At 59.1% G+C, this 45500-nt stretch carries 43 protein-coding genes; 9 read left to right on the top strand and 34 right to left on the bottom strand.

Annotation, left to right across the window (positions count from 1 at the left end; translation table 11 throughout):
• Positions 1–239: 239 nt before the first annotated feature.
• The 6 genes from G5253_RS17070 to G5253_RS17045 are packed head-to-tail and all read right to left on the bottom strand — an operon-like array spanning position 240 to position 5067.
• On the bottom strand, positions 240–1418 hold the full coding sequence (locus G5253_RS17070; RefSeq protein WP_266135128.1) for a hypothetical protein: 1179 nt from the start codon (positions 1416–1418) through the stop codon (positions 240–242).
• 2 nt (positions 1419–1420) lie between these two features.
• Positions 1421–2083 carry an energy transducer TonB gene (locus tag G5253_RS17065; RefSeq protein ID WP_005339371.1) on the bottom strand — a complete coding sequence of 221 codons (663 nt, stop codon included), beginning with the start codon at positions 2081–2083 and terminating at the stop codon, positions 1421–1423.
• Entirely contained in the window at positions 2080–2481 is a 402-nt protein-coding gene (locus tag G5253_RS17060) for an ExbD/TolR family protein (protein ID WP_005339369.1), read from the bottom strand. Before G5253_RS17060 ends, G5253_RS17065 begins: the two co-directional genes overlap by 4 nt.
• Positions 2478–3008 (bottom strand): MotA/TolQ/ExbB proton channel family protein, encoded by a 531-nt coding sequence (locus G5253_RS17055; protein WP_005339367.1) that lies wholly within the window; start codon positions 3006–3008, stop codon positions 2478–2480. The genes G5253_RS17060 and G5253_RS17055 overlap by 4 nt, the downstream gene beginning before the upstream one ends.
• Positions 3005–4309, bottom strand: a complete 1305-nt coding sequence (locus G5253_RS17050) for a MotA/TolQ/ExbB proton channel family protein (protein ID WP_376899330.1) — start codon at positions 4307–4309, stop codon at positions 3005–3007. The genes G5253_RS17055 and G5253_RS17050 overlap by 4 nt, the downstream gene beginning before the upstream one ends.
• Positions 4306–5067 (bottom strand): DUF3450 domain-containing protein, encoded by a 762-nt coding sequence (locus tag G5253_RS17045; protein ID WP_266135130.1) that lies wholly within the window; start codon positions 5065–5067, stop codon positions 4306–4308. The genes G5253_RS17050 and G5253_RS17045 overlap by 4 nt, the downstream gene beginning before the upstream one ends.
• Positions 5068–5277: 210 nt before the next feature.
• Here G5253_RS17045 and G5253_RS17040 point away from each other — a divergent pair, with 210 nt between their 5' ends.
• Complete coding sequence (locus G5253_RS17040; RefSeq protein WP_216952456.1) at positions 5278–6054, top strand: helix-turn-helix transcriptional regulator; 777 nt, start codon at positions 5278–5280, stop codon at positions 6052–6054.
• Positions 6055–6127: 73 nt separating this feature from the next.
• Here the strand turns inward: G5253_RS17040 and glmS are convergent, their stop codons facing one another.
• Both glmS and G5253_RS17030 read right to left on the bottom strand, forming a co-directional pair.
• Positions 6128–7960 carry a glutamine--fructose-6-phosphate transaminase (isomerizing) gene (gene glmS, locus G5253_RS17035; protein ID WP_216960043.1) on the bottom strand — a complete coding sequence of 611 codons (1833 nt, stop codon included), beginning with the start codon at positions 7958–7960 and terminating at the stop codon, positions 6128–6130.
• Positions 7961–8016: 56 nt separating this feature from the next.
• Positions 8017–8790, bottom strand: a complete 774-nt coding sequence (locus G5253_RS17030; protein WP_064335026.1) for a DeoR/GlpR family DNA-binding transcription regulator — start codon at positions 8788–8790, stop codon at positions 8017–8019.
• Between the two features lie 122 nt (positions 8791–8912).
• On the opposite strand from G5253_RS17030, the gene blrA reads away from it, so the two are divergent.
• From blrA to G5253_RS17000, 6 genes are all read left to right on the top strand, one after another.
• Complete coding sequence (gene blrA / locus G5253_RS17025; RefSeq protein ID WP_041210465.1) at positions 8913–9584, top strand: beta-lactam response regulator transcription factor BlrA; 672 nt, start codon at positions 8913–8915, stop codon at positions 9582–9584.
• The gene (blrB, locus tag G5253_RS17020; RefSeq protein WP_266135131.1) at positions 9581–11002 is read left to right on the top strand and encodes a beta-lactam sensor histidine kinase BlrB; all 1422 of its coding nucleotides are present in this window, start codon (positions 9581–9583) and stop codon (positions 11000–11002) included. Before blrA ends, blrB begins: the two co-directional genes overlap by 4 nt.
• A 78-nt stretch (positions 11003–11080) precedes the next feature.
• The gene (blaOXA, locus tag G5253_RS17015) at positions 11081–11875 is read left to right on the top strand and encodes an OXA-12 family class D beta-lactamase (protein ID WP_421203816.1); all 795 of its coding nucleotides are present in this window, start codon (positions 11081–11083) and stop codon (positions 11873–11875) included.
• Positions 11876–11986: 111 nt separating this feature from the next.
• Positions 11987–12346, top strand: a complete 360-nt coding sequence (locus G5253_RS17010) for a hypothetical protein (RefSeq protein WP_266135132.1) — start codon at positions 11987–11989, stop codon at positions 12344–12346.
• Between the two features lie 116 nt (positions 12347–12462).
• Positions 12463–13812: a cell envelope integrity protein CreD gene (creD, locus tag G5253_RS17005; protein WP_421203814.1), complete on the top strand. Its 1350-nt coding sequence runs from the start codon at positions 12463–12465 to the stop codon at positions 13810–13812.
• 134 nt (positions 13813–13946) lie between these two features.
• Complete coding sequence (locus G5253_RS17000) at positions 13947–15344, top strand: DUF4832 domain-containing protein (RefSeq protein WP_421203812.1); 1398 nt, start codon at positions 13947–13949, stop codon at positions 15342–15344.
• 32 nt (positions 15345–15376) lie between these two features.
• On the opposite strand, the gene G5253_RS16995 is transcribed toward G5253_RS17000, so the two are convergent.
• The 26 genes from G5253_RS16995 to mioC form a co-directional block, all read right to left on the bottom strand.
• Positions 15377–15784: a hypothetical protein gene (locus G5253_RS16995; RefSeq protein ID WP_033115229.1), complete on the bottom strand. Its 408-nt coding sequence runs from the start codon at positions 15782–15784 to the stop codon at positions 15377–15379.
• The gene (locus G5253_RS16990) at positions 15781–16908 is read right to left on the bottom strand and encodes a glycosyltransferase family 4 protein (protein ID WP_421203811.1); all 1128 of its coding nucleotides are present in this window, start codon (positions 16906–16908) and stop codon (positions 15781–15783) included. Before G5253_RS16990 ends, G5253_RS16995 begins: the two co-directional genes overlap by 4 nt.
• Complete coding sequence (locus G5253_RS16985; protein WP_421203809.1) at positions 16895–17386, bottom strand: serine acetyltransferase; 492 nt, start codon at positions 17384–17386, stop codon at positions 16895–16897. Before G5253_RS16985 ends, G5253_RS16990 begins: the two co-directional genes overlap by 14 nt.
• Positions 17383–18597, bottom strand: coding sequence for a glycosyltransferase family 4 protein (locus G5253_RS16980; protein ID WP_421203808.1), 1215 nt, complete (start codon positions 18595–18597; stop codon positions 17383–17385). Before G5253_RS16980 ends, G5253_RS16985 begins: the two co-directional genes overlap by 4 nt.
• Positions 18594–19604 (bottom strand): glycosyltransferase family 2 protein, encoded by a 1011-nt coding sequence (locus tag G5253_RS16975; RefSeq protein WP_421203805.1) that lies wholly within the window; start codon positions 19602–19604, stop codon positions 18594–18596. The genes G5253_RS16980 and G5253_RS16975 overlap by 4 nt, the downstream gene beginning before the upstream one ends.
• Positions 19601–20980 carry a capsular biosynthesis protein gene (locus tag G5253_RS16970; protein ID WP_421203804.1) on the bottom strand — a complete coding sequence of 460 codons (1380 nt, stop codon included), beginning with the start codon at positions 20978–20980 and terminating at the stop codon, positions 19601–19603. Before G5253_RS16970 ends, G5253_RS16975 begins: the two co-directional genes overlap by 4 nt.
• Entirely contained in the window at positions 20977–22191 is a 1215-nt protein-coding gene (locus G5253_RS16965) for a lipopolysaccharide biosynthesis protein (RefSeq protein WP_266135140.1), read from the bottom strand. The genes G5253_RS16970 and G5253_RS16965 overlap by 4 nt, the downstream gene beginning before the upstream one ends.
• Entirely contained in the window at positions 22188–24329 is a 2142-nt protein-coding gene (locus G5253_RS16960; RefSeq protein ID WP_421203801.1) for a GumC family protein, read from the bottom strand. Before G5253_RS16960 ends, G5253_RS16965 begins: the two co-directional genes overlap by 4 nt.
• A gap of 15 nt (positions 24330–24344) precedes the next feature.
• Positions 24345–24884, bottom strand: coding sequence for a polysaccharide biosynthesis/export family protein (locus G5253_RS16955; RefSeq protein WP_266135142.1), 540 nt, complete (start codon positions 24882–24884; stop codon positions 24345–24347).
• A gap of 1 nt (position 24885) precedes the next feature.
• Entirely contained in the window at positions 24886–26241 is a 1356-nt protein-coding gene (locus tag G5253_RS16950) for an outer membrane beta-barrel protein (protein WP_266135143.1), read from the bottom strand.
• Entirely contained in the window at positions 26225–27628 is a 1404-nt protein-coding gene (locus G5253_RS16945) for an undecaprenyl-phosphate glucose phosphotransferase (protein WP_266135144.1), read from the bottom strand. Before G5253_RS16945 ends, G5253_RS16950 begins: the two co-directional genes overlap by 17 nt.
• Before the next feature lie 20 nt (positions 27629–27648).
• Positions 27649–29016 (bottom strand): bifunctional UDP-N-acetylglucosamine diphosphorylase/glucosamine-1-phosphate N-acetyltransferase GlmU, encoded by a 1368-nt coding sequence (gene glmU, locus G5253_RS16940; protein WP_266135145.1) that lies wholly within the window; start codon positions 29014–29016, stop codon positions 27649–27651.
• A gap of 93 nt (positions 29017–29109) precedes the next feature.
• Positions 29110–29538 carry a F0F1 ATP synthase subunit epsilon gene (locus tag G5253_RS16935; RefSeq protein WP_005339345.1) on the bottom strand — a complete coding sequence of 143 codons (429 nt, stop codon included), beginning with the start codon at positions 29536–29538 and terminating at the stop codon, positions 29110–29112.
• A gap of 18 nt (positions 29539–29556) precedes the next feature.
• Positions 29557–30945, bottom strand: a complete 1389-nt coding sequence (gene atpD, locus G5253_RS16930) for a F0F1 ATP synthase subunit beta (protein WP_026455856.1) — start codon at positions 30943–30945, stop codon at positions 29557–29559.
• Positions 30946–30978: 33 nt separating this feature from the next.
• Positions 30979–31845: a F0F1 ATP synthase subunit gamma gene (atpG, locus tag G5253_RS16925; protein WP_041210471.1), complete on the bottom strand. Its 867-nt coding sequence runs from the start codon at positions 31843–31845 to the stop codon at positions 30979–30981.
• 42 nt (positions 31846–31887) lie between these two features.
• Positions 31888–33429, bottom strand: coding sequence for a F0F1 ATP synthase subunit alpha (atpA, locus tag G5253_RS16920; protein WP_216952485.1), 1542 nt, complete (start codon positions 33427–33429; stop codon positions 31888–31890).
• A 15-nt stretch (positions 33430–33444) separates the two neighbouring features.
• Entirely contained in the window at positions 33445–33978 is a 534-nt protein-coding gene (gene atpH, locus G5253_RS16915) for a F0F1 ATP synthase subunit delta (protein ID WP_204480539.1), read from the bottom strand.
• A 13-nt stretch (positions 33979–33991) separates the two neighbouring features.
• On the bottom strand, positions 33992–34462 hold the full coding sequence (gene atpF, locus G5253_RS16910; RefSeq protein ID WP_204480536.1) for a F0F1 ATP synthase subunit B: 471 nt from the start codon (positions 34460–34462) through the stop codon (positions 33992–33994).
• 55 nt (positions 34463–34517) lie between these two features.
• The gene (gene atpE / locus G5253_RS16905) at positions 34518–34760 is read right to left on the bottom strand and encodes a F0F1 ATP synthase subunit C (protein ID WP_005307205.1); all 243 of its coding nucleotides are present in this window, start codon (positions 34758–34760) and stop codon (positions 34518–34520) included.
• Positions 34761–34818: 58 nt separating this feature from the next.
• Positions 34819–35601: a F0F1 ATP synthase subunit A gene (gene atpB / locus G5253_RS16900; protein ID WP_216952488.1), complete on the bottom strand. Its 783-nt coding sequence runs from the start codon at positions 35599–35601 to the stop codon at positions 34819–34821.
• An 8-nt stretch (positions 35602–35609) separates the two neighbouring features.
• A complete protein-coding gene (locus tag G5253_RS16895; protein ID WP_216952492.1) occupies positions 35610–36020 on the bottom strand; it encodes an ATP synthase subunit I in 411 nt (136 codons plus the stop codon).
• 190 nt (positions 36021–36210) lie between these two features.
• Positions 36211–37119: a ParB/RepB/Spo0J family partition protein gene (locus tag G5253_RS16890; RefSeq protein ID WP_005342343.1), complete on the bottom strand. Its 909-nt coding sequence runs from the start codon at positions 37117–37119 to the stop codon at positions 36211–36213.
• Positions 37116–37919 (bottom strand): ParA family protein, encoded by an 804-nt coding sequence (locus tag G5253_RS16885; protein ID WP_005357226.1) that lies wholly within the window; start codon positions 37917–37919, stop codon positions 37116–37118. The genes G5253_RS16890 and G5253_RS16885 overlap by 4 nt, the downstream gene beginning before the upstream one ends.
• 26 nt (positions 37920–37945) lie before the next feature.
• Positions 37946–38572: a 16S rRNA (guanine(527)-N(7))-methyltransferase RsmG gene (gene rsmG, locus G5253_RS16880; protein WP_041202839.1), complete on the bottom strand. Its 627-nt coding sequence runs from the start codon at positions 38570–38572 to the stop codon at positions 37946–37948.
• Between the two features lie 21 nt (positions 38573–38593).
• Positions 38594–40483 carry a tRNA uridine-5-carboxymethylaminomethyl(34) synthesis enzyme MnmG gene (gene mnmG / locus G5253_RS16875; RefSeq protein WP_421203797.1) on the bottom strand — a complete coding sequence of 630 codons (1890 nt, stop codon included), beginning with the start codon at positions 40481–40483 and terminating at the stop codon, positions 38594–38596.
• A gap of 508 nt (positions 40484–40991) precedes the next feature.
• Positions 40992–41441 (bottom strand): FMN-binding protein MioC, encoded by a 450-nt coding sequence (gene mioC, locus G5253_RS16870; protein ID WP_270905864.1) that lies wholly within the window; start codon positions 41439–41441, stop codon positions 40992–40994.
• Between the two features lie 396 nt (positions 41442–41837).
• Between mioC and G5253_RS16865 the strand changes: the two genes are divergently transcribed.
• Positions 41838–43934 carry a TonB-dependent siderophore receptor gene (locus G5253_RS16865; protein ID WP_421203795.1) on the top strand — a complete coding sequence of 699 codons (2097 nt, stop codon included), beginning with the start codon at positions 41838–41840 and terminating at the stop codon, positions 43932–43934.
• An 82-nt stretch (positions 43935–44016) separates the two neighbouring features.
• A partial coding sequence (locus tag G5253_RS16860; RefSeq protein WP_421203793.1) for a multidrug ABC transporter permease/ATP-binding protein occupies positions 44017–45500 on the top strand: 1484 nt, incomplete at its 3' end.

The following is a 45500-nucleotide window of genomic DNA, read 5'->3' as shown; positions in this document are numbered from 1 at the left end:
TTGTCGCGTTGAGGAGGCGCATATTACGCTTCTCACTTCGAAAGTCAAGCGATAGTTTTCGCTTTTCTTTCGGCGCCCACTTCGCTAAGAAGCTGGCTCATCAGTTCGGCGTGTTCCGCCGTGCTGGTAGGGGCGCATTATAGGGAGCCGCGCCGGGATGACAAGGGCTTTTTGCAAAAATGCGCTCGTTTGCTGAAAAAGCGAACTGAACGCCCCAAAACAGCCCATTGGCACCTCTTTTACGCCGCTTTTTTACTCAACTCTTCGTTTTGTGCCCGGATATAGTTGACCCAGCTGGTTGCCTTCTGTTGCCAGTTATTTTGTTGCTGCAGCTCACGGGCCAGTTCCAGCGCCTGGGCATACTGCTCCTTATTAAGGTGTGCCTGCACCAGCAACGCTTTGGCGCGATTGCCTTGCTCGCCCTTCACAGACTTGATGGCGGCAAGTTGGGTCATAGCAGCATCAGTCTTGCCCTGTTGCAGCAGCAGTTCGGCGGCGCGCATGGCGGCTTTGGGCTGACCGTGCAGGTTGGCCAACTGTTGCCAGCTATCGACCGCTTGTGACCACTCCCGGGCACCTTCCCATAATTGGGCAAGCAGTTGACGATTTTCAGCACTTTGCTTCATCTGTCCCTTGGCCATGGCCGCTTCCAGCAGACGAGCACCACGATAAGGCAACCCTTGCCAGGCATAGAGGCGGATCAGCTGATTGCGGGCAGATGCATCATCCATCAGTTTTCTGTCGATGGCAGTTTGCAGCAATGCCAACGCCTGATCGCCACGTTTGGCGGAGAGGTTGAGCGATACCGCCTGTTGCCACCATTTGCTCTCTTTGGGTTCGTGGCTGATCAACTCGGCCGCCTGATCGGCAGCCACGCCATAACGTTGCTGAGCGGTGAGGGCGGAGAGGCGAATGATGGCGGCCTGCTTCTGCCAACCCTTCTTCAACAACTGTTCGCTCTGGCTGGCAGCGTCACCGTACTGTTTGTTGTGGTAATAGAGGCCGGCCAGACGCAGGCGCAGCCCATCGTCTTGCTTCAGTGCCAGCGCCGCCTTGTAGCTGGCGATGGCACCAGACCAGTTGGATTGCTGGGCCTGAATATCGCCGCGCAGTCGCAGCAGCTGGAGCTGTTGTTGCTCGGGCCACTCTTTATAGGCAAGGGCCTGTTCGACATAACGGCTCGCCTGGGCGGTCTGTTGCAGATTGGCCGCCAGCGAGGCTTGCAACTGCGCCAGCCAGGCACGCTCGGCATCGCTATTTGGCTTGAGGCCGGATGCCTTACTCTGGGCTTGTTGCCACTGACCGGACTGATAGAGCTTCATAACGGGTTCAAGCTGACGGGAGAAGTGGGGGCTGACCTCCATCGCCAGACAGGCTTGGCCGACCAGGGCCAGCAGACAGATCCAGATCCGCAACATAGCTATGACTCCAGTTTGAATTTGAGCGTGATGACTTGCACCAGCTTGTCGGTGGCGCCCGGTCTCGGCTGATAGCGCCACTTGTTGATCGCCTGAATGGCCGCCCGCTCGAACTGACGCTTGGGTTTGGCCTCGACCACTTCCACATCCTGCACGCCACCTTCGGCATTCACGCTAAAGCGCAGGGTGACGAAACCTTCGATCCCTGACTGCTGGGCACGATAGGGGTAGACCGGCTCGATCCGTTGCAGCGGCATCAGCATGTCACCGGCGCCGATACCTGCCCCCTGCTGCTGGCCGTGGTAGTTGCCACTCAATACCGGTGCGGTACTGGTCGCCACACCGGGGGCATAGACCTGCACCGCACTGAGGCTGGAAACCAGATCCAGACTCGGCTCAACGGCCGCCAAGGGGGCCGCGGCAGGCATCGGCAGCGGTGTCGAGGCCAATGCCGCGGGAGGCTCTGGCAGAGGTTCAGGCTCCTGCGGTACCGGACGCTCGCGCACTTGCACCTCGGTCACCTCGTTCTGCATATTGATGACGATGGGCTTCTGTTCGCTCGCCACCTTCTCGCCCCGGGGCGGTTCAACCAGCGTGGCCATAAACAGCAGGATGCCCAGACTGAGGGCGATCCCCAGCCCCAGGCTCATCAGCTTGTATTTCATTTCGGCGCCACCGCCACGGCGATATTGGCGATGCCTGCCGCCTTGGCCTCATCCATCACCCGCACCACCTTGCCATGGGGCACTCGCTCGTCGGCCTGGATCACCAGGCTGGCATCAGGTTGCTCCGCCAGCAGACGGGCGATGGTGGCCTGTACCCGCTCCACATCGATCTGCTTGCGGTCGAGGAAGATCTGACCCTGAGCCCCGATCGCCAGCATGATGCTGGAAGATTTCTGCGCCTTGGCCTGACTGGCCTGAGGTCTGTGTACCTCGAGCCCGGCTTCGCGCACGAAGGAGGTGGTGACAATAAAGAAGATCAGCATGATGAACACGATATCCAGCATGGGGGTCATGTCGATCTGCACTTCGTCACGCTGGCGTTTGGATTGCCGTCTCATTGCATTACCTTCTCTTCTCGCAGGCCGTCCCGGGTCTTGGCCAGCGCACGCTTGGCCTGACTCTCGAGCCGACTGAGTAACAACACGCCGGAGAGCGCCACCACCATGCCCGCCATGGTGGGGATGGTGGCGCGGGAGATCCCGCCTGCCATGCTCTCCGGGTTAAAGCGGTTGGCCGCAGCCAACGCATCGAATACGCCGATCATGCCGGTCACTGTGCCCAGCAACCCCAGCATGGGGCAGAGCACCACCAGGGTGCGGATGAAGATCAGATGACGGTTCAGTTCCAGCTCCGCCTGCGCCAGCCAGCGGCTGCGGATTGCCCGGGCGTGCCAACTGTGGCGCTCGCTGCGGGCCTGCCAGCGGCCGAGCAGCTGTTGCTGCAAGGGGCCAAAACCCAGATTGAGGTAGAGCAGCCGCTCGATCATCAAAATCCACATCAGCACCAGCAGGGCCAGAATGACCCAGAGCACAGGGCCGCCACGGCCCATGAAACTCTGCAGCTGTTGCCAGATGTCGAGCATCATGCTGCTCGCTCCATCCCGCCGTTATTGCTCTCGGCGCGCTCGGCCAGAATGCCGGCTACCTGCTGCTCCAGCACATTGGAAAGCTCGGTGAAGCGCGATTGCAGCAGGCTGTGGGCCAGGATCAGCGGAATGGCCGCAACCAGACCCTGTACCGTGGTAACCAGCGCCATGGAGATGCCGCCCGCCATGATCTTGGGATCGCCGGTGCCAAACTGGGTGATGGCCTGGAAGGTGCCGATCATCCCGGTCACGGTACCGAGCAGACCCAGCATGGGGGCGATGGCCGCGATTACCTTGACCATGCCGATGCCGCGCTCCATGCGAGGAGTCTCCTGCAGGATCGCCTCATCAAGACGCAGCTCGAGGGTCTCCATGCTCAGCTCGGAGTGTTTGTCTGCCACCGTCAGCACTCGGCCGAGGGCGTTGTCGGCGTGATACTCGCCGCTCTTGAGCTGGCGGCGCACCCGACCCAGTTCGCGGGAGAGGCTCCACAGCCGTACCGCAGCGATACCCAAACCGATGGCGGCCAACAGCACGATAATGGCGCCGACCTGACCACCTTGTTGTACCTGCTGCCAGAAGGTGGGCGCCTGTGCCAGCATCGCCAGCAGAGTGCCATGCGAAGGATCCAGCGGCAGCGCTTCCCCTTCCTGACCCTGATAAGCCGCAACGGCAGAGAGCACGCTGCCGGGCAGACCCAGTACCGGGCTCAAGCCTTCGGCGGTCGGTTGCAGGAAGCCGTCACTCCCCAGCAGGGCAAAACTGCCAACCCGGGTCAGCGACTGCTCGCTGGCAGCCCCCTGGGCATCGAGCACCTTGCCGTTGAACTGGGCAATCCGGCCAGATTCGCGGATCTCCTGCAGCAGCGTGGCGGGTAGCAGGGCGAGGGCGGCGCGATCCGGCACCTGTTTATCCTGTGCCATTGCTTTCAGCGGGGCGAGACGTTCCGGGTACTGGCCCTCGACGGCGGATTCGCTCAGCAGCTTGACCGCATCGCTGGCGCCCTGACGGGTGACAGCGAAGATCTCGTTCATGTCGCCGGAGGCTTGCTCCCACTGGGCGTTGAGCTCGACCAGCTGCTTCTCGTTGCTGGCGAACTTGCCAGCCAGCTCCTTGCTCAGGCGCTGGGCCTCGGCCAGTCTGGTGCGGGCAGTGCCGAGCTCCTTGGCAACGGTCGCCAGATCTTGCTGAGCCTGCTGTTCACGAGCCTGTTCCTGCTGCTGCCACTCATCGGCGACAGCGGTGTTGGTACCGCAGGAGAGGGCAATAAGGAGGGGGAACCACTTCATGGTGACTCTCATGATTGGGCCTCCTGACTACGGCTGACAGAGAGGGGGACATTGAGCAACTGGGGAACTTTCTTGTCGGCGGCCACATCCATCGCCTCGGCGATGGGGGAGAGCCACTGGCTGTCGAGGGCTTGCCACTGCTTAGCCTCGGCAGACCAGCGCCATGCCTGACTACGATCGGCCGTCATCGCCAGCAGGGAGACCCGACCCAACGCCAGCACATCGACCCGACGCGGAGCACCATCCAGCTCCAGCTCGGCGGAATAGCTGTCCATCCGGCTGCCGTACTCGGCTTCAATCTGATAGGCCTGCAGCAGCTGACGGAATTTCTCTGCCTCGCTAACGTCTGCGCGGGCCAGGGTCGCTTTCAACTGTTCAACCCGCGCCAGCCGATCTTCCTTGCGCAGCGGGATGTCGTTTTGCACCAGCTGTTCCAGATCTGCCTGCATCTGCAGCATCAGCGGGATCAAGCCCTGACGGGTCTCTTGCACCGCTTCCAGCTGCTGACTCAATTTACCCAGCTCATTTTGCTGATCGGCCACCAGAGATTGCATGTAGCGGTTGTAGGCTTCGAGGTCGCGCAGTTGAAGCTGGGCATTTTGCAGCTCCAGTCGTGCGGCAACGGCGGCATCGGCGGCTTTTTCCACCCGCTGCTGGGAGGCTTTCCCGGCAGCTATGCTGTTCTTGAGGGCGGTAGCAACCAGCTCATCCCCGATGGCAGCAAAGTGGACTGACAGTGGCAGCAGGGCCACACCCCATAATTTGTTCATTGAAATACATCTTACTAATGATAACTATTATCATTATCTCAAATGTGGGGCGGACTGGCAACGAGAGGATTTTCTTGGCCTTTATGCACAAAAACAGGATAATTTTTAGACACGCACGGAATAAGTGGCGCCAATAGCCACCGCACAAATATAAATAACGAGAAAAAATCTTTTCGATCAGTGTGATAGAGATCGAAAAAGGAGAAAGTCATGCTCAACGATGCGATCTGGGAACATATCGACAAGTTCACCAAGGCAACAAAAACCAGCGATATCCAGCAACAACTGGAACGCTTCAGTCATCAAATGGGCTTTGATTACTTCCGGCTGTTGATTATTTTCCCCATCAGCATGCAGAAATCCCACGTGGCACTATTCAACAACTGTCCGACCAGCTGGTTTGACGCCTACAGCGAAAACCAGTATCTGACCCAGGATCCGGTGGTCTATCTGGGGCTGAAACAGACCCAGCCTATCTTCTGGAACAAACTCGACTGCGACTCGCCCTGGCTGCCCAGCGCCAGCCGCGATGTGATGAATCTGGCTGCCGATTTCGGGGTGCGCAACGGCGTATCCTTCCCGCTCCACACCCCGCAGGGGGAGCACGGTATCCTCTCATTCATCACCAAGGAGAAGTCCAACTCTGATCTGATGTTTGAAAACGTTCCCTTGCTGTCATTCTGCGCCAGCTACATCTTCAACTCCGCGCTGCAACTGATCAAAAGCCGGCCTGACCTGATGAAGTACCTGACCGAACTGTCGGATCGGGAGAAGGAGTGCCTGTTCTGGGCCAGCGAGGGCAAGACCTCCTGGGAGATCGCCACTATCCTCGGCATCAGCGAGCGGACGGTCAACTTTCACCTGACCCAGGTGACCAACAAGACCGACTCGAAGAACCGCAGCCAGGCCATCGCCAAGGGGATCACCAGCGGCATCATAGTGCCCTCCCTCGATGAGGTCACCATCACCAACCTGCGGCTGTCGTAACCCCTCAGCCGAAACAAAAAGAGCCGCAATAGCGGCTCTTTTTCATTTCAGAAAGTGACTGATCAAAAGTGACTTACTCAACAGTCACCGATTTTGCCAGGTTGCGCGGCTGGTCGACGTCAGTGCCCTTGATCAGGGCGACGTGGTAGGAGAGCAGCTGCAGCGGCACGGTATAGACGATAGGGGCGATCACCTCTTCCACATGGTTGAGGTTCATGACCCGCATGGTCTCGTCGCTCTTGAAGCCGGTGTCGGCATCGGCGAACACGTAGAGGATACCGCCACGGGCACGCACCTCTTCCACGTTGGACTTGAGCTTCTCCAACAGATCGTTGTTCGGCGCCACCACTATGATGGGCATCTCGGCATCGATCAGCGCCAGCGGGCCATGCTTCAGCTCGCCAGCGGCGTAGGCTTCGGCGTGGATGTAGGAGATCTCTTTGAGCTTGAGCGCCCCTTCCATGGCGATGGGGTACTGGCTGCCACGACCGAGGAACAGGCTGTGCTGCTTGTCGGCAAACTCTTCGGCCAGGGTTTCGATATCCTTGGCCAGCGCCAGGCTCTCTTTAATACGCAGCGGCAAGGCTTGCAGCGCCTTGACCAGTTCGGCCTCGGCGGACGCGCTCAGGTGGCCACGGCAGTGACCGACCGAGGCCACCAGCATCAGCAGGCCAGCCAACTGGGTGGTGAACGCCTTGGTGGAGGCCACACCAATCTCTGCCCCCGCGCGGGTCATAAAGGCCAGATCCGATTCACGCACCAGCGAGGAGCCCGGCACGTTGCAGATAGCCAGCGAGCTCATGTAGCCGGATTCCTTGGCCAGACGCAGCGCCGCCAGGGTATCGGCGGTCTCGCCACTCTGGGAGAGGGTCACCAGCAGGCTGTTGGGACGCACTACCGATTTGCGATAGCGGAACTCGGAGGCAATCTCCACATCGCAGGAGACGCCGGCGATCTCTTCGAACCAGTAGCGAGCCACCATGCCGGAGTGATAGGAGGTGCCGCAGGCAACGATCTGCACGTGCTCGACCTTGTCAAAGATGGCGCGCGCGCCGTTGCCGAACGATTCGACCACCACGTGATCGCTGCCCAGACGCCCTTCCAGGGTGTTGGTGATCGCTTTGGGCTGCTCGTGGATCTCCTTGAGCATGTAGTGACGGTATTCGCCCTTGTCACCGGCATCGTGGGAGAGTTCGGACTCCTGCTCTTCGCGCACCACGGCGTTGCCGTTGGTATCGAAGATGTGCACGTCGCGGCGGGTCACTTCGGCCACATCACCCTCTTCCAGAAAGATGAAACGGCGGGTCACCGGCAGCAGCGCCATCTGGTCGGAGGCGATAAAGTTCTCGCCTATACCGCGGCCGATCACCAGCGGTGAACCGGAGCGGGCAACCACCACGCGGCTGTCGTCGCGGCTGTCCATCACCACGGTACCGTAGGCACCGCGCAGCTGCTTCACCGCAGTTTGCATGGCGGCCAGCAGGCTGCCGGCGCTCTTCAGCTCGTGATGGACCAGATGGGCAATCACTTCGGTATCGGTGTCGGAGCTGAACACATAGCCCAGCGCCTTCAACTCTTCCCGCAGCTCTTCGTGGTTCTCGATGATGCCGTTGTGCACCACCACGATATGCTCGGAGACGTGAGGGTGAGCGTTGCGTTCGGAGGGCTCGCCGTGAGTGGCCCAGCGGGTATGAGCGATGCCGGTACCGCCGTGGACGGACTGCTCGTCGAGCGCCTTGGCCAGCTCGGCCACCTTGCCCAGACGGCGAACCCGCTGCAACGGCTGGTTGGCGCTGAACACGGCCACACCGGCGGAGTCATAACCGCGGTACTCCAGACGGCGCAGGCCCTCTACCAGAATTTCAGCCACATCACGTTGGGCGACAGCCCCGACGATGCCACACATACACTTCTCCTTGAGATGCAAATCGTAAAGTCAGTTGGATGGTTCAGAGCTCGATGTCAGCAAGTGACCGGGGCGCAGATAAGCGTCACCCCCTGGGCTTGAATCTGTTCTCTGGCCTCGCTGGCCAGCCCCTCGTCGGTCACCAGGGTATGGATGCTCGACCAGGGAAGTTCGAGATTGGGGATCTTGCGGCCGATCTTTTCCGATTCGACCATCACAATGACCTCCCGCGACACCTCGGCCATGACCCGCGACAGGCCCACCAGCTCGTTGAAGGTGGTGGTGCCACGCTCCGGGTCGATGCCGTCGGCACCGATAAAGAGCTGGTCAAAGTCGTAGGAGCGCAACACCTGTTCCGCCACCTGCCCCTGGAAGGATTCGGAGTGAGGGTCCCAAGTGCCACCGGTCATTAACAGGGTAGGCTCATTTTCCAACTCGCGCAGGGCACCGGCCACATTGAGGGAGTTGGTCATCACGATGAGGCCGCGCTTGTTGCCCAGCATGGGGATCATGGCGCTGGTGGTGCTGCCGCTGTCGATGATGACGCGGTTGTGATCACGCAGCCGCTCGGCCGCCGCACGGGCAATGGCTAACTTTCGGTTCGAAACTTGTTCAGGGTTGACCTCGACCACCATCTCGTTCGGCAAGGGAACGGCACCACCATAACGGCGCAGCAGCAGACCGCCGGTCTCCAGTACGGCCAGATCTTTACGGATAGTCACTTCGGAGGTAGAAAAGTGTTTGGCGAGGGCGTCGACGCTCACTTCACCCTGCTCTTGTACCAGGGTCACTATGGTGTGACGGCGTTGTTGAGTATTACGTTTGGTCATTTTTAAGTTTCGATTCGAAAGAACATCGAAATGTTAGCCCCTTTTTTGGAAAAATAAAACAGCAAATAGGATCCGTTTTGCTTCAATGCCAGAATGAGGAGCCGATTTGCGACGAGGATGCCATGCAAAAGAGAGTTATCTGGCTGGTGGAAGATGAGGCCAGCATCGCCGATACCCTGATTTATGCCCTGCAGACCGATGGCTTCGAGGTGGAGTGGTTCACTCTGGGCCAACAGCTGCTGAGCCGGTTGGCCCAGAGCCGGCCCGACTTTCTGATCCTCGATGTGGGGCTGCCCGACATCAGCGGCTTCGAGCTCTGCAAGCAGGTCAGAACGCTGACCGACACTCCCCTGATGTTCCTCACTGCCCGCAGCGAGGAGATTGATCGGCTGATCGGGCTGGAGATTGGCGCCGACGACTATGTGGCCAAACCCTTCTCGCCACGGGAGGTGTGTGCCCGGGTGCGGGTCATCCTGCGCCGCAGCCAGCCCTCGGCCCAGCCAGCCCCGCTACTGGCACTGGATGAGGAACGAGCCCGTATTCACTTTCGCGGTCAACCGCTGGCCCTCACCCGTTACGAATATCTGCTGCTCAAGACCCTGATGCAGGCGCCTGGCCGGGTCTACTCCCGCCAGCAGCTGATGGATCTGGTATGGCAGGATGCCGAAGAGAGTCTGGATCGCACCGTCGATACCCACATCAAGACCATCCGCGCCAAGCTGCGCGAGCATGATCCCGAAGCCAACCTGATCCTCACCCATCGTGGACTGGGCTACAGCCTGGAGCTGGCATGAGACTCGGACTGCAACTGTTGTGCGGCCTGCTGCTGATCTTCGCGCTGGCCGCCTGGTTCGTGCTGGAGATCTTCGTCGAGGAGATCAAACCTGGGGTGCGCAGCGCCACCGAGGATACCCTGGTCGACATGACCCAGCTGCTGGCGCCGCTGGCGCTCGATGATCTGCAAGAGGGCAACATGATGAACGGGCGGCTGGCCAGCGCCTTCGCCCGCCTCAACCAGAATCCCATCAATGCGATGATCGACGGCCATCTCAAACAGCAGGCGGAGTACCGCATCTATGTGACGGATCGGCAGGGGATGGTGATTTACGACTCCGACGGCACAGATCTGGGCAAGGATTATTCCCGCTGGAACGATGTCTACCGCACCCTGCGCGGTCAGTATGGCGCCCGCAGCACCCGCACCGATCCCGACGATGCCGCCAGCTCGACCATGTATGTGGCGGCACCGCTGCGGGAGGGGACAGAGATCATCGGCTCTCTCACCGTCGCCAAACCCAATCGCACCCTGATGCCCGCCATCGAGCGGGGTGAACGGGAACTGCTGCAGGCCGCCGGCCAGATGCTGTTCATCTCGCTATTGATCGGCAGTCTGCTGGTTTGGTGGCTCAACCGCTCCATCGGCAAACTGGTGCACTATGCCGAATCGGTCAGCAAGGGGGAGGCGGCGCCACTACCGCAACTGCACACCGTCGAGCTGGATCGGCTCGGCCACGCCCTCGAAACCATGCGCCACCAGCTCGATGGCAAGAGCTATATCGAGGGCTATGTCCACAGCCTGACCCACGAGTTGAAGAGCCCGTTGGCCGCCATTCGCGGGGCAGGGGAGATCCTGGCCGAAACGCCGCCCCCCGAGGTGGCCAGGCGCTTTATCGGCAACATCAATCAGGAGAGTGCCCGCATGCAGCAGCTGATCGAACGGATGCTGCAACTGGCTCGGCTGGAGTCGGGTCAGGGGCTGGATCGGCAAGCGGTAGATCCAGCCGGGCTCGGCAAGCGGGCGCTCGATGCCCGCCAGATTATCGCCCAGCGCCGGCAGGTAGCGCTGATGGCCGAGCTGGCCAGCGCGCCGAAACAGAAGTGGGACCCGCTGCTGGTGGAGCAGGCCATCGGCAACCTGCTGGACAACGCCATCGACTTTTCACCGGCAGGCGCCAGCGTCACTCTCAGCGGCACTCTTCAGGAGGATGGCTACTGTTTTCGGGTCACCGATAGCGGCCCCGGCATTCCCGACTACGCCCTGCCACGGATCTTCGAGCGCTTCTACTCCCTGCCGCGCCCCGACAAGGGCAAGAGCAGTGGTCTCGGGCTCAGTTTCGCCCATGAGGTGGCCCACCAGCATGGCGGGCGTCTGACCCTCGCCAATCGGCCGGAAGGTGGCGCCATCGCCGAATTCTGGCTGCCGCTCATCTAGCAACGGCCACTTCACATTCACCACACAGAGTGGCGCTATCCTGCCGCTCTTTCACTTATCAACCCAAGGAATCGCCCCATGTCTCGCCTGCTTCTTTCCGGCCTGCTGGCTACCGGTCTGCTCTGCGCAGTGCCGGCCTCCGCCGCCAGCGGCTGTTTTCTCTATGCCGACGGCAACGGTCAGACCCTCTCCAGCGAAGGGGACTGCTCCAGCCAGCTGCCGCCCGCATCCACCTTCAAGATCCCGCTGGCACTGATGGGTTATGACAGTGGCTTTCTGGTGGATGAAGAGCATCCGGCGCTGCCCTACAAGCCGAGCTATGACGGCTGGCTGCCCGCCTGGCGCGAAACCACTACCCCGCGCCGTTGGGAAACCTACTCTGTAGTCTGGTTCTCCCAGCAGATCACCGAGTGGTTGGGGATGGAGCGCTTCCAGCAATACGTCGACCGCTTCGACTACGGCAACCGGGATCTCTCCGGCAATCCGGGCAAGCATGACGGCCTGACCCAGGCCTGGCTCAGCTCCAGCCTCGCCATCAGTCCGGAGGAGCAGGCTCGCTTCCTCGGCAAGATGGTGAGCGGCAAGCTGCCGGTCTCGGCGCAGACCCTGCAGTACACCGCCAATATCCTCAAGGTGAGCGAGATCGACGGCTGGCAGATCCACGGCAAGACCGGCATGGGCTACCCGAAGAAGCTGGATGGCAGCCTCAACCGCGATCAGCAGATCGGCTGGTTCGTCGGCTGGGCCAGCAAACCGGGCAAGCAGCTGATCTTCGTCCACACAGTAGTGCAGAAACCGGGCAAGCAATTCGCCTCGCTCAAAGCGAAAGAAGAGGTGCTGGCCGCCCTGTCCGCACAACTCAAGAAGCTCTGATCCCCACATAACCTGACGACAGGGCTGGAGGCCAAAGCTTCGCAGCCCGCTCCGATCATCAGGGTCAGCCCGCCGACACCGGGCTGACCGCCATCCGCACAAGAGACAAAAATGAAATTATTCCTGTGGCTGCTCTGGCTTCCGGCCAGCATGGCACTGGCCGCCTGCGACCTCTCCGATCGCCTGAGTCGGCAAGGGGGAGTCATCCATGATCGGCTCAACCAGCTCGAATGGCAGGCGTGCAGTCTGGGCAGCGAGTGGCAGGAGGGGAAAGGGTGCGTGGGCACACCGGCCCTGCTGACGCTGCTTGAAGCCAAGGATGAAGCGGCCCGCCTTGGCGAGGGGTGGCGACTCCCCACCATCGAGGAGATGCCGGAACTGGTCTACTACATCGACTTTATACACGGAGTGATCGATGGTCATACCGATCGCTTCGCGCAAGCCGCCCGGCTGGTGCGCTCCCGCCCCTGAACAATCCCACGGCGCCTGATGGCGCCGTTTTGCTCAGTTCACAGCCACTTCACACAAGCCCATCACCACTTCACGCCGGACTGACAGACTCGCTCCACAGAACAAGGAGACGTGTCATGGTCAAACAGATATTCACCCACAAGATCTTTCTGCTGCTGTTGCTCAGCCTGCTGCTGATGGTACCGGTGCAATCCATCATGGAGCTCAACCGGGAGCGGCAGATTTACCGCAATCAGGCGATCCAGAGCATCATGGCCAGCAGCAGTGGCCCGCAACGGCTGATGGGGCCGGTTATCGTGCAGCCCTATACCCGTTCGGTGACGGTCGAGCAGGATGGCAAGCGCTTCGTCCGTCAGGAGCAGACCTATCGCTACCTGCTGCCGGAACAGCTCGACGTGCAGGCCACCATGGAGGTGACCCCGCGCAAACTCGGCATCTATCAGGCGCAGGTCTATCAGACCCGGCTCTCCCTCTCCGGCCGTTTGCCGACAGCCGCTCAACTACAAGAGAGCGCGCCGCTCGCCGGGGATGACGAGCTGGTGGCAGGCAAACCCTACCTGAGTCTGGTGCTCTCCGATGCCCGCGGCATCAACAGCGTGCCCGAGTTGCAGCTCGGCAAGCAGCGCACCCCCTTTGCTCCGGGAGCCCGCCTCGGCAGCACCCTGGCCGGGATCCATGCTCCTCTCGACAGCCTGCCGCAGCAGGATGGCACCTTCCATCTGGAGCTCAATCTACAGGGGATGAACGCCCTCGACATAGTCCCGCTGGGCAAGGAGAGCACCCTGCAGCTGGCGGGCAACTGGCCCCACCCCAACTTTATCGGCGACTTCCTGCCGACCAGTCGCAGCCTCAATCAGGAGGGGTTCAGCGCCAGCTGGCAGACCAGCTGGTTCGCCACCGATATGGAGAGCCGCTTCAACCGGGCGATGAACGGCGGGGAGGACGTGTTGCCCACCTTCAGCGTCAGTCTGGTGCAACCGGTGGATCACTATCAGCTCAACGAGCGGGCGGCCAAATATGCCCTGCTCTTCATCGGCCTCACCTTTATCAGCTTCTTCATGTTCGAACTGCTCAAGGGGCTGCGGGTCCACCCGATCCAGTACGCGCTGGTGGGCATGGGGCTGGCCATCTTCTATCTGGTGCTACTGGCCCTGACCGAACACCTCGGCTTTGGCTGGGCCTATCTGGTGGCCGCGCTGGCCAGCGTGCTGCTCAACGGCTTCTACCTCAGTCATGTGCTGGGTGGCCCGAAGCAGGGGATCGGCTTTGCTGCGCTGCTCGGGCTGGTCTATGCCATCCTCTACAGCCTGCTGCAGGCCGAAGAGATAGCTCTGCTGCTCGGCGCCCTGCTGCTGTTCGCCACCCTGGCGCTGATCATGATGCTGACCCGCAAGCTCGACTGGTATCAGGTGATGGGGCAACAGAGTGTCGAGTCCCGCCCAGCCGGACATGACAATGACGACTGAGGGCACAACCTCCGTCAATCTCTGACCTAGACAACAAAGGCTTCAGTCGGTTCTTCTCGAAAAAAGCGGAACCGGCTGGGCCTTTGTCCGCCAATTTCCTAGCATGCAACCATGTTCCACAGGCGGACGATCACATGAAAATGCATCCGGGCAGGATCCTGCTCTATTCCGGCTTGCTATGGGCTCAGGGAGCTCTGGCCGGTACCCTCACCATTCATCCCGAACCGGTCGAAGACCTCTTGCACAATCCCGGCGTCGGTATCGAAGAGTTTCACAACAGCTGGGGTCATCCCCTCTCTCTGGCTGAACATCCGGTCAGCACGGTCGACTACTTCCGCTTCTACTGGAGCGAGCTGGAGCCACGGGAGGGCGAATACAACTTTGCCCTGATCGACAGGGCCATCGATCAGGCACAGCACGCCACCCCGAAACAGTCGATCGCCCTCAGGGTCATGACCCTTGATGAGCCCTTCTCTGGCAGCAAGATCCCGGAGTGGCTCATCAACAAGGGGATTCGGGGAGAGTGGGTGAACAACCACCAGACCTTTGTGCCCGACTACAGCGACCCGCAGTTCCTCGCCAGTGCCACCCGGCTGTTTCAGGCGCTGGGCGCCCATTACGATGGCAACCCGGCGCTGAGTCATGTCGACATCGGCATGATAGGTTCATGGGGAGAGTGGCACATGAGCAACTTCCCCGGTCCGACGCTGGAGCAGCGCTACAGCAGCGAGCAGCTCAAACCCTATGTTGACCTGCAGATGGCCGCTTTTCCGCGAACCCCCAAGCTGATGCTGATCAACAACCTGCCCATGTTCGAGTATGCCGTGGGCAAGGGAGCCGGCTGGCGGGCAGACTGCCTCGGCGACTGGCACCACTTCTCCCAAAACTGGAGCCACATGCGCAATGCCTACCCGGAACGACTGGCGAGCGCCCGCGCCGATGTGGCGAACTTCGATTCCAGCTGGCAGAGGGCTCCGGTCAGTTTCGAGGTGTGCGGCAAGCTGAGCGAGTGGCCAGGCCAGCAGCAGTACACCATGGAGGAGGTCAAGGCCACCTTTGACTGGGCGCTGGCCCAACACGCCTCCACCATCAATCTCAAGTCGGATCCGGTTCCACCCCAATATCGACCCATCGTCGACAATGCTCTGCGCAAGATGGGCTATCGCATCGTGCTGGACCAGCTGACCCTCAAGGGAACCATGAAGCCGGGGGCTACCCTTACCCTCAACGGCGACTGGCACAACGACGGGGTAGCGCCGGCCTATCGCAACTGGCCGCTCACCTACCGGCTGGTCAACGAGGAAGGCCTGGTCGGCGCCATGCTGGTGACCCGCAACGACATGACCCGCTGGATCCCGGGCAGCAAGGCTACCACTCGCGACAGCCTGACTCTACCGGGCCGGATGGCACGCGGTCACTACTATCTCGAGCTGGCCTTCATCGGTCAGGACAAGCAGCCCGCACTGCAGCTCGGTATTGCAGGCCTGGAAGAGAGTGGCTGGTATCGTCTGGCCGAGATCGACATCCAGTAACGCAAGAGGGCTCCCGCAGGAGCCCTCTTTCATCACATCAGCACGCTCTTTTTGAACAGATCCCACACCCCGAACGAGAAGTGCTTGAAGATGTCGATGCCAAGGGCCGACTTCACCAGATAGAGCAGCAGCACCATGCCGCAGATCCCCAGAAGCAACAGCAGGGTAGTCAGCAGCACCTTGAGGTGAAAGCGAAAGCCGCTTTCCCGCCCGCGATGACGGCGATCCCGTCCCATCAACACCACCAGATAGCAGCGCCAGCGACCGATGCCGAAGGCGCTGTTGACGTTGATGGCGTGTGACTTGCCATCACTCATCAGCCGCAGCGCCTGCTCGATACCGTCGCGCTGAGTTTCACTCAGGCTCTCGGCCACCTCGGGGGAGAGAGCACGGTAGAAGCGGTCGATCGCCCCCTGCGGTTTCTGCGGTAATTGGCTCATTGGTTTTCTCCTGCGGGTATGCCCAGAGCCTTGCGGTAGACCGCCATGGTCTGGCCAGCGATCCGCTGCCAGTCATACCGCTGCAGATAGTCGCTGTAATCGACCTTGCCGCGAGTCAACTGGGTGTTGAGTCGCTCAGCCAGCGCACTCACATCGCCGACCGGAAAATAACACTCCTGTTGCAGCGCCACCGCCAGATTGGCGGGAATGTCGCTCACCACCACCGGCAGGGAGAAGGAGAGCGCCTCCAGCAGGGCGATCGGCAGCCCCTCGTGATAAGAGGGCATGGCAAACAGGGCCGCCTGTGAAAAGACGCTGATCAGCGCCTCGCCATTGAGGAAACCGGTACGGATCACCCCTGGTGTTTCATCCGCTATCCGCTGCAAGTGCTCGCTGTAGGGGGTTGGGTGATCCGTATCCCCCACCAGTACCAGCGGCATCTCGGTATCGAGCTGGCGGTAGGCGGCGATGAGATCGTGCAGCCCCTTCTCTTCGACGAAGCGGCCCACCGCCACCAGATAGCTGCCAGCGGTCAGTCCGAAACGGGCCAGCGTCAGTTCCCTCTTGTCCACTGCAGGCAGCTCGACCCGTTTCACCCCGTTGTAGATGAGGTGGGCATCCTGGCGATCGTACTGTCGGCGGATGGCCTCGTTGATCACTTCGGAGATGACGATCACCTCACTGGCATAACGTACCGCCCAGCGCTCGCCAAGACGCAACACCCACTTGGCCAGCGCCCCCCACTTCTGGCGGTCATAGTCGGGACCGTGATGGGTAAAGACCACCCGCTTGCCAAGCAACCTCAGCAGCGGCACCACCAGCCCCGGGCCGATGGCATGGACATGCACCAGATCGCAGGCATGGCTGCGGCAGTAAAAAACCGCGAGCAGAGAGTGGAGGATTGCCTCCAGCGACTTCTTTTTGGGGGCGGGCAACGCCTCGAGAGCCACCCCTTCAAACTCGCCGCTTCGGTAATTCACATAGGGGGCACGAGCCAGCACGGTCGCCGCCACTTCGAACTGGCGGTGCAGCTCCGGGTAGAGGGACTGACAATGGGTTTCGACACCGCCCAGTACATGGGGGATCCCACGGGTACCGAGCACGGTCACACTAATCTGCTTCATGATCTTCTCGAATGATTCTGGCGGGATTGCCCGCAACAACGGCGCGAGCCGGGACGGAACGAGTAACGACGGCGCCGGCACCGACACAGACATGATCACCAATGGCGATGGCCCCGATAACGATGGCGCCGGTGCCGAACTCGACCCCGTCCCCCACGCTGGGCGAGAGAAGCTGGCCGCTTTGGCGATCAGGCTTGTTGCCCAGGGTGCAGTTGTGGCGCAGGATGCAGTCACGCCCCATCTGCACGCCGTCACCGATGACGATATTCTGCGGGTGATAGAGGCGCAGGCCCCAACCCAGCCGGGCTCTTGGCGAGATATCGAGGCCGCACAGCAGCTTGAATACCTTGAGCAGCAACAAGCAGGGCAGCCTCATAAAGCGGCCTCCCTGTGCCAGCCGGTAGCAGAGCAGGAACAGGCGCGCCGTCTTGCTCGGATTGAGCGCCAGTTCGGCTTTCAACTCGTGCCAGAAGCTCATCTCTGCTCCTCCAGCAACGACTGGTAGAGCGCCAGCAGGGCTTGTTGGTGGCTAGCGAGGGAGTAACTGTCGATCAGCCGCTGACGGGCCGAACGCCCCATGGCCGCCGTCTGCTCCGGCTCGGCCACCAGCCTATCCATGCAGCGGGCCAGCTCGTCGGCATTACCCGCCTCGAACAGCAAGCCATCGAAACCGTCGCGGATCTGCTCCGGAATCCCGCCAATTCGAGCCCCGATCACCGGTTTGCCATAGGCCATCGCCTCCAGTACCGACATGGAGCAGTTCTCGTACCACTCGGACGGCACCACCACTGCCTTGGCGTGACGCAGCAGATCGAGCAACGCTTCCCCCTGCTTGAACCCCAGCAGTTCGGCATTGGGATAATGCTGCCCGAGGTGCGCCTGCAGCGGGCCACCGCCCACAATTTTGAGACCCGCCGGCCGCGTCATGCGCTGATGGGCACGGGCAAGCGTCTCGACCCCTTTCTCGGCCATCAGGCGCCCGAGGAACAGAAAGTACCCACGATCCTCTCCACTTTCGCGGCTCGACTCGACATCGATACCATTGAGGATCACCTCGATGCGGGAAGCAGGCAGCCGGGTGCGAAGCATCCCGGCCATGAAGGCGCTCGGCGCAACCAATGCATCAACCTGCTCGTAGTTGCGACGCCACTGCTGCCAGGCCGCCTCGGCAGAGAGCAGCAGGCTCTTGCCCCACGACCCCTCCTGCCACTGATGGCGAAACAGCTTGAGCCAGGAACCCTCGATCCGGGTCAGATCGAACGGCTCGCCATCGACCAGCATGCTGTAATTGGGACAGGCCACCTTGTAGTCGTGGGCTGTCAGCACCGTCTTGCAGCCCAGGGATTTGGCCACCCGGATGATCGCCGGGGTGAGCTGGTGGTAGATGTTGTGAAAGTGAACGATATCGGGCCGCTCTGCACGGATAAGCTCCGCCAGCCGATCACAGGCCTCCTGATTGTGGATGAAGCGAACGGCGATCTTCAGCCGATCGAAGAGCCCGTGCCGCTGGTGATAATCGACGTTGGCCGGAAAGTAGCCACTCTGGGGCGAGGGGAGGTTATCCGGATGCTGCATGGCAAAGTCGATCACCTGATGACCCGCCTGACGCACCATCTCCCGCTCCTGAAAGAGGACTGTCTCGGCCCCCCCCTTCATGAAAAAGAACTTGTTGGCAAAGAGCACCTTCACGGCAATGACTCCTGGATCAGACGATGGGCGGGCGCCTCGCGCGCAGAGCGCTGGGGCAACAGCAGGCCGCGCACCAGCCCGGCTGCATAGATGGAGAGGTTCATGACACTGCGCAGGGCATCTTGCAGGGAGCGGTTCTTCAACCACTTGAGAGCGATGAAGCCACCCAGCGGTGTCAGTGCCAGCAACGGCAACCAGAACGGCAGTCCGGCTACGAAAAGCAGCACGCAGAACAGGAGTGTCAGCAGGTAGAGTCCGAACAGCAGCTCGGAGCGGATCACCGACAGCACCTCGCGAAAATAGGGCTGCCCCCACGCCGAGCGCACCAGCTCGCCGCTGGCAAACAGATACCCCATGCGCCAGCGGTAACGGATCAGGGCAAGGGAGTCCATGGTGTGGGAGGTGTGAAAGAAGAAGGGGACATCGAGCCGCTCCAGCCGATAGCCCGCCTGACGCAGCCGGATACCCAGCTCCGCCTCTTCGTAACCGTGCAGGTTGCGATTGGTGAGATAGCCGATCTGCTCGATGGCGCTGCGTCGAAACAGGCCGCCACCACACAGCCAGCGCGAATCGCCCAGCGGATAGATCTGGTTGATGCGCTGCTTGCGCGACTTGAACTCATAGCTGTGGGCATCATCCATCTCGGCCCGCCCGGCCACGCCACCGCATTCGGGGTGGGAGTGCATGTGCGCAAGGGCGGCCGGCACAAACTCCGGCTCCAGCTTCATATCGCCATCGAGCAGCAGCAGGAACTCCCCTTCGCTGAAGAGGTAGCCAAGCTGTGGCCCCACGCCGCAACAGCGATCGGCCGGGTCGGTCAGGCTCACCACAGTCCCCCCCAGCTGGCAGGCAATCGCCTGGGTGCGGTCGGTCGAGAGACTGTCCGCCACGATAATCTGGTGGGAATAGTCGGCCAGAGCGCTCCTGATGCTTGCTATGGTGTCGGCAATCCCTGCCTCCTCGTTGTAGGTCTTGATGATGACGGAGATAAGGGGGGATGGAGTCATGACACCTCACAAGAGCTGGTGGCCTGCCGAACCGAAGAACGGATCACCAGGGCGGCACCCAGCACGAAATAGAAGAGGAACTGCTGTACCGGGATCAGCATCAGCAGCTGGCTGTAAGGCAAACTCAGCAGGCAGGCGATCCCGAACGCGATGAAAGCGGGTTGGTAGCTGAGCAGACGCACATCTGCCGCACTCAGCAGCTGGCGATCCAGCAACGGTCGGGGACGGCAGCACCAGAGCAGCAGAACGATCAGCGCGATGAAGATCAGGGTGCCCATCAGTCCCACCTCCCACAGCAACACGCTGAGGGAAGTGGAGTCGAGCAGCACGTTGAACAGGGGGTTGAGAAAACCGGGCAGGGTGCTGCCATGGTTAGTGGTGTTGAGGCCATAACCAAACAGCAGATTGCTGAGACCGTGGTGATCACCGTTGCTGGCCCAGAAAAAGAGCGTCGTCACCCGCCCCAGCTCGCCGGTTTCCGGATTGATGTGGTTGGGATCGAAGATATAGCCGAGGGAGTCGATAAACAGCTCAATGGCCCCCTGTTGTCCGGCCCCCTCGAACGCCGATGAGTAGGAGGCAGCCAGCACCAGAACGGCCACCGCTACCAGTGCCGTCATCGCCAGTGCAATCAGCAGCAGACGCTTGAGGTCATAGCTCTTCATCCCCCTGACATAGCTTGGCGAGAGCCAGACCCAGGCCAGCAGCAAGGGGGACAACAGGATGACGAACTTCACCTCGGCCAGCACGCAGATGGCAAAGGCGGCAAGAATGTGAAAAGCGACCGAACGACGCGAAATGAGGCCGTGGCGAAACTCGGAGAGCTTGATCAGCATCACCAGCAGGCAGAAGAAGCCGAGTGCACCGGTATTGCCGCCCCCCATGGGATCCCCCCCGAAGGTGCCGACCACCGAGTCCCACTTCTCAAACTCGCCGCGCATTGCCACCCGCTTCGGCACCACCACCAGCACCTGAAACAGCACCACCGGGATCTGCAGGTAGAAGACCCACTCCACCAGCTTCATGATGCGGTAAATCTGTGACTCGCGGCAAAAGCCGAGCAACAGGCAGGGAAGCAGCAGAGAGAGCGCCAGCTCGTTCTTGAAACCGATGATAGTCACCATGCCCCCCTGCTGAAGCAGGGTGCCCAGCAGCGCCAGCACCAGCAAGCCACAGTAGAGCAGCAGCAGCACCTTCTCCTGATAGTCGAGCCGCAACGGGCTGTAACGCGTCTGCAGCGGCAGCAACATCAAGGTGGCAATCGCCAGCAGGAAGGGCAGCCAGAGGAAGGCCGTAATACCGGTGACGTACTGGGCCAGGCCGCAGATCACCAGCGACAGCAGCAGATTGGCCTGCATGATGAGGGCACTGTTCACGAGGGCAGCTCCATCCGCCCCTGCAACTCGGCAGCCCGGCGGTTGACCCGCAAAAAGACGAAGCCGTAGCGCACCGCAGTCAGCAGAGAGAAGGCCAGCACGCAGAGCTCGTACTCCTGCTGCAACCAGGGCAACAGCACGAAGGCAATCACTACGACCAGCAGCTGCTCAAGCTGGATCTGCAAAAAGTAGCGGGGCGAGCCGAACACCAGCTCGATTACGGTCAGCGGGCAGATGGCCACCGCAGTAAAGACATAGGGCAACATGTAGCGGGAGGTATCGATGGAGGCGATCCACTCCGCATTGAAGAACCACTTCATCACCAGCGGATAGCAGATGAGGATCCCGAGGGTGGCCGCACTGCCCATCGCCAGCAGCAGCCGCTTCACCTTGCGAAACTCCTCCCCGTTGAAACGGCGCTGGCGAAAATCCTCCGACCATCGCGAGAAGATGGAGTGGCGGATGGCGTTGCCGACAATCACCACGGGTGCCAGACAGAAGCGGTTGACCACGGCAAAGTAGCCCGCCACCAGAGGGGAAAACCAGAAGTTGATCAGCACGGTCGGCAGATTGGCCGTCACCATCGCCAGCACCTCGGCACTGCCGACACCAGCCAGATGCGCTTTATGGCGGGAGAAGAAGTGCAGCAGGTGGCGCGGGGCAGCCTCCCTCAGCATGGCACTGTGCCAGGTAAAGGCAGACCACAACCAGCCCCCGATCACCACCAGCAGCAGACAGGCCCATAACTGATAGAAGTGCGCCATGTCAGGGGCCAACAGCAGACAGAGCAGCACCACGGCGGAGGCCGAGATACGCTGCAGACCAAGCCGCTGGTAGTGGCCGGCCCGCAGGGCCAGATTCTCGGCGATGAGGATCAGCCCGTGGGTCACGGTCAGCAGGTAGAGCGGCCAGAGCGACAGCGAGAAAAAGCAGACCACCACCAGCACATAGGGGATGGGGAGCAGCCAGACCAGCAACAGGGAAAAGATCAGGTTGCCGGGCAGCTCGGTCTCCTCCAGCTTGGGCAACAGCAGTTGCGAGGCAAAGGTGGCAAGCTGGGCACCGATCAGCACCAGACTGTAGCTGAGGGCATAGAGCCCGACCGCAGCCATGTCGAACTTGTGCGACAGTGACCAGACCGAGAACGCCCCGATCAGCTGGGATAGCACGGAAGCACCACCTATGGTGGTGATGCTGCGCAGCAGTTTCATAGCGCACCCCGGGTGGGTGCACCACAGAATCTCAGGTTCTCTGCCCCTTCCAGATCGCGCTCGGAGACCTGGGTCAGCACTGTCCCCAACACCGCCACTCTGGCATCCCGCAGCTGTGCCAACACGCTCAGCACCCGACTGGCCGGCAGCTGGCCGGACTGAACCACATGAATGGCACCATCCAGCGGCTGCCCCAGCAGCAGGGCATCCTTGCCGACTTCCAGCGCAGGGGTGTCCACTATGATGCGGTCAAACTGCCCGGCAAGGGTTACCAGCAGTTCGCTCCAGCGTGGCGAGCCAAGCAGTGCCAGCGGGGAGGAGACCGGCTGGCCAGCCGGCAGCAGGGTCAATCCCTCTTTAGGCACCAGACAGGCAGCCAAATCGGCTTCGCCTGCGAGCAGCTCGGCTAACCCCGGTCTGGCTGCCTGCCCCAGCAACTGGCGACCAAGGGAGCCCCGGCGCAGATCCCCATCCACCAGCAGCACTCGCTCATGGCGGGCAAAGCTGGCGGCACAGAGAGCCGCCAGCGTCGACTTGCCCTCACCAGCACGGGTCGAGGTGATCATGATGCGCTGCAGCTTACCCGGCTCCAGCCGCATGATGGCGTAGAGGTCATCGGCACTGGCCCCCACTCTGGGATTGACCGCCCCCACCCGCAGCAGGGCACTCTGATCCTGCAGGGCAGCCAGCCGCGGGATTTCGCCAAGCACCCGCCCACCGAGCTGGGAGGCCAGCTGGCTCAGACGATCCAGGGTATTGCGCAGCGCTCCGGCAGTGATGACTACCAGCACGGCAACCATGCCCGCCACGATCACCACCATCAGCAGAAAGAGCATCTTGTTTGGCTTGGCTGGCAACAAGGGCACCGATGCCGCATCGTATAGGATGGCATTCGACTCGTGCAGCTGAGCGTTCAGGCGGGTCTCTTCCTGACGGCGGAACAGCTCGTTATAAAGCTGACGGGTCTTGTCGATATTGTTCTTCAGGTTGTTGTACTCATCCTTCTTGACTGCCAGCGAGGAGAACTCCCGCTTCTTCTCGTCAAGCTGGGCGAGGTATTCCTGCTCCTTGCGCTGGCTGCTCTGGTAGCGATCCTCGATACCGTCGGCAATCTCCCGCATCAGCTGGTTTGACTGGGTATTGAGCGCCTTGATGCGTGCTTCGGCCTGCAGAATACGGTCATGCTTGGGGCCATAACGCTTGGCCAGCTCGGAGAGCTCCTGCTGGGCCTTGATGAGGGCGATGCGCAGATCCTGCATCTGGGGATGGTTGGAGACCTCGGGCAGGGAGGCCAGCGCCGCCGGATTGCGACCGTACTCCTGAATGGACTGGAATTCGGCCTGCGCCGCCAGCCGCCGCTCGCGGGCATCCGCGTACTTGTTGGTGATGATGCCGAGCTCTTCGGTTTGCAGACCATCTACGCCGCGAAACGTCAGCAGATCATTGCGGGCAAGAAAATCGCCGAGTTGCTTCTCTTGCTTCTCCAGACTGGCCTTTATCTCCACCAGCCGGCTCTGGTTCCAGTGCGATGCCGTGGTGTTGGCATCGACCCGCTCCTCCACATTGAGATCGATGTAGGTCTGGGCCACCTCATTGGCGACGCTGGCGGCCAGCTCGGGAGAGCGGGATTCGAACCCGATGCTGACCAGCTGGGTATCGCGCACCGGCGAAATAGAAAGATGTTTAGCCAGATACTCCATTGCGTGCTGGTTGCGTGAGGAGGCATCCTCCTGATGTCCGGCACTCCAGAATCCCTTGATGCGGCTAAACCAGCTGTCGGGATTGGGCTGCCCGTTGAATTCCGGCAACTCGGCCAAGCCCAGATGAGTGACCACCTTCTCGGCCACCCGGCGTGACTTGAGCAGCTCGAACTGGGTGTTGTAGTACTCGCGGCGGCTGGTATCGACCCGATAGACGGGCTCGATAGGGGAAGCGCTGTTGGCATCTGCCTTCAGCAGCAGGGTCGCACTGGATTGATAGTAGGGCGGCATGCTGAGGATAAAGGGGGCTGCCGCCAGGGTCACCACGGCGGCAAACAATACCACCTTCCACCAGTTTGCCTTGAGCACCCGCCAGGGGCCGCTGAAATCGAGGCGGCTCTCTAGCGCACGGCCATTTTCAACCAACAATGAAGTCATGAAGAGCGTCCTGGATCAGAAGAAACTTTGTTCGATGATGATGATGTCGCCGGGATTGAGCTGCCGTTGCAGGCTCACCTCTTCCAGCAACTGATCGCAGCCATTGAGGCGCAGGCTGATATCCCGTCTGGCGGCGCGATCGGTGAAACCACCCGCCAGCGCGACGGCCTTCTCCACCGTCAGGCCGGGCTGGTATTCGTAGCCCCCCGGGTGAGCCACCTCGCCAGCAACAAACACCTGGCGGAAAGTGGTCACGTTGACCGTCACCATGGGATCGAGCAGCACGCCGTGCTTGAGCCCTCTGGTCAGCAGCTCGGCCACCTCAGCGGTGGTATGGCCCATCAGCAACACCTGACCCAGATAGGGGTAATTGACGTGGCCACTGGTATCGACCTTGAACTTCATCGACAGATCCGGCTCGCCATACACCCGGATTTCGACCTCGTCCCCCGGCGCCAGCCGGTAGGCGGAATCGTTGCCTTGCGGGCTCTGGCCAGCCCAGACCGACAGGCTGAACAACCAGCCAAGCAGAAGCACCATCACGCTTTTGTTCATGTTAAATGGCTACCTTGAGTGAAAGAGAAAGCTGTTGTTTGTCGTAACCGAGGGCACGGCCATAGCAATTGCCGCCGATGTCGATGGGCTGCCCGGCAAAGCTGGAGCCGGAGTCGGCCTGCTGGTAGTGGAGCCCCAGATTGACGGAGGGACGAATGTCGTAGCTGATGCCCATGCCCCAGCGATGGATGTCGTCCTGACGGTGGCGGTTGTCGTTACCACAGACCACCGACTGGTGATAATCATCCCGGATATCGTGATAAGAGAGCGTGGTCGCCACTCCGGGTGACCAGTGGTGCTGCCACTCGGCGCCATATAGCTGGCTGCTGACATAGCCGCCGTCACCACCCGGATCACGAATGGTCCGGCTGGAGAGCAGCGCGAGCTTGCTGTAATCGAGCGGTTGCCACTCCAGACGTAGATCCCAGTTCAGCCCTTTGAAACTCTCTGCCTGCGGATCGTTGACGAAACGCTTGTAGATCCCGCCGATATTGGCATCGATCCGGGTCTTGCCGGTCAGCTGGCTCATCACCCCGGTGATGAGGAAAAATTCGTCGGAATCCTTGCGCGGATTGGCCGGATAGCGTCGCAGATTGGTCTGCAGGGTGTAACGAAAACGGCTGACATGGCTCACCTGATCGAACAGCTCGACAATGGCGGTGTTCTCCTGCCACTCCTGCTCGGCCATATAGCGTTCAAAGTCATGCTGGTAGAGGTGCTTGTCGAGATAGCCCAGATCCTTGTGGGAGAGCGCCAGCTCCAGCTTGCCTCTGGCATCGGGTGCACCGTAACTGTAGCGGCCACCCACTTCGCTGCGTTTGAAGCGCAACGGCTCATTTATCTGAAATCTGCCGAATGTGGCATCACCACAGAGCGCACGACCTTTCTTATCAGCGTCGCTGGGACAAGGAGAGGCATCTCCCTGCAACATAAAGCCTTCGGTCAGCCCCTCGCCACGCGCCTCATGGCCCAGCCGATACTGGTACATCAGTTTGAAGGCGTTGCGCAGGGAGAAGCGCCAGCTGCCGTCAAACTGGAACTGGTGATCGGCATAGTCATCCGCATGGCTGCTGCCATAGCGACGATAATCACCCAGATAGCTGAACTGATAGCGATCCAGGCCGCGTTTGCCCACCATGCGAAATTCCGGGGTGATTCCGATGAAATCGGAGCCAATCGCCTGACCACTGTCACGCAGCCACAGCAGGTTGCTGTCGTGACCATAACGACTCTCCATCTCGGTCTGGACCTCCAGACCCAGCGGCCCCTGATGGGATACGGGAGTGACCTCGGCACGGACTGAAAGAGAGGGGGAGAGCAGCAGTCCGACGCAAACGAGGCTAGTAAGCGGATGCACCGACAAACCCCTTGAATACAGTCAGGAAAATGACTTTGAAATCCAGTCCGAGCGACCAGTACTGGATGTACTTGAGATCGAACTTGACCCGCATCTCCATCTTGTCGAGGGTGTCGGTTTCACCACGAAATCCATTTATCTGGGCCAGCCCGGTAATCCCCGGTTTGACCTTGTGGCGCAGCATGTACCGCTCCACCAGTGAGCGGTACTGCTCGTTGTGCGCCACGGCATGGGGACGTGGCCCCACGATCGACATGGTGCCCTGAATCACATTGAAAAACTGCGGCAGCTCATCCAGCGAGGTGCGACGCAAAAACGCACCGAATGGCGTCACTCTGGGATCGCCTCTGGTTGCCTGAGTCACCACGGCATCATTCTCCATGACGCGCATGGAGCGGAATTTCCAGACCTGGATCCGTTTCCCCCCCAGGCCGTAGCGATCCTGCTTGAAGAGCACGGGTCCAGGGGAAGAGAGACGCACCCCGAGAGCCACCAGCGCCATAACCGGAGAGATGAGCAGCAGGATGAGTGAACCCAGCACCAGATCTTCAATGCGTTTGAGCAGGGCGGCGCCACCTTCAAACGGGGAATCGAAAAAGCTGAAGGTATAGATATCGCCCACCCGATCGATGTGGGATACGGTCAGGCCGTACTCATAGAAATCGGGAACCAGATAGGTATTAACCGTGGTGTCGGAGAGTTCGTAGAGGTAGTGATTGATACGCTCCCGGGCGGTCAGAGGCAGCGCCAGATAGATTTCGTCGACCAGCCCTTTGCGTGCCAGCTCGAGCAGCTCGTCGACATCACCCAACAGAGGACTGCGAGTCGGGTAACCGAAGCGCTCTTCGCTACGGGCATCGAAAAATCCGAGCATCTGAATATCGTGACGCGGGCTCTCCCACAGGGATTTTTCCAGCGCCAGTCCGGCCGGAGTTACGCCAATGATGGCCACACGCCGACAGCAGGAGGCATCGCTGAACCAGAGGGTCACCAGTCGGTACAACACCCGATAGCCGGTGGAAATGAGGCAGGCCATGGCAAGCCAGAGCACCGCCAGCTCCAGCGGGAAGGGGTGGTAGGGTTTAAAGATGGGAACCAGATAGACCAGCAGGTAGAGCAGGGTAGCAGTTACCAACCAGGAGAAGATGAGGCGCAGCAGAGACTGCGCCAGATGTTTACGAACCCGGCTGCAATAGAGCCCGGTATTCTGGGAGACCAGAAAGAAGACCACCATGCCCAGCGTGACCAGGGACATCTCGTCCAACCCATGAAACAAGCCAAAGTGCCGTGCGAGCAGCACCATTGAGACTGAAATTCCCACCAGATCGACAAAGCGGGAAAACAGACGGTGGCTCGCGTCTGCGAGCTTGATGATTCGCTTGTTCATGGGTCGCCTTCATACTGATATCACTTATCAGTTTTCTTGACCGGACGAGCCCAGTTCTTGATGTGACGCTGGGGTACCCGGGTAATCACGAGTTCATTTTCACCCACGTCCTTGGTAATAGTAGAGCCGGCCCCCAGGGTGGCCCCCTTGCCGATGCGAACAGGCGCTACCAGTTGGGTATCAGAACCGACGAACACATCGTCCTCGATGATGGTCTGGAATTTGTTGACCCCGTCGTAGTTGCAGGTGATGGTACCGGCACCGATATTCACCCCGGCTCCGATCTCGGCATCACCCAGATAGGTCAGATGACCGCACTTGGAACCAACCCCCAGACGGGCCTTCTTCATCTCGACGAAGTTGCCAACGTGCGCATCCTGCTCCAGAACCGCCCCCGGACGCAAGCGGGTAAACGGACCCACTGAGCACTGATCTGCCACCTGTGCACCCTCGATAACCGAGTAGGGTTTCACCTCGGTGTGATCGCCAATGACACAATCTTTCAGTACGCAACCGGCTCCGATACGAACGTGATTGCCGAGAGTCACCTTGCCCTCAATGATGACGTTTGCATCAATAACAACCTCTTCACCAATTTCCAAAACCCCACGCAAATCAAAGCGTGCGGGGTCGATCATGGTTGCACCTGCAATCATCAGTTTCTCGGCCTGCATCTGCTGATAGCTGCGCTCAAGATGAGCCAATTGCACCCGATTGTTGGCCCCTTCCACCTCGGCGGCACGCTCCGGATGAACGGCGGCAATCGGGCAATTATCGCCGTGAGCCATGGCGATCACATCGGTCAGATAGAACTCGCCCTGGGCGTTTTTGTTGTCGAGACGAGACAACCATTGACGCAACTGGCCCCCATTGGCCACCAGCACGCCGGTGTTCACCTCACGAATGGCCAGCTGTTCGGCATTGGCATCCTTCTGCTCGACGATACCGACTACCTGACCATTTTCACGGACGATGCGGCCATAGCCGGTGGGGTTGTCCAGCACCACGGTCAGCAGTGCCATCCCGTTTTCAGCCTTGGCGGCGAGCAAGCGCTGCAGGGTCTCGGGCTGGATCAGCGGGGTATCGCCGTAGAGCACCAGCACATCGTCTTCATCCTTCCAGAACGGGATGGCCTGGGCGACGGCATGACCAGTTCCCAGCTGCTGAGCTTGCAGCACCCAGTTCACATCAGCCGCCACGATCCGCTCTTTCAGCAGCTCGGCACCGTGGCCATAGACCAGATGCAGCTGCTCGGCACCGACCTGACGAGCGGTATCGATCACATGGGAAACCATGGGTTTGTTGGCTACCGGGTGCAGTACCTTGGGCAGGGAAGAGCGCATACGGGTACCTTTACCCGCAGCCAGGATCACGACGTTGAGGGACATAAATTGGCCTTTGGAACATGAAAAATACTCGGCGGAGTCTATCCAACGGGTAAAAAAAAAGCGACCCGAAGGTCGCTTTTTACATCACCGTTATTAGCGGTAATTCTTTTTGACGATATCGATGACTCGCAGTTGAGCCATCGCCTTGGCCAGCTCTGTGGCGGCCTGGGCGTAGTCGATATCACCATGGGAGCTGTGGATCCGCTCTTCGGCTGCGCGCTTGGCTTCCTGGGCTTTCGCCTCATCCAAGTCGTCAGCACGAATCGCGGTGTCCGCCAGCACGGTCACGGATTCAGGTTGTACTTCCAGCATACCGCCGGAGATGTACAGCACCTCTTCAGTTCCATTCTGCTTCACCAAGCGGACCAGGCCCGGCTTGATGGCAGTCAGCAACGGAGCATGACCGTGGCGGAGACCCAACTCACCTTCGGAGCCTGATACCTGAGCGGATTGCACGCGACCGGAAAACAGTTTTCCTTCGGCGCTCACCACGTCCAGGTGAAAGGAGATCATCTCTGCCATGGGCCCTCCTGTCGAGGCTTACAGTTTCTTGGATTTCTCGACGACTTCGTCGATACCGCCAACCATGTAGAACGCCTGCTCGGGCAGATCGTCATACTCGCCTTTCAGGATGCCCTGGAAACCACGGATGGTCTCTTTCAGCGGCACGTATTTACCCGGAGAACCGGTAAACACTTCTGCAACGAAGAACGGCTGGGACAGGAAACGCTCGATCTTACGGGCACGGGCTACGGTCAGTTTGTCTTCTTCTGACAGTTCATCCATACCCAGGATGGCGATGATGTCCTTCAGCTCTTTGTAGCGCTGCAGTACGGTCTGAACGCCACGAGCGGTCTCGTAGTGCTCTTTGCCAACCACCAGCGGATCCAGCTGACGAGAGGTAGAGTCCAGCGGGTCAACGGCCGGGTAGATACCCAGTGCCGCGATTTGACGGGACAGTACGACGGTCGCATCCAGGTGGGCGAAGGTGGTCGCCGGAGACGGGTCAGTCAAGTCATCCGCAGGAACGTAAACGGCCTGTACGGAGGTGATGGAACCGGTCTTGGTGGAGGTGATACGTTCTTGCAGAACACCCATCTCCTCGGCCAGGGTCGGCTGGTAACCTACTGCGGAAGGCATACGGCCCAGCAGTGCGGATACTTCGGTACCGGCCAGGGTGTAACGGTAGATGTTGTCCACGAAGAACAGCACGTCACGACCTTCGTCACGGAACTTCTCGGCCATGGTCAGGCCGGTCAGCGCAACGCGCAGACGGTTTCCGGGCGGCTCGTTCATCTGACCGTAAACCAGAGATACTTTGTCCAGTACGTTGGACTCCATCATCTCGTGGTAGAAGTCGTTACCCTCACGGGTACGCTCACCTACACCGGCGAACACGGAGTAACCGCTGTGCTCGATCGCGATGTTACGGATCAGCTCCATCATGTTTACGGTTTTGCCTACACCGGCACCACCGAATAGACCAACCTTACCACCCTTGGCGAACGGACATACCAGGTCGATAACCTTGATGCCGGTCTCCAGCAGCTCGGTGCTGTTGGACTGATCTTCGTAGCTGGGGGCTTCACGGTGGATTGACCAGCTCTCTTCTTCACCGATCGGGCCTTTCTCGTCGATTGGCTCGCCCAGTACGTTCATGATCCGACCCAGTGTCGCAGTACCGACCGGAACCTGGATGGATTTACCGCTATTCATTACTTCCAACCCACGACGCAGACCGTCGGAGGAACCCATGGTGATGCAACGAACGACGCCGCCACCGATCTGTTGCTGAACTTCCAGCACCAGACCCTGGCCTTGACCTTCGCTAACGACCTTCAGTGCATCGTACACCTGGGGCACGGCATTCTGCGGGAACTCGATGTCCACTACAGCGCCGATGATTTGGACGATGAAACCGTTACTCATGTCAAATCCTCTAAACCTTTGATAACCCTTGCCTTACACCGCAGCAGCACCGGATACGATCTCTGTCAGCTCCTGGGTAATACTGGCCTGACGGGCCTTGTTGTATACCAGTTGCAGATCGTTAATCAGGTTACCGGCGTTGTCAGTCGCGGCTTGCATGGCAACCATTCGGGCTGCCTGTTCACTGGCCAAGTTTTCCACTACACCCTGGTAGACCTGAGATTCGACATAGCGAACCAGCAGGGTATCCAGCAGCTTCTTGGGATCCGGCTCATAGAGGTAATCCCAGTGGTGTTTCTTGGCCAGCTTGCTGTCTTCAGTTACGGGCAAAGGCAGCAGTTGATCGACCCGTGGTTGCTGCACCATGGTGTTGACGAACTTGTTGTACACCAGATACAGCTTGTCAATCTCACCGTTGTCGTAAGCCTTCAGCATGACCTTGACTGAACCAATCAGGTCATTGACGCTCGGGTTATCGCCCAGTCCTGCGACGTGAGCTTTCACCTTGGCGCCGTGCCGTTCAAAGAAGTTGGAGGCTTTGTTGCCGATCAGAGCCAGGTCAACCTTGGCACCTTTCGCGCTCCATTGCTTCATATCATTGAGGGCAGCCTTGAACAGGTTGATGTTCAGACCACCACACAGGCCACGGTCGGTGGAGACGACGATGTAACCCACTCGCTTGACCTCACGTTCGATGAGGTAGGGGTGTTTGTATTCCAGGTTCCCCTGAGCGATATGGCCGATCACCTTGCGCATGGTTTCAGCGTACGGACGGCTGGCAGACATGCGATCCTGCGCACGGCGCATCTTGCTTGCTGCCACCATTTCCATAGCGCTGGTGATCTTTTGAGTGTTTTTAACACTCCCGATCTTGTTACGTATCTCTTTTGCGCCGGCCATCTCTTCTCTCCATCAGGTGGCAGCTTGCGCTGCCACACTCGCTTACCAGGTCTGGGTTGCCTTGAAGTCATCCAGCAACGCAGTCAGCTTGCCAACGATCGCGTCGTTGTAGTCAGCCTTGGCATTGATTTCAGCCATCAGCTCAGCATGCTGGGTATCGGCGAAAGAGAGCAGAGCGGCTTCGAAGTCGAGGATCTTGCTCAACTCGACATCAGAGAGATAGCCTTTTTCCGCGGCGAACAGCACCAGAGACTGGTGAGCCACGCTCATCGGAGAGTACTGCTTCTGTTTCATCAGCTCGGTCACTTTCTGACCGTGGTCCAGCTGCTTGCGAGTTGCATCGTCCAGGTCGGAAGAGAACTGGGCAAAGGCAGCAAGTTCGCGATACTGGGCCAGCGCGGTACGGATACCACCAGACAGCTTCTTGACGATCTTGGTCTGGGCGGCACCACCCACACGGGATACGGAGATACCCGGATCAACCGCAGGACGAATACCGGCGTTGAAAGACTGGGAAGTCAGGAAGATCTGACCATCGGTGATGGAGATCACGTTGGTCGGAACGAACGCGGATACGTCGCCCGCCTGGGTTTCGATGATCGGCAGCGCGGTCAGAGAACCGGTTTTGCCCTTCACTTCACCCTTGGTGAACTTCTCTACGTACTCGTCGTTGACGCGAGCTGCACGCTCCAGCAGACGGGAGTGCAGATAGAATACGTCGCCCGGGAATGCTTCACGTCCTGGCGGACGGCGCAGCAGCAGGGAGATCTGACGATATGCAACGGCCTGCTTGGACAGGTCATCATAAATGATCAGGGCATCTTCACCGCGGTCACGGAAGTACTCACCCATGGAGCAACCTGAATACGGAGCCAGGTATTGCAGGGCAGCCGCTTCGGAAGCAGAGGCAACCACTACTATGGTGTTGGCCAGGGCGCCGTGCTCTTCCAGCTTGCGCACCACGTTGGCGATGGTGGAGGCCTTCTGGCCAATCGCAACGTAGACACACTTAATGCCGGAGTCTTTCTGGTTGATGATGGTGTCGATCGCAATGGCAGTTTTACCTACCTGGCGGTCACCGATGATCAGCTCACGCTGGCCACGACCGATAGGGATCATGGAGTCGATGGCTTTCAGACCGGTCTGGACAGGCTGGTCAACAGACTTACGCTCGATAACGCCCGGGGCAATCACTTCTACCGGAGAGAAGCCATCGTGCTCGACCGGACCTTTACCGTCGATAGGCTGACCCAGGGTGTTGACCACCCGGCCCAGCAGACCACGACCGACCGGCACTTCCAGAATGCGGCCAGTACCTTTTACTTTCATCCCTTCGGCCAGATCGGCATAGGGACCCATAACTACGGCACCAACGGAGTCACGCTCCAGGTTCAATGCCAGAGCGTAGCGGTTGCCCGGCAGCTCGATCATCTCACCCTGCATGGCATCGGCCAGGCCGTGGATACGAATGATACCGTCACTCACGGAGACGATGGTACCTTCGTTACGCGCTTCGCTCTTTACATCAAACTGCGCAATGCGCTGCTTGATCAGCTCGGCGATTTCAGTGGAATTCAGTTGCATGCTCTAATACCCCAATCAAGATTGCAGCGCGTCAGCCATGCGATCCAGCTTGCCGCGGACAGTTCCGTCGATAACCAGATCACCGGCCTTGATGAGCACCCCGGCCATCAAGGACGCGTCGATGCTGCAATTCAGCTTCACTTTGCGCGCGAGACGTTGTTCCAGAGAAGCCTGAATATTGGCTTTCTGCTGGTCGGTCAGTGCAATCGCCGAAATCACGTCAGCCTGAACTTCTTTGTCCAGTTCAGACTTGAACACCACAAATTCGGCAACGACCGCCGGCAGCACACCCAAGCGACCATTCTCTGCCATTACCCGGATCAGGTTCTGGCCATGCTCGTCGAGTTGCTCCCCGCAGATGCTGACAAACAGTTTTGCCAGCTCGTCGGCAGCCACAGAGCCGTTAACCAGGGAGTGGATGGTCTCGTTCTTCACTACTTCCGCAGCGAAGCTGAGCATCCCCAGCCACTGATCAACCGCCTTGTGCTCAACGGCAAACTCGAAAGCAGCCTTGGCGTAGGGGCGAGCGATTGTAGTCAGTTCAGACATAGCCCCGTTCCCGTTACAGTTCAGCTACCAGTTTGTCGACGATGTCGCTGTTGGCAGCCTGGTCGATTTGGCGCGCCAGGATCTTCTCTGCACCCGCAATGGCAAGAGCAGCAACCTGCTTGCGCAGTTCCTCTTTGGCACGATGACGTTCAGCTTCAATCTCGGCACGGCCTTGAGCCAGGATTTTTTCCCGCTCAGCCTGAGCACCGACAGTTGCCTCATCAATGATCTGGGCCTTGCGTTTGTTGGCCTGTTCAATGATTTCAGCAGCCTGCAGCTTGGCTTCTTTCAGCTGATCGACGGCGTTGGCCTTGGCCAAATCCAGATCTTTCTTGGCTCGTTCGGCAGAAGAGAGACCGTCAGCAATAGCTTTCTGACGGGCTTCGATGGCAGCCATCAGCGGCGGCCATACATACTTCATGCAAAACACAACGAAGAAGAAAAAAGCAATTGCTTGGCCGAGGAGGGTGGCGTTGATATTCACAGCCGATGTCCTCTTTAGTTAGTTAATGGGTTATGCCTGGAGATGTCGTAACGACTTAGCCAGCAACCGCAAACATCACATACAGACCCAGACCAACGGCGATCATCGGGATCGCATCCACCAGACCCATTACGATGAAGAACTGGGTACGCAGAACAGGGATCAGATCAGGTTGACGAGCAGCACCTTCCAGGAACTTGCCACCCAGAATACCGATACCGATGGAAGCGCCGATAGCAGCCAGACCCATCATCATTGCAGCAGCGATGTACAGCAGGTCCATGTTCAAGTTTTCCATGAGGATCTCCATTTATTTAGATGTAATTGATTGTATAAAAAGGATTATTTGAGTCGCATCAACCATGGTCTTCCTGTGCCATCGACAGATAGACGATGGTCAGAACCATGAAGATGAATGCCTGCAAAGTGATGATCAAGATGTGGAAAATTGCCCAAGGCACGGACAGGATCCACTGTGACCACCAGGGTAGCAAACCCGCAATCAGGATAAAGATCAGTTCGCCAGCATACATGTTGCCGAACAGTCGAAGACCCAGAGAGACCGGTTTGGATACCAGCGTAACAGTTTCCAGGATGAGGTTAACCGGGATGGCCGCCGGGTGGTTGAAAGGCTGAAGCGTCAGCTCCTTCACAAACCCGCCGATACCCTTGACCTTGATGCTGTAATACAGGATCAAGAAGAACACGCCCAAAGCCATGGACATGGTGATGTTAACGTCAGCAGAGGGAACCACACGCAGATAGGGAATACCCATCAATTGTGCAGCGTGAGGGATAAAGTCAACGGGGATCAGATCCATCAGGTTCATCAGGAAGATCCAGACAAACACAGTCAACCCCAAAGGTGCGATGACCTTGTTGCGACCATGAAAGATGTCTTTGACGTTACCATTCACAAACTCGACCAGCATCTCCACAAAGCACTGCAGCTTACCCGGCACCCCGCTGGTAGCGTTAACGGCTACTTTGCGGAACAGCAGGATAAACAGGGCGCCTAGCACGACGGAGAATACCATTGAGTCGATATTCACCGTCCAGAACCCGGACCCGACTTGAAGGTGGGTCAGGTGGTGGGAGATATATCCCTGAGGAGTCAGGACTTCTCCGGTTGCAGACATGAGTTTTCCTAATAGTGGTTGTTAAGCGTGAATGAGACTATCCACTGTACAACGAGGGCGAGGATATAAGTGGCAAAAAACGAGACGGTAACGACCTCGACTTTCGCACCAAACAACAGAGCAAACAGACCTGCTGTCGAAACGAGCTTAATCCCAGCCCCACCATAAAAGTCCCGCAAAACCAGGCCCACACTCTCGGTTGTCACCTTGCGGCGCAGCACCCAGACAGTAAACAAGGCTTGAGGAACCCAGTACATCCCCCCTCCGTAAAGGGCGGAATAACCGGCGCTGGCACTAATCTGATAAAACCAGACAGCACTCATCGCCAGGATCAGGATGAGCTGACAAACGAGCATAACCCAGGCTAGCGTAAAACCTTCCAAGGCTATTTTCTGCTTCACCAACCTACCCCTGAACATTACAGAACTGTAAAAAATCGGGATCCGAAGACCCCATGTTAACAGCTCTTAAAGCCGGTCAAATTATACCCTTGAGGGCCGCTATTGCAATATGACAAAAATCCTTAATTTTTGCGGCTTTCCGCGGCAAATCAAGGTTATGGCCATATCAAAAGGAATGGATGTTTTATTACTACAAAAAGCGTAAGAATCACGATTCTGACACGCCAAAATAGCCCAATATACGGTCCAAATCGGATAAATTCTCGTAACTTATTACTAACTTTCCGCTATCCCGCTTGCCAGGCTGAAGTTGCACCTGATTGCCTATTTTTTCTGCCAACTGGCGCTCCAGATAGCCGATCTGAGGATCTCGAGCCGGTTCGACCCTGGCTTTTGCCGGTTCAAGCGCTTTTTGCACCAGCTTCTCGGTATCGCGTACAGTCAGCCCTTTCTGGGCAACCAGCTTGGCCAGTTCGGACTGAGCCTGACCGCTCAGGGCCAGCAGGGCTCGGGCATGACCCATGTCGAGGTCGCCATGCTCGACGAAACGCTTCACGTCGTCGTTGAGCTGGTTGAGACGCAGCAGGTTGGTCACCGTGGTGCGGGACTTGCCCACCGCCTCGGCCACCTGCTGGTGGGTGAGTTCGAATTCGGTCAGTAGTCTTTGTAAAGCGACCGCCTCTTCGATGGCATTGAGGTCTTCCCGCTGGATGTTCTCAATCAGCGCGATGGCAACGGCAGCCTCGTCGGGTACATCCTTGACGATGCAGGGCACCACCTCGAGCCGCGCCAGCTGGGACGCGCGCCAGCGCCGTTCACCGGCGATGATTTCGAAGGATTGTTCGCCGAGAGGGCGTACCACGATGGGCTGGATCACCCCCTGGGCGCGGATGGAGTTGGCAAGCTCTTCCAGTGCATCCTGGGACATATCCTTGCGGGGCTGGTACTTGCCGGACTGCAACCACTCCACCGGCAGCTTGCGCAGCTCGCCCTGATTGGTGGGGGCCATGGCCTCTTCAGTACGTTGATCGCTCATCACCTGTTTCTGGCGGGCAGCCGTGCTGGTACTGAGCAGGGCATCCAGCCCCTTGCCCAGTCCACGTTTTTTCGGAGTCATATGCTCTCTCGGTCTGCGATGGTCGCCTGACGTTCCTGCTCCTGGCGGCGCAGGATCTCGCCAGCCAGTGCCAGGTAGGCCTTGGCGCCCACCGATGATTTGTCATAGTGCATGGCCGGGGCACCGAAACTCGGGGCCTCAGCCAGTCTAACGTTGCGGGGAATGATGGTGCGGTAGACTTTGTCGCCAAAGTGCTGTTTTAGCTGATCGGACACATCATTGGCCAGCCGGTTGCGATGATCGAACATGGTGCGCAGCACCCCTTCGATCTTGAGCTCCGGATTGACCACTGCGGCCAGCTTGCTGATGGTGTCGACCAGGGCGGTGAGCCCCTCCAGCGCGTAATATTCGCACTGCATGGGCACCAGCACGGAGTCGGCGGCGGCCATGGCGTTCACGGTCAGCATGTTGAGAGAGGGCGGGCAGTCGATGAAGACGTAGTCGTATTTGTCCCGCACCGAGGCCAACGCATTGCGCAGGCGGATTTCGCGGGCGAAAAATTCCATCAGACGGATTTCAGCCGCGGTCACGTCGGCGTTGGCGGCAATCAGGTGATAGCCCCCGGTGGTTTCGGGGATGATCACTTCGCTGATGGGGGCATCCTCGATCAGCAGCTCATAGGCGGTGCGCTCGACATCATACTTGTCGACACCACTGCCCATGGTGGCATTGCCCTGCGGATCCAGATCGATCACCAGCACCTTACGCCGGGTGGCAGCCATGGAGGCGGCCAGATTCACACAGGTTGTGGTTTTACCCACTCCACCCTTCTGGTTGGCTATGGCGATGACTTTTCCCACACGATCCCCTAAATGAAACTGCGACCCTATTCGGGCTGGATATGTTTGAATTCCAGCAGATGACGTTCGCCTTCCAGCTCCGGCACCCGCAACTCATGACAGGCTACCAGACGGATATTGGCAGGCAACTGGGCCAGCTCCTGCTCGGGATATTGTCCCTTGAGTGCCAGGAAGCAGCCCTGTTCTGACGGCAGGTGGTGACACCAGCTCAGCATGTCCTCCAGCGAGGCAAATGCCCGACTCAGTACACCATCAAATCCCACCTCGGGTTGATACTCTTCAACCCGGGATTTGACCGGCGTCACATTGGTCAGACCCAGCTCCTGGATTACCTGACGGATGAAGTTGATCCGCTTGCCCAGACTGTCGAGCAGGACGAACTGCTTGTCCGGATTGATGATCGCCAGCGGCAATCCCGGCAGGCCGGGACCTGTCCCCACGTCGATGAAGCGCTCACCGTGCAAGTGGGGGCTTACCACCAGGCTATCGAGGATATGCTTGACCAGCATGGCGTCCGGATCTCGCACCGAGGTGAGATTGTAAGCCTTGTTCCACTTGTGCAGCAACTCGACCAACTGCACCAGTTGGCTCTTTTGGGTATCGGTGATAACAATTCCGGCCTGCATGAGCAGGCCGTTCAATCTTTCCAGCATATTTTCCAACGGTAAGAATCCTCAGGCGGTTTTACGCAGCAGGCCGTGTTTTTTCAGGTGAACCAGCAGGATGGAGATGGCCGCCGGGGTGATGCCGGAGATGCGGGAAGCCTGACCAATGGTCTGCGGTTTGGCATCGTTCAGCTTGGCTTTCACCTCGTTGGAGAGGCCGTTCACCTCGCGATAGTCCAGATCCAGCGGCAGCAAGGTGTTCTCGTTGCGCAGCTGCTTTTCCACTTCATCGTGCTGACGCTCGATGTAACCGGCGTACTTGATCTGGATCTCAACCTGTTCGGCCGCGGCAGGATCAGTCACGGAAGGGCCGACACCTTCGATGGCCATCAGCGCATCATAGGTTACCTCGGGGCGACGCAGCAGCTCTTCCAGACTCTGTTCGCGGGTCAGCGGGGTGTTGACCAGGGCGTTAACCGCTTCCAGTGACGGATGTTGCGGGTGGATCCAGGTTGAACGCATACGCTGACGCTCCAGCTCGACCTGTTCCATCTTGGCGTTGAATTTGCCCCAGCGCTCGTCATCCACCAGACCCAGCTCGCGACCGATGGCGGTCAGGCGGATATCGGCGTTGTCTTCCCGCAGCAGCAGGCGATATTCGGCGCGGCTGGTGAACATGCGGTAAGGCTCGCGGGTCCCCAGGGTGGAGAGATCATCCATCATCACACCCATGTAGGCCTGATCCCGACGAGGATTCCAGGGATCCTTGTCCTGGGCACGCAGGGCCGCGTTCAGGCCGGCCATCAGGCCTTGTGCCGCCGCCTCTTCGTAGCCGGTCGTGCCGTTGATCTGGCCGGCGAAGAACAGGTTTGGAATGCACTTGCTCTCCATGTTGGCCTTGAGATCCCGCGGATCGAAGAAATCATATTCGATGGCATAGCCGGGGCGGGTGATGTGGGCGTTCTCGAAGCCGCGCACAGAACGGACGATCTGCACCTGCACGTCAAACGGCAGGCTGGTAGAGATCCCGTTCGGATAGAGTTCGTGGGTGGTCAGGCCTTCCGGCTCGACGAAGATCTGGTGCGCTGTCTTGTCGGCGAAACGGGTGATCTTGTCTTCGATCGACGGGCAGTAGCGCGGGCCGATCCCTTCGATCACCCCGGCGTACATGGGGCTGCGATCCAGGTTATTGCGGATCACCTCGTGGGTACGCTCGTTGGTGTGGGTGACGTAGCAGGGCACCTGACGGGGATGCTGGCTGGCATTGCCGATAAACGAGAAGACGGGGCGCGGATCGTCGCCATGCTGTTCCTGCATGACGGAGAAATCGACACTGCGGGCATCGATGCGCGGCGGGGTGCCCGTCTTGAGGCGATCGATGCGCAGCGGCAGTTCGCGCAGGCGCTGGGCCAAGGCGATCGAGGGAGGATCCCCGGCACGGCCGCCCTTGTAGTTTTCCATTCCGATGTGGATCAAACCGTTCAGGAAGGTACCGACCGTCAGCACCACTGTCTTGCCACTGATGCGGATCCCGCTCTGGGTGACCACACCGGCAACACGATCCCCGTCCATAATCAGATCGTCACAGGCTTGCTGGAAGATCTTCAGGTTCGGGTAGTTCTCCAGCATCTGGCGAACGACGGCCTTGTAGAGCAGGCGATCCGCCTGGGCACGAGTAGCTCGCACCGCCGGGCCCTTGGAGGAGTTGAGGGTGCGGAACTGGATCCCGCCAAGATCGATTGCACGCGCCATGATCCCGCCGAGTGCGTCAACTTCCTTGACCAGGTGTCCCTTGCCGATCCCGCCGATCGCCGGATTACAGGACATGTGTCCCAGCGTATCGATATTGTGGGTCAGCAACAGGGTGTTCATGCCCATACGGGCTGCCGCTGTTGCTGCTTCGGTTCCGGCATGACCGCCACCGACGACGATCACATCAAATTGTTCATGGTATTGCATTGGGATCACCTTGATCTGCACGCCTGAAGATCTTTATTTGCCTGGGCTAAAGGGCGGAACATTCTATCTGTTTCGCGTCCTGAGGGGAACGTCTACTTAACGTTCAGTATGAAGGGAGGATCCACTAATTAGATCTTAAGGATCTTTAGATCGATCTTTTACTGGATCTCTTATTAGGATCCGCCCTTTCTGTTGATAAGCACTTTTTGATCATAAAGATCATTAATTTAAAGACGATCCTAGCTTGTGGAAAAGCTTGGATCCTGGCCCGGTGAACGAGGGGATAACCAGGACTTTTATACACAGAGGTCTGTCGGTCTGGATCTAATACATGGATAACTATAGGTTTTGCAGAGCTTTACACCGTAGTTATGCACATTACCCCTGGGCGTTGTGGGTAACATTGTAGAACAACTCCCCCGGATCAATCTGTTAATAACATGGTGGATAGTCGATCTGGGGATAAGTGGGGAGATCAAGCTTTTTTTCAGGATCTCCCGCACTCTGATCAGGCGATCAGCGTCATCCAGTCGCGGATCCACACTTCTGCGGCATCTTCGGGGATCTCGTGTTGGGTCACATCGATGTCGAGTCGCTCGCCGATCCGGCTGGCTCCGCACTCGGCCAGCAGCCGATCCAGCGTCTTGCCGCCCTGGCAAAAGGTGTCATAACTGCTGTCACCAAGGGCGATCACGCCATATTTCAATGAATTAAGATCCGGATGCTGCTCGGCAAGATCCTTGGCGAAGGGTTGCAGGTTGTCGGGCACATCCCCGGCACCATGGGTGGAAGTGACCACCAGCAGGATGGATCCCGCATCATCCAGCACCTCTGCCAGCTTGGCCGGGTTGTGGATCCGGGTCTGGTGGCCAGCCTGTTCCAGCAGGTTGGCGACGTGGTCTGCGACATATTCGGCGGCGCCCAGCATGGAGCCGACGACGAGATTGAGTTTGGCCATGGAATGGATCCTGATTTCAGACAAAGAAACGGAAAGCCGGATTCTACCGCCAAAGGGTGTGGATAAATATGGATAAAGCTTGGGGATAATGGATCCAGTCAGATAATGCCACCGGATCCATCCTGCCGATCTTTTTTCTGCTTCTTGATATTCCTCTCCATTTTCTTCTCCGCTCATAGCTCTCCTGATGGCTCCCATCTCCCGCGAAATCCTGCCAACGATGCAGCTAGATAACAATGTAGATGCAAATGATTAGCAATTATTGAATCGATTCGATCACGGCTCCTGTAGTAGGATTGCGCTGCTTTATTCGCCCATGGAACAGGGTGATGTCGTGACAAACGACCACAAATAACAATTAAAACAACATAACTCATTGATAAACGAGACTTTAATATGATTGCGCAAAAATACACTACAGGACCCGGCAAGAAGGGCGCCTTCGGCGTGCTTTCGCTCTCCGGTTTGCTCGTCTCCCTGCCGCTGATGGCTGAACAAACCACCGCTGAGCTGCCCAAAGCCAGCGAAACCATGGTGGTGACAGGTACGGCCATGAAGGTGGAAGTGCCGATGGCCGAGACCCCTCGCGCCGTCTCCGTGGTTAATCGCGAGGAACTGGATCAGCACGCCGTGTTGCAGCTGGATGAAGCGATTCGCTACCGTTCCGGCGTATTGACCGGCCTCTATGGCTCAGACAACAACACCGACTGGTTCAAGGTGCGTGGCTTCGATGCCGCCTCTTATCTGGATGGCAACCGGTTGTTTGGCACCGGCTACTACGTCTGGACGCCGGAACCGTTCGGTCTGGAGAGTGTGGAAGTGCTGAAGGGGCCAGCCTCGATCCTTTACGGTGAGGCGCCTCCGGGCGGGGTGATCAATGTCATCAGCAAGCGGCCGACCGCCACGTCGCAAGGGCAGGTGGATCTGCAGCTTGGCAGCCGGGATCATCGTCAGGTCGGGGTGGACGTCTCTGACGCGCTCTCCGACGACAGCCGCTACCGCATGGTTGCTCTTTATAAAGAGCGTGATGGTGTGCTTACCGGTACTTACAACGATCGGGTTTATCTGGCGCCCAGCGTCACCTTCGATCTTTCGGATCGTACCAGCCTGACCCTGCTGGCCAGTTTCCTGCATGACGAAGGGGTCCCGACCAACGGCTTCTTCCCTGTCTATGGCACTCTGAATTCGTCAGGTGGCCAGATTGATCCCTCCACCAACCTGAGCCAGCCGGATTACGATCGCAACCGCAATACCCAGATCTCCACCGGTTATGAGTTGGCCCACCAGCTCAACCAGACCTGGGAGTTCAAGCAGAACGTCCGCTTCAACTACAACGATCTGCTGCTGCGCCAGACCTATATCTTCCCGACCTATGAAGGCACAACCGCCAGTCGTGGCCTGGTTTACCGCGATGGCAATACCAAGAGTGCCACTATGGATAACCAGATGGTGGGCTACTGGAACACCGACAGCACCGAGCAGACCTTGTTGCTGGGGGTTGATCTGCAGCGTCATGTCAATGAAGGGGTCGAGGCCGACAACTACGGTATGGGCACCATCAATACCATGAACCCGGATTACAGCGGCTTCCCTGGTTTTGATGAGTCGACCGCCACTCACCAGAAGAGCAGCAAGGGCCAGAGCGGTCTCTATGCCCAGCACCAGATCCGCTGGGACGATCGCTGGTTGCTGACTGCCGGTGGCCGTTTTGACTATGTGGAGACCCACAATACCAATACCAGCAAGGACGAGCGCCAGTACGATCACGAGCTATCCCTCTCGGGCAGCCTGATGTATCTGGCCGACAACGGCCTCTCTCCCTACTTTGCCTATGCCGAGTCGTTCGAGGTGCTGCCGGGGATCGATCCCAACACCAAGAGTTCCTACAAGCCGCTCAAGGGCAAGCTCTACGAGACCGGCGTGAAGTATGCGCCTGCCTTCCTCGACGGTTACATCAATCTGGCGTTGTTCGATCTGGCCCAGAGCAACTCGCTGGTCTCTACCGGTTCCGGCCAGCAGACCCAGGCGGGTGAAGTGACCTCTCAGGGGATTGAGCTGGAAGGGAGCGTGCAGGTGACCGATGCGCTGCGTCTGACCGCTGCTTATACCTACACAGATGCCAAAACCAACGATACCGGCAGTGGCGATCGCCGTGCCAGCCTGATCCCGCGCCACCAGGCCTCCTTCTGGGGTAACTACAAGGTGCAGCAAGGGGTTGCTTCGGGTCTGGAGCTGGGTACCGGTGTGCGTTATATCGGTTCCAGCGTGGGTATTGGTGCCGTGAATGCGGACTACACCCCCATCTACGGCTCTGCCGAGGTGCCGGCCCATTCCGTCTGGGATGCGATGATCGGGTATGACTTTGCCAAGAACTGGCGTGCCCAGCTCAACGTCAACAACCTGCTGGGTGAAACCTACGTGGCCAGTTGTGACTACTACTGCTACTACGGCGAGCCGCGCAGCGTAGTGGGCAGCATCAACTACCGCTGGTAATCGAAGTCGGGCGGGACCCAGACTCCCGCCCTTCTTTTCATCACCCGCAGTTGTTCTGATCTCTCTGGAATACCGGTCCGTTATGGAACTCTTGTCTCTGGTTTATCGCCAATATCGTTGGCCCTTTATCGCCATCACCCTGCTCAGTCTGCTCAGTGCCGTCAGCGGGATTGGCGTCATTGCTTTTATCAATCAGTCTCTAATCGAATCTATAGGTGATCCGCTGCCGATCCTCGGTCAGCTGGTCGGCCTGATTGTGTTGCTGCTGGTGATCACACTCGGATCTCAGCTGGCCCTGACCACTCTCGGTCACCATTTTGTCTACCGGTTGCGCGGCCGTCTGCTCAAGCAACTGCTGGATACCGATGTCGCCCGCATCCGCCAGATTGGTCAGGGGCCACTGCTGGCCTCCCTCTCCAGCGATATCGGCCAGATCACCATCGCCTTCGTGCGCCTGCCTGAGCTTGTGCAGGGGCTGGTGCTCACGCTGGGTTCTGCCCTCTATCTTGGCTGGCTCTCTCCGGCCCTGCTCGGGGTGACCGCGCTCTGGGTCACCGTCACCATGGTGGTGGGCTGGTTGCTGGTGAACCGTGTTTATCGCCATCTCTCCCACATGCGTCAGGCCGAAGATCGGCTCTATCAGAACTATCAGGCCATCATCGCGGGCAGCAAGGAGCTGGCGCTCAACCGCGAGCGGGCTCACTTCGTTTACCACCAGCTCTATGAGCAAAATGCCCGTGACTACCGCCAGCAGATCATTCGCGCCGACACCTATCACCTGAGCGCGGTGAACTGGTCGAATATTATGATGCTGGGGGCGATCGGTCTGGTCTTCTTTCTGGCCAACGGCCTTGGCTGGGCCAACACCAATGTGGCAGCCACCTTCGCGCTGACCTTGCTGTTCCTGCGCACCCCGCTGTTGCAGGGGATTGGCGCCCTGCCGACCCTGCTTGCCGCTCAGGTGGCGTTCGACAAGATCGCCGCCCTCAATCTGGCCGAGCCGGATGCGGACTTCCCGCTGCCGCCCGCCATCCGCCCCTGGCAGCGTATCGAGTTGGAGCAGGTGAGCTTTCACTATCAGGGGGAGGGCGGTTTTGCCGTTGGCCCCATCGATCTGGTCATCGAAAAGGGGGAGCAGATCTTCATCATCGGTGGCAATGGCTCCGGCAAGTCGACGCTGGCCATGCTGCTGACCGGCCTTTACCAGCCGGTATCGGGCCGGATCCTGCTGGATGGTGAGCCGATCACCGATCGCAACGGCTATCTGGCGCTCTTCTCCGCCATCTTCACCGACTATCACCTGTTCCAGCACCTGCTGGGGCCGGAACCCAAGGATGAGCTGGTGGCCGAGTGGCTGGAGCGGTTGCAGATGGGCAGCAAGCTCACCATCGAGGATGGCTTTATCGCCGATATAGAGCTCTCCCAAGGGCAGCGCAAGCGGGTCGCTCTGCTGCTGGCGCTGGCCGAGCAGCGCGAGGTGATGCTGTTTGACGAGTGGGCCGCGGATCAGGATCCCCAGTTCCGCCGCATCTTCTATCAGCTGCTGTTGCCGCGCCTCAAGGAGAT

Origin of the sequence: Aeromonas sp. 602658 (assembly GCF_049173005.1) — a bacterium.
In the GTDB taxonomy this organism is placed as follows: Bacteria; Pseudomonadota; Gammaproteobacteria; order Enterobacterales; family Aeromonadaceae; genus Aeromonas; species Aeromonas veronii_A.
This window is presented reverse-complemented; position numbering and strand designations above follow the sequence as displayed.

What these genes read in the sequence shown, in the direction of transcription:
- G5253_RS17070 (WP_266135128.1), bottom strand. Translation starts at nt 1,418, where the DNA reads ATGTTGCGGATCTGGATCTGTCTGCTGGCCCTGGTCGGCCAAGCCTGT.
- G5253_RS17065 (WP_005339371.1), bottom strand. Translation starts at nt 2,083, where the DNA reads ATGAAATACAAGCTGATGAGCCTGGGGCTGGGGATCGCCCTCAGTCTG.
- G5253_RS17060 (WP_005339369.1), bottom strand. Translation starts at nt 2,481, where the DNA reads ATGAGACGGCAATCCAAACGCCAGCGTGACGAAGTGCAGATCGACATG.
- G5253_RS17055 (WP_005339367.1), bottom strand. Translation starts at nt 3,008, where the DNA reads ATGATGCTCGACATCTGGCAACAGCTGCAGAGTTTCATGGGCCGTGGC.
- G5253_RS17050 (WP_376899330.1), bottom strand. Translation starts at nt 4,309, where the DNA reads ATGAGAGTCACCATGAAGTGGTTCCCCCTCCTTATTGCCCTCTCCTGC.
- G5253_RS17045 (WP_266135130.1), bottom strand. Translation starts at nt 5,067, where the DNA reads ATGAACAAATTATGGGGTGTGGCCCTGCTGCCACTGTCAGTCCACTTT.
- G5253_RS17040 (WP_216952456.1), top strand. Translation starts at nt 5,278, where the DNA reads ATGCTCAACGATGCGATCTGGGAACATATCGACAAGTTCACCAAGGCA.
- glmS (WP_216960043.1), bottom strand. Translation starts at nt 7,960, where the DNA reads ATGTGTGGCATCGTCGGGGCTGTCGCCCAACGTGATGTGGCTGAAATT.
- G5253_RS17030 (WP_064335026.1), bottom strand. Translation starts at nt 8,790, where the DNA reads ATGACCAAACGTAATACTCAACAACGCCGTCACACCATAGTGACCCTG.
- blrA (WP_041210465.1), top strand. Translation starts at nt 8,913, where the DNA reads ATGCAAAAGAGAGTTATCTGGCTGGTGGAAGATGAGGCCAGCATCGCC.
- blrB (WP_266135131.1), top strand. Translation starts at nt 9,581, where the DNA reads ATGAGACTCGGACTGCAACTGTTGTGCGGCCTGCTGCTGATCTTCGCG.
- blaOXA (WP_421203816.1), top strand. Translation starts at nt 11,081, where the DNA reads ATGTCTCGCCTGCTTCTTTCCGGCCTGCTGGCTACCGGTCTGCTCTGC.
- G5253_RS17010 (WP_266135132.1), top strand. Translation starts at nt 11,987, where the DNA reads ATGAAATTATTCCTGTGGCTGCTCTGGCTTCCGGCCAGCATGGCACTG.
- creD (WP_421203814.1), top strand. Translation starts at nt 12,463, where the DNA reads ATGGTCAAACAGATATTCACCCACAAGATCTTTCTGCTGCTGTTGCTC.
- G5253_RS17000 (WP_421203812.1), top strand. Translation starts at nt 13,947, where the DNA reads ATGAAAATGCATCCGGGCAGGATCCTGCTCTATTCCGGCTTGCTATGG.
- G5253_RS16995 (WP_033115229.1), bottom strand. Translation starts at nt 15,784, where the DNA reads ATGAGCCAATTACCGCAGAAACCGCAGGGGGCGATCGACCGCTTCTAC.
- G5253_RS16990 (WP_421203811.1), bottom strand. Translation starts at nt 16,908, where the DNA reads ATGAAGCAGATTAGTGTGACCGTGCTCGGTACCCGTGGGATCCCCCAT.
- G5253_RS16985 (WP_421203809.1), bottom strand. Translation starts at nt 17,386, where the DNA reads ATGAGCTTCTGGCACGAGTTGAAAGCCGAACTGGCGCTCAATCCGAGC.
- G5253_RS16975 (WP_421203805.1), bottom strand. Translation starts at nt 19,604, where the DNA reads ATGACTCCATCCCCCCTTATCTCCGTCATCATCAAGACCTACAACGAG.
- G5253_RS16965 (WP_266135140.1), bottom strand. Translation starts at nt 22,191, where the DNA reads ATGAAACTGCTGCGCAGCATCACCACCATAGGTGGTGCTTCCGTGCTA.
- G5253_RS16960 (WP_421203801.1), bottom strand. Translation starts at nt 24,329, where the DNA reads ATGACTTCATTGTTGGTTGAAAATGGCCGTGCGCTAGAGAGCCGCCTC.
- G5253_RS16955 (WP_266135142.1), bottom strand. Translation starts at nt 24,884, where the DNA reads ATGAACAAAAGCGTGATGGTGCTTCTGCTTGGCTGGTTGTTCAGCCTG.
- G5253_RS16945 (WP_266135144.1), bottom strand. Translation starts at nt 27,628, where the DNA reads ATGAACAAGCGAATCATCAAGCTCGCAGACGCGAGCCACCGTCTGTTT.
- glmU (WP_266135145.1), bottom strand. Translation starts at nt 29,016, where the DNA reads ATGTCCCTCAACGTCGTGATCCTGGCTGCGGGTAAAGGTACCCGTATG.
- G5253_RS16935 (WP_005339345.1), bottom strand. Translation starts at nt 29,538, where the DNA reads ATGGCAGAGATGATCTCCTTTCACCTGGACGTGGTGAGCGCCGAAGGA.
- atpD (WP_026455856.1), bottom strand. Translation starts at nt 30,945, where the DNA reads ATGAGTAACGGTTTCATCGTCCAAATCATCGGCGCTGTAGTGGACATC.
- atpG (WP_041210471.1), bottom strand. Translation starts at nt 31,845, where the DNA reads ATGGCCGGCGCAAAAGAGATACGTAACAAGATCGGGAGTGTTAAAAAC.
- atpA (WP_216952485.1), bottom strand. Translation starts at nt 33,429, where the DNA reads ATGCAACTGAATTCCACTGAAATCGCCGAGCTGATCAAGCAGCGCATT.
- atpH (WP_204480539.1), bottom strand. Translation starts at nt 33,978, where the DNA reads ATGTCTGAACTGACTACAATCGCTCGCCCCTACGCCAAGGCTGCTTTC.
- atpE (WP_005307205.1), bottom strand. Translation starts at nt 34,760, where the DNA reads ATGGAAAACTTGAACATGGACCTGCTGTACATCGCTGCTGCAATGATG.
- atpB (WP_216952488.1), bottom strand. Translation starts at nt 35,601, where the DNA reads ATGTCTGCAACCGGAGAAGTCCTGACTCCTCAGGGATATATCTCCCAC.
- G5253_RS16895 (WP_216952492.1), bottom strand. Translation starts at nt 36,020, where the DNA reads ATGTTCAGGGGTAGGTTGGTGAAGCAGAAAATAGCCTTGGAAGGTTTT.
- G5253_RS16890 (WP_005342343.1), bottom strand. Translation starts at nt 37,119, where the DNA reads ATGACTCCGAAAAAACGTGGACTGGGCAAGGGGCTGGATGCCCTGCTC.
- rsmG (WP_041202839.1), bottom strand. Translation starts at nt 38,572, where the DNA reads ATGCTGGAAAGATTGAACGGCCTGCTCATGCAGGCCGGAATTGTTATC.
- mnmG (WP_421203797.1), bottom strand. Translation starts at nt 40,483, where the DNA reads ATGCAATACCATGAACAATTTGATGTGATCGTCGTCGGTGGCGGTCAT.
- mioC (WP_270905864.1), bottom strand. Translation starts at nt 41,441, where the DNA reads ATGGCCAAACTCAATCTCGTCGTCGGCTCCATGCTGGGCGCCGCCGAA.
- G5253_RS16865 (WP_421203795.1), top strand. Translation starts at nt 41,838, where the DNA reads ATGATTGCGCAAAAATACACTACAGGACCCGGCAAGAAGGGCGCCTTC.